The 57,179-nt window shown below is 71.7% G+C and carries 52 protein-coding genes, 5 tRNA genes and 1 pseudogene (1 of these 58 running past the window's edge); 19 read left to right on the top strand and 39 right to left on the bottom strand.

What is annotated here, in order from left to right:
• Positions 1–879, bottom strand: partial view of a signal recognition particle-docking protein FtsY gene (gene ftsY, locus CV755_RS30650; protein WP_109283727.1) — the 5' portion only. The gene continues 366 nt to the left of window position 1, outside the view; 879 of the gene's 1,245 nt are visible here — the first part of the coding sequence; the start codon lies at positions 877–879; its stop codon lies off the left edge, out of view.
• A gap of 229 nt (positions 880–1,108) precedes the next feature.
• On the opposite strand from ftsY, the gene CV755_RS30645 reads away from it, so the two are divergent.
• Positions 1,109–2,596, top strand: a complete 1,488-nt coding sequence (locus CV755_RS30645; protein WP_109283725.1) for a purine-cytosine permease family protein — start codon at positions 1,109–1,111, stop codon at positions 2,594–2,596.
• Between the two features lie 11 nt (positions 2,597–2,607).
• Here CV755_RS30645 and CV755_RS30640 read toward each other — a convergent pair whose 3' ends face one another.
• Positions 2,608–3,822 (bottom strand): FAD-dependent monooxygenase, encoded by a 1,215-nt coding sequence (locus CV755_RS30640; RefSeq protein WP_109283723.1) that lies wholly within the window; start codon positions 3,820–3,822, stop codon positions 2,608–2,610.
• A gap of 102 nt (positions 3,823–3,924) precedes the next feature.
• Between CV755_RS30640 and CV755_RS30635 the strand changes: the two genes are divergently transcribed.
• Complete coding sequence (locus CV755_RS30635; RefSeq protein WP_109283721.1) at positions 3,925–4,635, top strand: TetR/AcrR family transcriptional regulator; 711 nt, start codon at positions 3,925–3,927, stop codon at positions 4,633–4,635.
• Between the two features lie 88 nt (positions 4,636–4,723).
• On the opposite strand, the gene CV755_RS30630 is transcribed toward CV755_RS30635, so the two are convergent.
• The 4 genes from CV755_RS30630 to CV755_RS30615 all read right to left on the bottom strand — a co-directional run bounded on the left by CV755_RS30630 (position 4,724) and on the right by CV755_RS30615 (position 10,948).
• Positions 4,724–6,142 carry a sugar porter family MFS transporter gene (locus CV755_RS30630; RefSeq protein ID WP_161968772.1) on the bottom strand — a complete coding sequence of 473 codons (1,419 nt, stop codon included), beginning with the start codon at positions 6,140–6,142 and terminating at the stop codon, positions 4,724–4,726.
• 200 nt (positions 6,143–6,342) lie between these two features.
• Positions 6,343–9,903, bottom strand: coding sequence for a chromosome segregation protein SMC (gene smc / locus CV755_RS30625; protein ID WP_109283718.1), 3,561 nt, complete (start codon positions 9,901–9,903; stop codon positions 6,343–6,345).
• A 187-nt stretch (positions 9,904–10,090) separates the two neighbouring features.
• Positions 10,091–10,297, bottom strand: coding sequence for a hypothetical protein (locus CV755_RS30620; RefSeq protein ID WP_109283716.1), 207 nt, complete (start codon positions 10,295–10,297; stop codon positions 10,091–10,093).
• A gap of 369 nt (positions 10,298–10,666) precedes the next feature.
• On the bottom strand, positions 10,667–10,948 hold the full coding sequence (locus tag CV755_RS30615; protein ID WP_109283714.1) for an acylphosphatase: 282 nt from the start codon (positions 10,946–10,948) through the stop codon (positions 10,667–10,669).
• 175 nt (positions 10,949–11,123) lie between these two features.
• On the opposite strand from CV755_RS30615, the gene CV755_RS30610 reads away from it, so the two are divergent.
• Entirely contained in the window at positions 11,124–12,269 is a 1,146-nt protein-coding gene (locus tag CV755_RS30610; RefSeq protein ID WP_241561500.1) for a CAP domain-containing protein, read from the top strand.
• A 98-nt stretch (positions 12,270–12,367) separates the two neighbouring features.
• On the opposite strand, the gene CV755_RS30605 is transcribed toward CV755_RS30610, so the two are convergent.
• Entirely contained in the window at positions 12,368–12,952 is a 585-nt protein-coding gene (locus tag CV755_RS30605; protein WP_109283711.1) for a flavodoxin family protein, read from the bottom strand.
• 104 nt (positions 12,953–13,056) lie between these two features.
• On the opposite strand from CV755_RS30605, the gene CV755_RS30600 reads away from it, so the two are divergent.
• On the top strand, positions 13,057–13,446 hold the full coding sequence (locus CV755_RS30600; RefSeq protein WP_109283709.1) for a winged helix-turn-helix transcriptional regulator: 390 nt from the start codon (positions 13,057–13,059) through the stop codon (positions 13,444–13,446).
• Here the strand turns inward: CV755_RS30600 and mutM are convergent.
• The 9 genes from mutM to CV755_RS30555 all read right to left on the bottom strand — a co-directional run bounded on the left by mutM (position 13,443) and on the right by CV755_RS30555 (position 22,507).
• Complete coding sequence (mutM, locus tag CV755_RS30595) at positions 13,443–14,297, bottom strand: bifunctional DNA-formamidopyrimidine glycosylase/DNA-(apurinic or apyrimidinic site) lyase (protein ID WP_109283707.1); 855 nt, start codon at positions 14,295–14,297, stop codon at positions 13,443–13,445. The genes CV755_RS30600 and mutM overlap by 4 nt on opposite strands.
• Positions 14,298–14,409: 112 nt before the next feature.
• Positions 14,410–15,222: a ribonuclease III gene (gene rnc, locus CV755_RS30590; RefSeq protein WP_109283706.1), complete on the bottom strand. Its 813-nt coding sequence runs from the start codon at positions 15,220–15,222 to the stop codon at positions 14,410–14,412.
• A 19-nt stretch (positions 15,223–15,241) separates the two neighbouring features.
• The gene (gene rpmF / locus CV755_RS30585; protein WP_003951102.1) at positions 15,242–15,415 is read right to left on the bottom strand and encodes a 50S ribosomal protein L32; all 174 of its coding nucleotides are present in this window, start codon (positions 15,413–15,415) and stop codon (positions 15,242–15,244) included.
• A 2-nt stretch (positions 15,416–15,417) separates the two neighbouring features.
• Entirely contained in the window at positions 15,418–16,047 is a 630-nt protein-coding gene (locus CV755_RS30580) for a YceD family protein (protein WP_109283704.1), read from the bottom strand.
• A 145-nt stretch (positions 16,048–16,192) separates the two neighbouring features.
• Entirely contained in the window at positions 16,193–17,293 is a 1,101-nt protein-coding gene (locus tag CV755_RS30575; RefSeq protein ID WP_109283825.1) for an ATP synthase F0 subunit B, read from the bottom strand.
• 98 nt (positions 17,294–17,391) lie between these two features.
• Entirely contained in the window at positions 17,392–17,907 is a 516-nt protein-coding gene (coaD, locus tag CV755_RS30570; protein WP_109283702.1) for a pantetheine-phosphate adenylyltransferase, read from the bottom strand.
• Positions 17,904–18,497, bottom strand: a complete 594-nt coding sequence (gene rsmD / locus CV755_RS30565; RefSeq protein WP_109283700.1) for a 16S rRNA (guanine(966)-N(2))-methyltransferase RsmD — start codon at positions 18,495–18,497, stop codon at positions 17,904–17,906. The genes coaD and rsmD overlap by 4 nt, the downstream gene beginning before the upstream one ends.
• Positions 18,498–18,640: 143 nt before the next feature.
• On the bottom strand, positions 18,641–20,836 hold the full coding sequence (recG, locus tag CV755_RS30560) for an ATP-dependent DNA helicase RecG (protein ID WP_109283698.1): 2,196 nt from the start codon (positions 20,834–20,836) through the stop codon (positions 18,641–18,643).
• A gap of 27 nt (positions 20,837–20,863) precedes the next feature.
• Positions 20,864–22,507 (bottom strand): DAK2 domain-containing protein, encoded by a 1,644-nt coding sequence (locus CV755_RS30555; protein ID WP_109283697.1) that lies wholly within the window; start codon positions 22,505–22,507, stop codon positions 20,864–20,866.
• A gap of 275 nt (positions 22,508–22,782) precedes the next feature.
• Between CV755_RS30555 and rpmB the strand changes: the two genes are divergently transcribed.
• Complete coding sequence (gene rpmB / locus CV755_RS30550; RefSeq protein WP_109283695.1) at positions 22,783–22,968, top strand: 50S ribosomal protein L28; 186 nt, start codon at positions 22,783–22,785, stop codon at positions 22,966–22,968.
• A 197-nt stretch (positions 22,969–23,165) separates the two neighbouring features.
• Here rpmB and thiD read toward each other — a convergent pair whose 3' ends face one another.
• Together thiD and CV755_RS30540 are read right to left on the bottom strand one after the other, a co-directional pair.
• Entirely contained in the window at positions 23,166–23,960 is a 795-nt protein-coding gene (gene thiD / locus CV755_RS30545; protein WP_109283693.1) for a bifunctional hydroxymethylpyrimidine kinase/phosphomethylpyrimidine kinase, read from the bottom strand.
• A gap of 34 nt (positions 23,961–23,994) precedes the next feature.
• Positions 23,995–24,966, bottom strand: a complete 972-nt coding sequence (locus tag CV755_RS30540) for a thiamine-phosphate kinase (RefSeq protein WP_109283691.1) — start codon at positions 24,964–24,966, stop codon at positions 23,995–23,997.
• Positions 24,967–25,101: 135 nt separating this feature from the next.
• Here CV755_RS30540 and CV755_RS30535 point away from each other — a divergent pair, with 135 nt between their 5' ends.
• Entirely contained in the window at positions 25,102–25,335 is a 234-nt protein-coding gene (locus tag CV755_RS30535; protein WP_109283689.1) for an Lrp/AsnC ligand binding domain-containing protein, read from the top strand.
• Between the two features lie 20 nt (positions 25,336–25,355).
• Positions 25,356–25,841 carry a DUF3515 domain-containing protein gene (locus tag CV755_RS30530; protein ID WP_109283687.1) on the top strand — a complete coding sequence of 162 codons (486 nt, stop codon included), beginning with the start codon at positions 25,356–25,358 and terminating at the stop codon, positions 25,839–25,841.
• A gap of 3 nt (positions 25,842–25,844) precedes the next feature.
• Here the strand turns inward: CV755_RS30530 and CV755_RS30525 are convergent, their stop codons facing one another.
• The 3 genes from CV755_RS30525 to CV755_RS30515 are packed head-to-tail and all read right to left on the bottom strand — an operon-like array spanning position 25,845 to position 28,796.
• Positions 25,845–26,993 (bottom strand): D-alanine--D-alanine ligase family protein, encoded by a 1,149-nt coding sequence (locus CV755_RS30525; RefSeq protein WP_109283685.1) that lies wholly within the window; start codon positions 26,991–26,993, stop codon positions 25,845–25,847.
• Positions 26,994–27,027: 34 nt separating this feature from the next.
• Complete coding sequence (locus CV755_RS30520; protein WP_109283683.1) at positions 27,028–28,029, bottom strand: NAD(P)H-dependent glycerol-3-phosphate dehydrogenase; 1,002 nt, start codon at positions 28,027–28,029, stop codon at positions 27,028–27,030.
• Positions 28,026–28,796, bottom strand: a complete 771-nt coding sequence (locus tag CV755_RS30515) for a lysophospholipid acyltransferase family protein (RefSeq protein WP_109283681.1) — start codon at positions 28,794–28,796, stop codon at positions 28,026–28,028. The genes CV755_RS30520 and CV755_RS30515 overlap by 4 nt, the downstream gene beginning before the upstream one ends.
• A gap of 172 nt (positions 28,797–28,968) precedes the next feature.
• On the opposite strand from CV755_RS30515, the gene cofC reads away from it, so the two are divergent.
• Positions 28,969–29,595 (top strand): 2-phospho-L-lactate guanylyltransferase, encoded by a 627-nt coding sequence (gene cofC, locus CV755_RS30510; RefSeq protein ID WP_109283679.1) that lies wholly within the window; start codon positions 28,969–28,971, stop codon positions 29,593–29,595.
• A 9-nt stretch (positions 29,596–29,604) separates the two neighbouring features.
• Entirely contained in the window at positions 29,605–29,853 is a 249-nt protein-coding gene (locus tag CV755_RS30505; protein ID WP_109283677.1) for a hypothetical protein, read from the top strand.
• Positions 29,854–30,118: 265 nt separating this feature from the next.
• Here CV755_RS30505 and CV755_RS30500 read toward each other — a convergent pair whose 3' ends face one another.
• The 4 genes from CV755_RS30500 to leuC all read right to left on the bottom strand — a co-directional run bounded on the left by CV755_RS30500 (position 30,119) and on the right by leuC (position 33,368).
• A complete protein-coding gene (locus CV755_RS30500) occupies positions 30,119–30,757 on the bottom strand; it encodes an HU family DNA-binding protein (RefSeq protein ID WP_109283674.1) in 639 nt (212 codons plus the stop codon).
• Between the two features lie 121 nt (positions 30,758–30,878).
• Positions 30,879–31,124 carry an SCO5555 family protein gene (locus CV755_RS30495; RefSeq protein WP_109283672.1) on the bottom strand — a complete coding sequence of 82 codons (246 nt, stop codon included), beginning with the start codon at positions 31,122–31,124 and terminating at the stop codon, positions 30,879–30,881.
• A 169-nt stretch (positions 31,125–31,293) separates the two neighbouring features.
• A complete protein-coding gene (gene leuD / locus CV755_RS30490; protein ID WP_109283670.1) occupies positions 31,294–31,887 on the bottom strand; it encodes a 3-isopropylmalate dehydratase small subunit in 594 nt (197 codons plus the stop codon).
• Positions 31,888–31,946: 59 nt separating this feature from the next.
• Complete coding sequence (gene leuC, locus CV755_RS30485; RefSeq protein ID WP_109283668.1) at positions 31,947–33,368, bottom strand: 3-isopropylmalate dehydratase large subunit; 1,422 nt, start codon at positions 33,366–33,368, stop codon at positions 31,947–31,949.
• 107 nt (positions 33,369–33,475) lie between these two features.
• On the opposite strand from leuC, the gene ndgR reads away from it, so the two are divergent.
• Entirely contained in the window at positions 33,476–34,204 is a 729-nt protein-coding gene (gene ndgR, locus CV755_RS30480; RefSeq protein WP_109283666.1) for an IclR family transcriptional regulator NdgR, read from the top strand.
• Between the two features lie 228 nt (positions 34,205–34,432).
• On the opposite strand, the gene CV755_RS30475 is transcribed toward ndgR, so the two are convergent.
• Entirely contained in the window at positions 34,433–34,912 is a 480-nt protein-coding gene (locus CV755_RS30475; RefSeq protein ID WP_109283664.1) for a DUF4188 domain-containing protein, read from the bottom strand.
• Between the two features lie 74 nt (positions 34,913–34,986).
• Here CV755_RS30475 and CV755_RS30470 point away from each other — a divergent pair, with 74 nt between their 5' ends.
• On the top strand, positions 34,987–35,637 hold the full coding sequence (locus tag CV755_RS30470; protein ID WP_193553520.1) for a MerR family transcriptional regulator: 651 nt from the start codon (positions 34,987–34,989) through the stop codon (positions 35,635–35,637).
• A gap of 797 nt (positions 35,638–36,434) precedes the next feature.
• Here the strand turns inward: CV755_RS30470 and CV755_RS30465 are convergent.
• The 8 genes from CV755_RS30465 to CV755_RS30430 all read right to left on the bottom strand — a co-directional run bounded on the left by CV755_RS30465 (position 36,435) and on the right by CV755_RS30430 (position 39,820).
• Positions 36,435–36,507: transfer RNA gene (locus tag CV755_RS30465), tRNA-Glu, on the bottom strand.
• A 38-nt stretch (positions 36,508–36,545) separates the two neighbouring features.
• Positions 36,546–36,617 (bottom strand) — tRNA-Gln (locus CV755_RS30460).
• Positions 36,618–36,630: 13 nt separating this feature from the next.
• Positions 36,631–36,703, bottom strand: a tRNA-Glu gene (locus CV755_RS30455).
• Between the two features lie 59 nt (positions 36,704–36,762).
• Positions 36,763–36,835: transfer RNA gene (locus CV755_RS30450), tRNA-Glu, on the bottom strand.
• Positions 36,836–36,891: 56 nt separating this feature from the next.
• Positions 36,892–36,963, bottom strand: a tRNA-Gln gene (locus tag CV755_RS30445).
• A gap of 279 nt (positions 36,964–37,242) precedes the next feature.
• Positions 37,243–38,715 (bottom strand): glutamate--tRNA ligase, encoded by a 1,473-nt coding sequence (gltX, locus tag CV755_RS30440; protein WP_109283660.1) that lies wholly within the window; start codon positions 38,713–38,715, stop codon positions 37,243–37,245.
• Positions 38,708–39,490 (bottom strand): fumarylacetoacetate hydrolase family protein, encoded by a 783-nt coding sequence (locus tag CV755_RS30435; protein WP_109283658.1) that lies wholly within the window; start codon positions 39,488–39,490, stop codon positions 38,708–38,710. The genes gltX and CV755_RS30435 overlap by 8 nt, the downstream gene beginning before the upstream one ends.
• A 144-nt stretch (positions 39,491–39,634) precedes the next feature.
• On the bottom strand, positions 39,635–39,820 hold the full coding sequence (locus tag CV755_RS30430; RefSeq protein WP_109283656.1) for a hypothetical protein: 186 nt from the start codon (positions 39,818–39,820) through the stop codon (positions 39,635–39,637).
• A gap of 480 nt (positions 39,821–40,300) precedes the next feature.
• Here CV755_RS30430 and CV755_RS30425 point away from each other — a divergent pair, with 480 nt between their 5' ends.
• From CV755_RS30425 to CV755_RS30390, 8 genes are all read left to right on the top strand, one after another.
• Entirely contained in the window at positions 40,301–44,332 is a 4,032-nt protein-coding gene (locus tag CV755_RS30425; protein WP_109283654.1) for a sensor histidine kinase, read from the top strand.
• A 9-nt stretch (positions 44,333–44,341) separates the two neighbouring features.
• Entirely contained in the window at positions 44,342–44,755 is a 414-nt protein-coding gene (locus tag CV755_RS30420; protein WP_009714795.1) for a roadblock/LC7 domain-containing protein, read from the top strand.
• A gap of 103 nt (positions 44,756–44,858) precedes the next feature.
• Positions 44,859–45,266 carry a DUF742 domain-containing protein gene (locus tag CV755_RS30415; RefSeq protein ID WP_109283652.1) on the top strand — a complete coding sequence of 136 codons (408 nt, stop codon included), beginning with the start codon at positions 44,859–44,861 and terminating at the stop codon, positions 45,264–45,266.
• The gene (locus CV755_RS30410; RefSeq protein ID WP_109283650.1) at positions 45,247–45,828 is read left to right on the top strand and encodes a GTP-binding protein; all 582 of its coding nucleotides are present in this window, start codon (positions 45,247–45,249) and stop codon (positions 45,826–45,828) included. The genes CV755_RS30415 and CV755_RS30410 overlap by 20 nt, the downstream gene beginning before the upstream one ends.
• Positions 45,829–46,144: 316 nt before the next feature.
• Positions 46,145–49,168, top strand: a complete 3,024-nt coding sequence (locus CV755_RS30405; RefSeq protein ID WP_109283648.1) for a sensor histidine kinase — start codon at positions 46,145–46,147, stop codon at positions 49,166–49,168.
• A 1-nt stretch (position 49,169) separates the two neighbouring features.
• Positions 49,170–49,592, top strand: coding sequence for a roadblock/LC7 domain-containing protein (locus tag CV755_RS30400; protein WP_049717348.1), 423 nt, complete (start codon positions 49,170–49,172; stop codon positions 49,590–49,592).
• A gap of 85 nt (positions 49,593–49,677) precedes the next feature.
• Positions 49,678–50,235: a DUF742 domain-containing protein gene (locus CV755_RS30395; protein ID WP_109283646.1), complete on the top strand. Its 558-nt coding sequence runs from the start codon at positions 49,678–49,680 to the stop codon at positions 50,233–50,235.
• Positions 50,216–50,797: a GTP-binding protein gene (locus CV755_RS30390; RefSeq protein WP_049717346.1), complete on the top strand. Its 582-nt coding sequence runs from the start codon at positions 50,216–50,218 to the stop codon at positions 50,795–50,797. The genes CV755_RS30395 and CV755_RS30390 overlap by 20 nt, the downstream gene beginning before the upstream one ends.
• A 75-nt stretch (positions 50,798–50,872) precedes the next feature.
• Here CV755_RS30390 and CV755_RS30385 read toward each other — a convergent pair whose 3' ends face one another.
• The 5 genes and pseudogenes from CV755_RS30385 to CV755_RS36825 form a co-directional block, all read right to left on the bottom strand.
• Complete coding sequence (locus CV755_RS30385; RefSeq protein WP_109283645.1) at positions 50,873–51,067, bottom strand: acyl-CoA carboxylase epsilon subunit; 195 nt, start codon at positions 51,065–51,067, stop codon at positions 50,873–50,875.
• Positions 51,068–51,081: 14 nt separating this feature from the next.
• A complete protein-coding gene (locus tag CV755_RS30380) occupies positions 51,082–52,665 on the bottom strand; it encodes an acyl-CoA carboxylase subunit beta (RefSeq protein ID WP_109278022.1) in 1,584 nt (527 codons plus the stop codon).
• Between the two features lie 298 nt (positions 52,666–52,963).
• Positions 52,964–55,310, bottom strand: a pseudogene (locus CV755_RS30375) (polysaccharide lyase 8 family protein).
• A 459-nt stretch (positions 55,311–55,769) separates the two neighbouring features.
• Positions 55,770–56,786: an FAD-dependent monooxygenase gene (locus CV755_RS30370; protein ID WP_277751877.1), complete on the bottom strand. Its 1,017-nt coding sequence runs from the start codon at positions 56,784–56,786 to the stop codon at positions 55,770–55,772.
• Positions 56,783–57,124 carry a hypothetical protein gene (locus CV755_RS36825; RefSeq protein WP_277751876.1) on the bottom strand — a complete coding sequence of 114 codons (342 nt, stop codon included), beginning with the start codon at positions 57,122–57,124 and terminating at the stop codon, positions 56,783–56,785. The genes CV755_RS30370 and CV755_RS36825 overlap by 4 nt, the downstream gene beginning before the upstream one ends.
• Positions 57,125–57,179 lie beyond the last annotated feature (55 nt).

Raw genomic sequence — 57,179 nt, 5'->3', positions numbered from 1 at the left:
GATGCCCTCCTTGACCGCGTCGAAGGCGACGGAGGCCGGGTCACCGCCCTCGGGGCCGCGCACGGTGCGGGCGCCGACCCGTTCGCCCCAGGTCTGCAGCTGGTCGGCGGCGGCGGCCCGGAAGGTGTCCGCGGCGCCCAGCACCACCGACTTGCCGTCGGCCACCAGCACCCGGGCGAGCTTGCCGGTGGTGGTGGTCTTGCCGGTGCCGTTGACGCCCACGACCATCACCACACCGGGCTTCTCCTCGCCGTTGGTGCCGACACCGGGCTCGGTGTGCACCTTGCGGTCGAGGTCGGTGCCGACCAGGGTGAGCAGTTCCTCGCGCAGCAGGCCGCGCAGCTCCTCGGGGGTGCGGGTGCCCAGCACCTTGACCCGCTCGCGCAGCCGGTCCACCAGCTCCTGGGTGGGGGTGACGCCGACATCGGCGGTGAGCAGGGTGTCCTCGATCTCCTCCCAGGTGTCGTCGTCGAGGTGCTCCCGGGAGAGCAGGGTCAGCAGGCCCTTGCCCAGGGAGTTCTGCGAACGGGAGAGCCGGGCGCGCAGCCGGACCAGCCGGCCGGCGGTGGGCTCGGGCACCTCGACGGCGGGCGCGGCGGCCTCGGGGACCGCCTCCTCGACGGGCGCCTCGGGGGCCTCGGGAGCCTCCGGCGCCTCGGCGGGCGGCAGCTCCACCTCTTCTATGGTGCGGCGCCCGGTCTCTTCGCGCGGGGTCTCGGCCTCCTCGCCTACCTGGGGCTCGGCGGGCGGCGCGGTGACGGACGGGCTGCTCGGCGGCGGCGGGGGCAGCTGCTTCTTCTTGCGGCTGCTGACCACCAGCCCACTGATCGCGCCGAGCGCGACCACAGCGATGACTACGGCAAGGATGACGATTTCCATAACGCACCCAGTATCGGACACCTGGGGTGCGGGGGCGGCGCCCTGCGGCAGAGCCGGTGCGTCCGGTGAATTGGTGCAATCACACTGAGGACCAAAGTCACTAAACGGCTTAAGTTGGATCAAACTACGATGGCTAAGGCGCTGCGACGCGCGTAGAGTCCCAGCGTTCTCTCTTGCCCAGGTACTACCAGGGTTCACTTTTCCGCTTAAACCGCACGGAGCCCCCCATATGGCCCCCCACAAGGACAATGTGAGCGCCGCTGATCCCGAAGGCGCGATCGAAACCCGTGGTATCGAGCCCGTCCCGGATCATGAGCGGCGCGGCCGGGTCCGGGAGCTCTTCCCGACCTGGGTCGCCGCCAACATCAGTGTGCTGCTGCTCACCATGGGCGCGGCCCTGGTGGTCTTCAACCAGCTGAACTTCTGGCAGGTCCTGATCGTCGCCGCGTGTGCCGCGCTGGCGTCCTTCGGCCTGGTGGGCGTGGTGTCGGTGTCCGGCAAGTGGGGCGGCGCCCCGGGTGCGATGCTCTCCCGCGCCACCTTCGGTGTGCGGGGCAACCTCTTCCCCGGCTCCATCCTCTGGGTGGCGCGCTTCGGCTGGGAGACGATCAACGCGGTGACCGGCGCCTATGCGGTGCTGACCGTGCTCGACCTGGTGTTCGGGATCAAGAGCAACACGGTGCTGATCGTGGTCACCCTCTTCGCCTTTGTCGCCTGCACCTTCCTGGTGAGCGGTATGGGCCGCAAGGCCCTCAACGTCTGCAACAAGTGGTCCACGTACCTCTTCGGCGTCTTCAGTGTGCTGGTGCTGGGCTACCTGGTGGTCCACATGAAGTGGGGCGAGGTCTTCTCCAAGCCGGCCGGCTCCACCGCGATGATGATCGCCGGTATCGGCACCATCGCGGCGGGCGGCATCAGCTGGGTGCCCACCGGCCCGGACTTCGCGCGCTACTTCCCGCACTCGGTCTCCGGCAAGAAGATCGCCGGGGTGACGGTCTCCGGTGCCGCCCTGGTCATGGTGCCCATGGTGCTGATGGGCGGCGTGATGGCCGTGGCCACCCCGGACCTGGCCAAGGCGCAGGACCCGGTCTCCTTCCTCGGTGACATCCTGCCGACCTGGCTGGCGGTTCCCTACCTGATCACCGCGATCGTGGGCATGCTGCTGATCAACAGCCTGTCGATGTACTCGGCCGGTTTCACCGCCCAGACCATGGGCGTCAAGCTGCCCCGTGCCATGGCGGTGAGCATCAACGCGGTGATCTCCCTGGTCGGCGGTGCGCTGCTGATGCTGGTTGCCTCCAGCTTCCTGGGCTCCTTCATCACCTTCCTGATCCTGCTGGCGGTCTCCTTCTCCGCCTGGATCGGCGTCTACGCCGTGGACATGGCCCGCCGCCGGCGGCGCGCGGTGCGCTATGACGCCGAGGCGCTGATGAACACCGGCCCCACCAGCCGTTACTGGTACAGCGGTGGCTTCTGCTGGCAGGCGATGACCGCCTGGACGGTGGCGCTGCTGGCCGGTATCGCCTTCACCAAGTGCGACTGGTTCTCCGGTCCGCTGGCCGGCACCTTCGTCGGCAAGTACGGGCTGGGCTGGGCCGCGACCATCGCCATCTCGGCGCTGGTGATGGCCCTGCTGCCGACGCCGCGGGAGAACGAGGCCGGCGCCGCCGCCGTCCCGGCCCCGCGCGAGGAGCAGCAGGAGAAGGTCACCGTCTGACCCTCGCTCCGCTAGGCCGACGTCCCCTTCGCCGCAGTGCCGGCGGAGGGGACGTCGGCGTTGGGGAAGGGGTATGCGGGCAGCTCGGCGCTCGCCACCTGCTCGGCCGCCTTGAGCATGCCCTTCATCATCAGCGGCCGGGACAGCAGGCCGTTGCGCAGGCGCAGGCCATGGGCGGTGCGCGGGGCGAGGAACCGGCCCGCGTTGCCCTTGCGGCAGATCCGGGCGTACCGGGCCAGCCGCTGCTGGTAGCGGGGGAAGGCCGTCCGGTGGTCGCCGCCGGCCAGCGCGAGCTCTCCGGCCAGCACATGGGCGGCGACGATCCCCATGCCGGTGCCCATCCCGCCCAGGGTGGTCCCGGAGGCGGCGTCCCCGAGCAGGGCGATCCGGCCGGTGGACCAGCGGGGCGCCACCGCCCGGCTGATGGAGTCGAAGTACAGCTCCTCGGTCCGGCGCAGCGAGTCCAGCAGCCGGGGCACCTCCCAGCCCAGGCCGGTGAAGGCCTCGGTGATCAGCCGCTTGTGCTGGTCGGGGTCATGGCGGTGGTGGTCCCGTTCGGGCGAGGCGAAGACAAAGAGGGTGCGGGACCGGCCGGGGCCCTGGGGGCCGGCGCCGACGGCGGCCAGCCGCCCGGGGACATTGAGGCCGACGGATCCGGTGGCCGGGCCATGGTGGGGCAGCTCCCAGGTGGCCACGTAGTACCCCAGGTGGGTGACGAAGTCCCGCTCGGGGCCGAAGGCCAGGCGGCGGACGGTGGAGTGCAGCCCGTCGGCGCCGAAGACCAGGTCAAAGGTGGCGGGCTCGGCATGGCGGAAGGTGACCCGCACTCCGTCCGGGGTCTCGGTGAGGCCGGTGACCGTGTCGCCGAAGAGGTAGTCGGTGTACGGCAGGCTGTGCCGGTACAGCACCCGGGACAGCTCCCCGCGGGGCACTTCCAGGGCGCCGCCGTTGAACTCGCCGGGCAGCTCCAGCAGCCGCCTGCCGCGCTCGTCCACAAAGGCCATGGGGCTGCCGCCGGTCTGGATGCGGCGCAGTTCCGGGAGCAGCCCCATGCGCTCCAGCACCGTCAGATGGGTCTCGCCCCGGAAGTCCACGGCCTGGCCGCCGCCGCGCAGCGCGGGGGCGATCTCGACCACGGTGGGCCGGTAGCCCAGGCGTCCCAGCCAGTAGGCCAGCGCGGGGCCGGCGATCCCGGCGCCGGAGATCAGGACCTTGCCGTTGTTCATGGTTCCCCTCCGTCAAGAATGGTGTCCGCCAGAAACAGTGTCCGTCGGACGCAATAACTACTGTGTACCATGGAAACAGTTGTTGGGGAAAGGGGCGCCGCCATGACCGGGAAGCACGGGGAGATCAAAAGGCTGCTGTGGGGGCCCCATGCGGCGCCCGCCCGGGGCCCCAGGCGCACCCTGGACCTGGACCGCATCGCCCGTGCCGGGATCGAGCTGGCGGACGCCGAGGGCCTGGCCGCCCTCTCCATGCAGCGCCTGGCGGAGCGGCTGGGGGTGACCAAGATGGCGCTGTACCGGTATGTACCGGGCAAGACCGAGCTGGTGGCGCTGCTGGTGGACGCGGCGATCGGCCCCTACCCGCCGGAGGCCGGCGGCGAGGACTGGCGGACGGCCCTGGAGGACTGGGCCGTCCGCCTGCTCGCCGTCTTCCGCCGTCATCCCTGGGCGCTCGGCGCCACGGTGGGCCCGCGCCTGCCGGGGCCGGCCGAGCTGTCCTGGCTGGAGGCGGTCGTCGCCGCCCTGGACGGCACGGGGCTCGGCGGCGCCGAGCGGATGGACGCCGCCGTGCTGCTGACCGGCCATGTCCGGATGATCAGCGAGCAGTCCCCCGCCGCGGGCCCGTCACCGGGCGTGGAGGAGCAGCTCACCGCCGCCATCGGGGAAGTGCTGACCGAGCACGGCGACCGCTTTCCCGCCCTGACGGCGGCCCTGGCCACCGGGCCGGAGGGGCGGGAGAACGCCTGGGAGTTCGGGCTGCGGCGCATCCTCGACGGCCTGGCCGCGCTGATCGCGGAACGCACCGGCCGCTGACGCCGGAAGGGGACACGGAAAAGGGCTGCCCCCGGCACCATGCGGTGCCGGGGGCAGCCCTTTTCGAGGAGAGGGGCGGCGGGGGAGGTCAGCCCATCTCCTCCAACGCCTTGCCCTTGGTCTCCTTCACAAACTTCAGCACGAAGGGGATCGAGAGCACGGCGAAGACCGCGTAGATGATGTAGGCGCCGGACAGGTCCCAGTCGGAGAGGCTGGGGAAGCTGGCCGTGATGGCCCAGTTGGCCAGCCACTGCGCGGAGGCGGCGACGCCCAGCGCCGCGGCGCGGATCCGGTTGGGGAACATCTCGCCCAGGAAGACCCACACCACCACGCCCCAGGACAGGGCGAAGAAGAGCACAAAGGCGTGGGCGGCGATCAGGGCGACGGTGCCCTGCGCGGTCGGCAGCGTGCCCGCCGCGCTCTTGGAGGCGAAGGCCCAGGCCTCCAGGGCCAGGGAGATCGCCATGCCGGCGGAGCCCACCAGGGCCAGCGGCTTACGGCCGATCCGGTCCACCAGCACCATGGCGATCACGGTGCCCACGATGTTGATGATCGAGGTGGTGAAGCTGTAGAAGAACGAGCTCTCCGGGTTGACGCCCACCGACTGCCACAGCGTGGAGGAGTAGTAGAAGGCGACGTTGATGCCGACGAACTGCTGGAAGACCGACAGCCCGATGCCGATCCAGACGATGGGCAGGAAGCCGCCGCGGCCGCCGATCAGGTCCTTGAAGGTGGACTTCTCCTCGCTGTGCATCGCCTGCTCGATCTCGGCGACACGCGCGTCCAGGTCGATGTCCTTGCCCTCGACGTCGGCCAGCACGGCCTTGGCCTTGTCGGTCTTGCCGACCGAGATCAGGAAGCGGGGGGACTCGGGGATGGCGAAGGACAGCAGGCCGTAGAGGACCGCCGGGACCACCATGACGCCCAGCATCAGCTGCCAGGCCTCGATGCCCATCAGATGGCCGCGCTGCTTGCCGTGGGCCATGTTGAGGATGCCCCAGTTGACCAGCTGCGAGATGGCGATGCCGACCACGATGGCGGCCTGCTGGAAGGAGCCCAGCCGGCCGCGGTAGGCGGGCGGGGAGACCTCGGCGATATAGGCCGGGCCGATGACCGAGGCCATACCGATGGCGATGCCGCCCAGGACGCGCCACAGGGCGAGGTCCCACAGGGCGAAGGGCACCGCTGAGCCGACGGCGCTGACGGTGAAGAGGGCGGCGGAGATCTGCATGGTGCGGATCCGGCCGATCCGGTCGGCCAGGCGGCCCGCGGTGGCCGCACCCACCGCGCAGCCGATCAGCGCGATGGCGATGACCTGGGCGAGGGCGGCCGAGCCGATGTCGTACTTGTGGCGAATACCCTCGACCGCACCGTTGATCACGGAACTGTCGTAGCCGAAGAGGAAGCCACCCATGGCCGCGGCCGCGGTGATGAAGATGACATGGCCGAGGTGGTCCGGCTGGGCCTTACGGCCCGCGGACCCCTGCGCCATCGCAGTGCTGGTCAACGTGTACTCCTGGGCGCCGGCGACTCTGCCGGGCGGTGTGGGGGTGGCCTTTCCAGTGGGACACAAGATCAAATCGGCCACCACTTGAAGGCATAAGCAACGCAGCAGACCCTATGCCTTCAATTTTCTAAGTCAATAGACTGTGACGAAGAAGTTCTCTCACAGTTTCCAGCAAGTTGCCTTCACTACTTGAAAGATCGCTAACGAAGCCGCTGGCTGATGACCTTGGAGACCCCGTCGCCCTGCATGGATACGCCGTAGAGCGCGTCCGCCACCTCCATGGTCCGCTTCTGGTGAGTGATCACGATCAGCTGGGAACTCTCCTGGAGTTCCCGCATGATCCCGATCAGCCGCTGGAGGTTGGTGTCGTCCAGCGCCGCCTCCACCTCGTCCATGACATAGAACGGGCTGGGCCGGGCCTTGAAGATCGCCACCAGCAGGGCCACCGCGGTCAGTGAGCGCTCGCCGCCGGAGAGCAGGGACAGCCGCTTGACCTTCTTGCCCGGCGGACGGGCCTCCACATCCACCCCCGTGGCCAGCATGTCCTCGGGATCGGTGAGCACCAGGCGCCCCTCGCCGCCGGGGAAGAGCCGGGAGAAGACGCCCTCGAACTCCCGGGCGGTGTCCCGGTAGGCCTCGGTGAAGACCTCCTCCACCCGCTTGTCCACGTCCTTGACCACCTGCAGCAGGTCGGCGCGGGTCTTCTTGAGGTCCTCCAGCTGCTCGGAGAGGAACTTGTGCCGCTCCTCCAGCGCCGCGAACTCCTCCAGGGCGAGCGGATTGACCTTGCCCAGCTGCTGGTACGCCCGCTCCGCGGCCTTCAGCCGCCGCTCCTGCTCGGCGCGCACATAGGGCACCGGCCGGTTGCGCGGGTGCTCCGGGTCCTCCGGCAGCTCCTCGCCCTCGGCCGGCGGCGAGGGGGGCACCGGCAGGTCCGGGCCGTACTCCGCCACCAGGCCGGCCGGCTCCACGCCGAACTCCTCCAGCGCCCGGGCCTCCAGCTGCTCGATGCGCAGCCGCTTCTCGGCGCCCAGTACCTCGCCCCGGTGCACCGAGTCGGTCAGCTTGTCCAGCTCGGTCTTCAGCTCACGGGCCCGGTTGCGCTGCTCGGTGAGCTCGCGCTCCCAGGCGGCCTTGGCCTCCTCGGCCGCCAGGCGCTCCGCCTCGGCCCGCTCCAGGGAGACCTCGACATGGGCCAGCAGCTGCCGGGCACCGGCCGCCACGGCGGTGGCCACGTCGGCCTCATGGCGCAGCCGGGCCCGGCGCCGCTCGGCCCGTACCCGCGCCTCCCGCTCGGCCCGCGCCGCGCGGTCCAGTGCGTCCGCCCGTCCGGCCAGGGCCTTGACCCGCTCCTCATGGGTACGGACCTGAAGCCGGGCCTCCATTTCGGTCTGCCGGGCGTTGGCCCCGTCCGCCGCCAGCCGGTCCCGGACGGCGGTGTCCGGCTCCCCGGTGTCCTCCCGCTCGCTCAGCGTCTCGGCCACCGCCAGCCGTTCGGCCAGCTCCTCCGCCTCCCCCGCGGCCTGGGCCAGCGCCTCCTCGGCGCGGGCGGCCGCCGCCGCGGCGCGTTCCGCCTCGCCGGCGGCGGCACGGGCCTGCCCGGCCAGCCGCCCCAGGTCCTGGGCCAGCCGGGACTTCTCCCGCTCGGCCCGGCTGCGCAGCGCGGCGAGTTCCTCCACCAGGGCCGCCCGGCGGGCGCGTTCCTCGGCCGCGGTGCGCTGACGGTCGGCCAAGGCGGCGCAGTCACGCTCCAGCCGGGCCAGTTCCGCGGCGGCCTCGTCCACCGCGGCCTGCACCTCCAGCAGGCTGGGCGCCCCGGCGGATCCGCCCTGGGCCAGATGGGCGCCCAGCAGATCGCCCTCGGTGGTCACGGCGGTCAGCGCCGGGTGCGCGGCGATGAGTTCCTCGGCCTGCTCCAGGGAGTCGACCACCACCACCCCGTGCAGCAGCCGGTGCACCGCGGGCAGCAACTCGGGCGGGGCGCCGACGAGTTCGGCGGCGGCGCGGCAGCCCGCCGGGGGCACCGTGCGCTCCGCCCGGGGCGCCCCGGCCAGCAGCAGCACCGCGCGCCCGGCGTCCTCCTTCTTCAGCAGGCGCAGTGCCTCGGCCGCGGCGGCGAGTGAGCGGACGGCGACCGCGTCGGCGGCGGCGCCCAGCGCGGCGGCGACGGGGAGTTCGTATCCGGGGGCCACGGTGAGGAGTCCGGCGGCCGGTCCCAGCACTCCGGCCAATCGTTCCTGCGCCGTCAGCAGCGCGCCGGTGCCGTCCTTGCGGCGCAGTCCCAGGGCGAGTGCCTCATGGCGGGCGGCGAGCGCCGCACGCCGCCGGTCGGCGCCGGTGGCGGCCTCCCGGGCGGCGGCCAACTCCTCCTCGGCGGCGGCGAGTTCCCGCTTGGCCTGCTCCTGACGTTCCGTCAGTTCGAGGTCCTCGGCATCGGCCCCCGCGCCGAGCGCGCGCTGCCGCTCGTACTCCTCCTGGGCGGCCGCGGCCCGTTCCCGGGCCTCGTCGCGGGCGGCGGCCAGCCGGCCGATCTCGGCCTCGGCGGAGGCGACCCGGCCGCGGGCGGCGCTCACCCGGCCCTGCAGCCGGGCCAGTTGCTCCCGGCGGTCGGCGCTGGCCCGGGCGGCGTCCCGCAGCCGGCGTTCCTCCTCGGCCAGCCGGCGTTCCAGCCCGGCGCGGTGCTGTGCGGTGTCCTCCAGGGCCCGGCTCGCCGCCTCCAGCGCGGCCTGGAGCTCGGCCTCCTGCTCCCTGATCCGGGCGGCCTCGCGCTCCAGGTCCTCCGGGTCACGGCCGCGCCGTTCCTCCTCGGGCGCCGAACGGGCGCCGGTCACCCGGGCGTCCGCCAGGCTGACGGTGCCACGGACCCGCTCGGCGAGCCGGGAGAGTTCGTACCAGGTCTGCTGGGCCCGGGCCAGCCGGGGCGCCAGCTGGGCGACCTGTTCCTCCAGCGCGGCCTCCTGCTCGGCCGCGGCGCGCAGTTGGGCCTCGGCGGCCTCCTTGCGGCTCCTGAGCGCGGCCTCGTCGGCGATCTCCGCCTGGAGCGCGCGGCGCAGGGTGACCAGGTCGTCGGCGAGCAGCCGCAGCCGGGCATCGCGCAGGTCGGCCTGGATGACGGCGGCCCGGCGGGCCACCGCGGCCTGCCGGCCCAGCGGTTTGAGCTGGCGGCGCAGTTCGTCGGTGAGGTCCTGGACGCGGGCCAGATTGGCGCGCATGGCGTCCAGCTTGCGCAGCGCCTTCTCCTTGCGCTTGCGGTGCTTGAGGACGCCGGCCGCCTCCTCGATGAAGGCCCGGCGGCCCTGGGGGTCGGCATGCAGGACCGAGTCCAGCTGTCCCTGGCCGACGATGACATGCATCTCGCGGCCGATGCCGGAGTCGGAGAGCAGTTCCTGGATGTCCAGCAGCCGGCAGGTGTCCCCGTTGATCTGGTATTCACTGCCGCCGTTGCGGAACATGATCCGGGTGATGGTCACCTCGGCGTACTCGATGGGCAGCGCCCCGTCGGAGTTGTCGATGGTCAGCGAGACCTCGGCGCGGCCCAGCGGGGGGCGGCCGGTGGTCCCGGCGAAGATGACGTCCTCCATCTTGCCGCCGCGCAGCGACTTGGCGCCCTGCTCGCCCATCACCCAGGACAGGGCATCCACCACATTGGACTTCCCCGAGCCATTGGGGCCCACGACACAGGTGATGCCGGGCTCAAAGCGCAGTGTGGTGGCGGAGGCGAAGGATTTGAAGCCTCTCAGGGTCAGGCTCTTGAGGTGCACGCGGTAGGACTCTACCGTTCATCTCGGTTTCACCCTGGAAGGTGCAGGGCACATGATGCGGTGTGGGGGCGGGATCAGGAATAAGCGGGGGCCTACGGAAACGACGAAGGGACGCCGAAGCGTCCCTTGCAGATTCTCAAGCGGCTGACAGTGCAGCCCGACCGGGCCCCCGGGGCGGGGCGTGCGGTCAGGCGAGCGCAGGCTCCGCCTGGGATACGTCGATGCCTTCGAGCAGCGAGTCACCGCGGTGAGCGGCGGCAGTCAGCGCCTCGTTCTCGGCCTGCATCCGGATGAGCTCGGATTCCAGGTCCTGGACTCGCTGCTGAAGCCGCCGCATCTCGGAGAGGACTCGGGGGTCGGAGCCGCCGACGTAACCGAGAAGCGCCTTTGCCATGATGGATGGTCCTCCACACTGAGTGACCGACCGAAGCGGTGTGGGTCGTGAGGGATTCGCACCCGCGGTGTCTGCCATCACTACTGCGGTGTTTCAATGCCAAACAGCTAAGGTGCGCGGGGCTTCCAGCGTCTCACCAAATGGTTAGACGGTCAACACGATCACGCCCCGTATCCACAGGCGTCCCACGAGTGCACGGCGGGCGGAATGCGCGGGCGCTTTCTTCTCCCGGCACCTGGAGGGCGTAGAGATCATCCGTTCAGAGCAGCCTTGCACGGCGGGCCCGTCTTGGCAACCAGCAGGCCATTTACCGGGACTGAATATGCCAGCGGAATATACCGAAGACGGTTTGCGGATTCCCGGCCCCCCTCAGCGGATCTCAAAGCCGTCATAGCCGCCGCGCGGGACGGCCCAGATCTCCGTGACACCGTCCACCCGCCCCGGAGTGTCCCCCGTACGGAGCCAGTCGAGCAGTTGTTCGCAGCCGGCTCGCGGCCCCTCGGCGACCACCTGGACCCGCCCGTCGGCCAGGTTGGACGCGAAGCCGATCAGTTCCCCGATGCGCAGGGCGTTCTCCCGGGTGAACCACCGGAAACCAACACCCTGCACTTGGCCACGAACCCAGGCGGTCAGACGGACATTCTCGTTCATGTCTGCACGCTAACCGGGCAATTAGATAAGCAGCACTTCGGCCCCTCATCTGATGCCGTAAGGTCACCGCTCGAAAAGGCTCCCTCGTACGAGTGACGCACTTTGCCGCCGAGCACTAAGGAAGGCCTTGCGGATGGGTCGTCATCGACGCTCTGCCCCTGCGACCTCCGAGTCCGTGTCCCTGACGAACCGGCCCGCCGGACCCCTGGATCCGGCCGAAGCCCCCACCGTACCCATCCCCCTCGCCGGCGCCTCCGGCCCCGCCCCGGCCCCCGGCCGGCACCGCAGCCCGCACCGGCCCGCCCGGCGGAAGGAGGGCGCGGCGGCGAAGGCCGCCAAGAACCGGGCGCCGGTGCGCACCGGGCTGTTCGGCGCCTCGGCCGCGGTGGCCATGGGCGCGGTCGCCATGGTCTCCGGGCTGCTGCCCGGCAACCCGCTGGGAGCCGGGGGCGACGGCTCGGGCGGGCATGGGGCGGGGGGCAGCGGCCAGGTACGGGCCGACGCCCCGCTGGACGCCCCCCTGGCGCCGCCGGACACCGCCCCGGCGGCCGACGCCCGGCCCGGCCCCGCGCCCGTACCGCGTTACTCCGGCCCCACGGCCCCGGTGCAGCGGCCGGAGAGTACCTCGGGAGGCCCCGCCGCCGGGACGGGCGTCCCGGACGGCCCGGCACCGGCGGCGTCCGCGCCCGCCGTCCCGGCGGTGGAGCAGGTCTCCGCTCCCCGGCAGGCCGCCCCCGCCCAGCAGGCCGCCGCCCCCCGCCGGGCGGCGCGGCCCCCGCAGGGCAGCGCGCCGCTGCCGGCGGCGGCCCCGCGGCAGCCCGCCCAGGCGCCCCGGCCCCCCGCACCGGGCGCCCGGCCGGGCCGGGACGCTCGAGTGCCCTCGGTGAGCGGACCGTCCTCGCGGGTGCGGCCCCGGCCCGGCGCCCAGGCCCTGGTGGAGATGCACGCCACCGTCACCGGCCAGATCCTCTCCCTGGTCAACGCCGAGCGGGCGAAGGCGGGCTGCCGGCCGCTGCGCGCCGATCACCGGCTGACCTCACTGGCCCAGTCCTTCAGCAATGACATGGCCCGGCGGGGCTTCTTCGACCACACCGACCCGGACGGCAGGTCCCCCTGGGACCGGGCCGCCCGGCATGGCGTCCGCAACCTGGGCGGGGAGAACATCGCCCGCGGCCACCCCGACGCGCACACCGTGATGGAGGCCTGGATGCGCAGCGCGGGCCACCGGCAGAACATCCTCAACTGCGAGTACCGGACGCTGGGTGTCGGGGTGCGCAAGGGGCCCGGCGGCCCTTGGTGGACCCAGGACTTCGGCTACTGAGGCAGGCATCCAACTCACTTGAGGCGAAGGGCCGTTGGCTGCGGAACCCGCCCGCGGCCAACGGCCCTTCGCACTGCTCGTCAGGCTCGCACCGGCCGTCAGGCGGCGGCGCGCCCGGCGACGAAGATCTTCGCCTGCTCGGCGATCCGGGTGCCCAGGTGCTCGGCGGTGGCGATGTCGGCCTTGTGCACGCCCTCCGGACCCTGGTCGTTGTTGCTCTGCGCGGCGGCGCCGAGGAAGAAGCCGAGCCGGTTGAGGTCGTTCTCCGAGGCGGTGGAGGCGTTCCAGCCGGGCAGCAGGTTCAGGCTCACCCAGTGCATGCCGTGCTGGGCGGCGAGCACGCTGAAGAACTGCAGGGTGTGCAGCTTGTCGCCGCTCTTGGAGCCGGAGTTGGTGAAGCCGGCCGCCAGCTTGTCCGCCCAGGCCCGGGTGAACCAGCGCTTGCTGGAGGCCTCGGCGAAGGCGTGGAAGGCGCCGGAGGCGGTGCCCATGTAGGTGGGAGAGCCGAAGACGATGGCGTCGGAGGCGTCCAGCAGCGCCCACTGCTCCTCGGTGATCTCGTCCACCTTGACCAGGTGCACGGTGGCCCCGGCGCGGGCGGCGCCCTCGCGGACGGCCTCGGCCAGGACGGCGGTGTGGCCGAAGCCGGAGTGGTAGGCGATGGAAACAACGGGGGTGGTCACGGGGGGAGCTCCTCGGGGAGACGGGTTCAACCGAGGAAAGGAAAGCACTAACTTTTAGGAAGCGCAACCCTTTGCACAGCGCTTTACCGGAGTAGGGTGGCCCCATGACGACGACACATGGCTGCGGCGAGGCGCTGCCCTATGACGTCTTCTCCCGCAGCTGCCCCTCCCGGGAGGCTCTGGCCAATGTCACCGGGCGCTGGGGCAGCCTGACCCTGGGCGCCCTGCGCGAGGACACCCTGCGCTTCAATGAGCTGCGGCGGCGGGTGGACGGCGTCAGCGAGAAGATGCTCGCCCAGACCCTGCACGCCCTGGAGCGCGACGGCCTGGTGCACCGCAAGGCACAGCAGAGCAATCCGCCGCGGGTGGACTACTGCCTCACCCCGCTCGGGCGGAGCGTCGCCGACCGGCTGCTCAGCCTGATCGAGCTGCTGGAGGAGCGGATGCCGGAAATCGACGAGGCCCGGCGGGAGTACGACCGGGCGAAGGGCTAACCGCGCGGCGGGCGCTGGCAGTTGGGGCAGAAGTAGCTGGACCGGTTCATCCACGGCCGGCGGCGCAGCGCCGTGCCGCAGCGGCGGCAGGGCTCGTCCTCCCGGCCGTAGGCGTCCAACGACCGGTCGAAATAGCCGGATTCGCCGTTCACATTGACATAGAGGCTGTCAAAGCTGGTGCCGCCGGCCGCCAGTGCCTCGTTCATCACCTCGCGGATGTGCAGCAGCAGCTCCGCGGTGCGCGGCCGGGTCAGGGTGGCGGTCGGCCGCTCGTAGTGCAGCCGGGTGCGCCACAGCGCCTCGTCGGCGTAGATATTGCCCACCCCGCTGATCAGCGACTGGTCCAGCAGGGCGCGTTTGACCGTGGTGCGGCGCCGGCGCAGCGCGGTATGGAAGGCGGCGTCGTCGAAGGCGGGGTCCAGCGGGTCGCGGGCGATGTGCGCCATCACATCCGGGAGCCCCTCGGGGCCGGTGTCGTGCAGCGAGAGGCCGCCGAAGGTGCGCTGGTCCACAAAGCGCAGCTCGGTGCCGGCGGCGTCGGCGAAGCGGATGCGGATCCGCAGATGCTTCTCGTCCGGGGCGCTCTCCGGCTGGATCAGCAGCTGGCCGCTCATCCCCAGGTGGGCGAGGACGGCCCTGGGCTGGTCGCCCAGCGGCAGCCAGAGGTACTTGCCGCGCCGCATGGCGGCGCCCAGCGGATGCCCGGTGAGCGCCGCGGCGAAGTCGGCGGCTCCGGCCGGGTGCCGGCGCACCGCGCGGGGGTGCAGCACCTCCACGGCGGCGACGGTACGCCCGCAGGCCCACCGCTGAAGACCGCGGCGGACGACCTCTACCTCGGGCAGCTCGGGCACGGCTCTCCTGGAAGACGACGGGACCCGAAAACGGCAGGCCCCGAAGACGACGGGACTGGAAACGCCTCCGGCCCGCGAGCGCCTGGTCAGCGCTCGCGGGCCGGAGGGTGGTTCAGTACGAAGCGGGCTTGGCCTCGCCCTCGGCGTCCCCGGCCGCGGCCTGGGCCTTGGCGCGGGCCTGGGCCGCCTCGTTGATGGCGCGCCAGGCGGACTCGGCCGCCTGCTGCTCCGCTTCCTTCTTGCTGCGGCCGGTGCCGGTGCCGTACGCGACACCACCGACGCGGGCGGCAGCCGTGAAGGTCTTCTCGTGGTCGGGCCCGGTCTCGGTGACGAGATACTCGGGCACGCCCAGCCCCTCGGTGGCGGTCAGTTCCTGGAGGCTGGTCTTCCAGTCCAGGCCGGCCCCGAGGTTGGAGGACTTCTCGATCAGCGGATCGAAGAGCCTGTGCACCAGCTCGGCGGCGGCGTCCAGACCCCGGTCCAGATAGACCGCGCCGATCACCGCTTCCAGGGTGTCCGCGAGGATGGATGCCTTGTCCCGGCCTCCGGTGCCCTCCTCGCCCCGGCCGAGCCGGATGAAGGAGCCCAGGTCGAGACCGCGGCCGACCTCGGCCAGTGCCCGGGAGTTGACCACCGCGGCCCGCAGCTTGGCCAGCTGGCCCTCGGGCAGGTCGGGGTGGATGCGGTAGAGCGTGTCCGTGACCACCAGGCCGAGCACCGAGTCCCCGAGGAACTCCAGCCGCTCGTTGGTGGGCAGACCGCCGTTCTCGTACGCGTAGGAACGGTGGGTCAGCGCACGCACCAGAAGGGCGGTCTCGAGTTCGTACCCGAGCCGCCCTTCCAGAAGCGCGAGAGACGAGGCCGTGTCCGCCTGCGGCACCGAACCCGTCCCGCGGGAGCGGGACGGCATGGTGGCGTCCGACATAGAGCCTGTCACCCGCCGATCAGACCTCGAGGACCTGGCGCTTGTTGTAGGTGCCGCAGCTGGGGCACGCGATGTGCTGCTGCTTCGGCTCGTGGCAGCGCTCGCACGCCACCAGGGTGGGGACCGCAGCCTTCCACTGCGACCGGCGGTGGCGCGTGTTGCTGCGCGACATCTTCCGCTTCGGAACAGCCACGGCTACTTCTCCTGTGAGTCATCCCCGTCGGAACGGGGTGCGTTGTCCATCTCGCCGTCCTGGCCGGATCCGGCGAGTCCCTGCAGTGCCGCCCAACGAATGTCGACGGTCTCGTGGTGGTGGTCCGGTTCGTCCGCCAGCCGCGCTCCGCACTCGGAGCACAGGCCGGGGCAGTCTTCCCGGCACACCGGCTGCAGCGGCAGTGCGAGCACCACCGCGTCACGCAGCACGGGTTCGAGGTCGAACAGGTCGCCCTCGAGGAAGAGCATGTCCTCCTCGTCCTCGGCGTCGTCGCCGGGCTCCGCCACAGGGCGGCCCCGGTCATCGGCGTCGGGGTAGGAGTACATCTCCTGGAAGTCCGCTTCGAGCTCTCGCTCCAGCGGCTCCAGACACCTTACGCACTCCCCTGTCAGCGGTGCACGGGCGGTGCCTGTGACGAGCACCCCTTCCATGACCGACTCCAGGCGGAGCTCCAGCTCCACCGGCGCGCCCTCGGCCACGCCGATGACCTCGATGCCGAGGTCGGCCGGGGCCTGGACGGAGCGGGAGAGCCGCTTGAGCGCACCGGGACGCCGGCCCAGCTCGTGTGTGTCGAACACAAGCGGAGAACGGTGATCGAGGCGGGCGTTCAGGGCTTCCTGCTTTCTACGCTGCGGTGACGGCCACCCCGGCGGCGATCGGCTGGCGACGCGCTCAGGGCAGCCCGGATCGCGGAGATACTCGCGACCGAAGAGCCAGGATACTTCACGGCCCGCCGTGGGCCCAATCCGCCCGGGGTCAGCGCCCCTGCTCGTACCGGCGCAGCTGGTCGAGGTCGATCATGCTGGTGTCGAAGAAGCTGGTCTCGTCCAGCGCCGCGCCGCTGTGCTGCTGCTGGGGAACCTGCTCCTGGGGCAGCGGGGAGGACGCCCCGTAGCCGCCGTCCGAGGGGTACGGCCCGGGCGGGTTCGGCACCGGCCAGGTGTAGGCGTCCGGCTGCTGGTAGCCGCCGGGGACCGCGTAGGGGTCGGTCTGCTGGGCGTAGTGCGGCTGGTAGTCGTAGGACGGCTGCTGGGGCTGCTGGTAGTCCTGGTAGGCGTCATAGGCGGGCTGCTGGGGCGGCACCTGTGGCTGCTGCGGGGCGTGCTGGGGCTGTGGGACGTACTCGGGCTGCTGAGGCTGCTGGGGCGCCGCCAGCTCGGCCAGGAAGTCGCCGGTGCCGCTGCCGGCCTGGAGCTCGTCCTGGGCGGCCAGATGGGCGGCCAGCTCGTCGATGGGGCGGGCGCCGCCCAGCTTCTCCCGGCCCCGGCCGACGGCCTCCAGGGTGCTGCTGAGCACCGCCGAGACCGCGGCGAGCTTGGCGTCCACATAGGCGTCGGCATTGTGCCGCTGGGCGGCGGGGTCGGTGCTGCGCTCCGGCAGGTCGGGGTCGGGCTCCTCGCCATGGCCGCCCTCGGCCAGGCCGAGCAGCTTCTCCCGGCCGCGGCCGACCGCGCCGATGGTCTTGGTGAGGACCACCTCGAAGTTGGCCAGCTGGGCGTCCACATAGTCGTCGGCCTCGGCGCGGATCGCCTCCGCCTCCCGGCGGGCCTCGGCCAGGATGCGGTCGGCCTCCTCGCGGGACCGGCGGGCCACCTCGGTGTCGGAGATCAGCGAACCGCGCTGGGCGCGGGCCGACTCGATGATCCGCTCGGCCTCCTCACGGGCCTCGGCCACCAGCTTCTCCCGGTCGCCGATGAGCTCCTGCGCCTGGGCCAGCGAGCCGGGCAGCGCCTGGCGCAGCTCCTCCAGCCGGGCCAGCAGTTCGGCCCGGTTGACGACGCAGGAGGCCGACATCGGCATGGAGCGGGCGCCGGCGACGGCCGTGACGATCTCGTCGAGCTTCTTCTGCACGTCCACCTTGACGATCGCCACTCTTCCCTTGAGCGATGGGCACCGAACGCCATGACTGTACGGCCGGCGGGCGCCGTCCGGCAGTCACTGACGCCCCGTCAGGACTACCGGTCGCCGGCGATCCGCCCGGTGAGCGCTTCCAGCACCACCGGCGGCAGCAGATGGGAGACGTCCCCGCCCCAGGCCGCGACCTCCTTGACCAGGCTGGAGGACAGGAAGCTGTAGGTGGGATTGGTGGGGATGAACAGCGTCTCCACCCCGGAGAGGCCGTTGTTCATCTGGGCCATCTGCAGCTCGTAGTCGAAGTCGCTGACGGCGCGCAGGCCCTTGACGATGGCCGGGATGTCGCGTTCCTTGCAGAAATCGACCAGCAGGCCGTGGTGGGACTCCACCACCACATTGCCGTACTCGGCGGTGACCTGCCGCAGCAGTTCTATCCGCTCCTCGACGGTGAACAGGCCCTGCTTCGACTTGTTGATCATCACTGCCACATGCACGACGTCATAGAGCTTCGACGCCCGGGCGATGATGTCGAGGTGTCCATTGGTGACGGGGTCGAACGACCCCGGACAGACGGCGCGGCGCAACAACGGTGGTTCCTCGCTCTCCGGTGCGTTCATGGCGTGTCCGGGGCCGGGCACGCCGAGGCGGCGCGACCGTACCAAAGCGTCCCCTCGCCGTAGCGACGGGCCCTCAGCCCCTCGAAGCCCGCCGGCCAGCGGAACTCCCCGCCCCTGGTGCCGCGCTCCACAGTGATCAATGCCTCCTCGGCCAGCCAGCCCCCGGCGGCGAGTGTGAGGAGGATCTCCCGCAGTTCGTCATCGGTCACCGCGTACGGCGGGTCCAGGAAGACGATGTCGTACGGGCCGCCGGGCGGCGCCGGGGCGGCGGCCAGCTGCTCGGCCCGGCCCGGGCGCACCTCGGCGCCGGGCAGGCCGACGGTGCGGACGTTCTGCCGGATGACCTTCACCGCGCGGGCGTCGGCCTCCACCAGCAGGGTGTGCGCGGCGCCGCGGGAGAGCGCCTCCAGGCCGACGGCGCCCGAGCCGCCGTAAAGGTCGAGCACCCGGGTGCCCCGGAGGCTGCCGAGCAGCGAGGTCCAGGTGGAGAACAGGCCCTCGCGTGCCCGGTCGGAGGTGGGGCGGGTGCCGGTGCCGGGCGGCACGGCGAGCCGTCGTCCGCCGGCGGCGCCGGCGATCACGCGGGTCATGAGGTCCTCGGGTCCTTGGTGGTGGCGGTGGGTCGGGCGTGGGTCGGGCGGTGGGGGTCACGCGGTGGGGTCAGCGTCTAAAGCCTAGGTTCTGTCCCTGGATGCCGCCCCGCCGGTGGTCTCGGCCCTTGTCGCCGGTGGCCTCAGCCCTTGTCCAGGAAGCTCTCCCGCTCCTTGTCCAGCAGGGCGTCCAGGGCGGTCCGCAGCTCCGGCAGCCCGCTCAGCCCGGGGTCGGCCGCGACCACCGCGCTCGCCTCCTCACGGGCGGCGGCGATGACCTCCTCGTCGTCGATGACGGCCAGCATCCGCAGTGAGGAGCGCACCCCGGACTGGGCCTGGCCCAGCACATCGCCCTCGCGGCGCTGCTCCAGGTCGATCCGGGACAGCTCGAAGCCGTCCAGGGTGCCGGCCACGGCGGCCAGCCGGGCCCGCGCCGGGCTGCCCTCCGGCGCCTCGCTGACCAGCAGGCACAGCCCGGGGGCCGAGCCCCGGCCGACCCGGCCGCGCAGCTGGTGCAGCTGGGAGACGCCGAACCGGTCCGCGTCCATGATCACCATCACGGTGGAGTTGGGCACATTCACCCCCACCTCGATCACCGTGGTGGCCACCAGCACATCGAGCTCGCCGGCCGCGAAGGCGCGCATCACCTCGTCCTTGGCCTCCGGCTGCATCCGCCCGTGCAGCACCGCCACCCGCAGCCCGGCCAGCGGCCCCCGCTCCAGCTGCTCGGCGATGTCCAGCACCGCCAGCGGCGGCCGCTTCTCCGGATCGTCCCCGGCGGCCTTCTTCGGCTGCTCCTCCTCGTCGCCGATGCGCGGGCAGACCACATACGCCTGGTGGCCGCCGGCCACCTCCTCGCGCACCCGCTCCCAGGCGCGGGCCAGGAAGTGCGGCTTGTCCCGGGCGGGCACCACATGGGTGGCGATCGGGGAGCGCCCGGCGGGCAGCTGGTCCAGCACCGAGGTCTCCAGGTCGCCGAAGACGGTCATGGCCACGGTGCGCGGGATCGGGGTGGCGGTCATCACCAGCAGGTGCGGGGGTTGCCTGCCCTTGGAGCGCAGGGCATCGCGCTGCTCCACGCCGAACCGGTGCTGCTCGTCCACCACCACCAGGCCCAGGTCGTGGAACTGCACCTTGTCCTCGATCAGGGCATGGGTGCCGACCACGATGCCCGCCTCGCCGGTGACCAGGTCCAGCAGCGCCCGGCGGCGGGCGGCGGCGCCCATGGAGCCGGTGAGCAGCACCACCTTGGTGCCCTGCTCGGAGCCGCCCAGCATGCCGCCCTCGGCGAGGTCGCCCATCATCTCGGTGATGGACCGGTGGTGCTGCTGGGCGAGCACCTCGGTGGGCGCCAGCATGGCCGCCTGGCCGCCCGCGTCCACCACGCCCAGCATGGCGCGCAGCGCCACCATGGTCTTGCCCGAGCCCACCTCGCCCTGGAGCAGCCGGTGCATGGGGTGCTCGGTGGCCAGGTCGTCGAAGATCTCGGCGGAGACCTTGCGCTGGCCCTCGGTGAGGGTGAAGGGCAGCCGGGCGTCGAAGGCGTCCAGCAGGCCGCCGGCGGCCGGCTTGCGGGGCACGGCGGGCAGCTGGCCGTCCGCGTGACGGCGGCGGGCCAGGGCGACCTGGAGGACGAAGGCCTCGTCCCACTTCAGCCGGGCCCGGGCCTGTTCGATGTCGGCCTTGGTGCGGGGCCGGTGCACCTGGCGGAAGGCGTCGGCCAGGGCGGCCAGGCCGCGCCCCTCGCGCAGCGCGGGGGGCAGCGGGTCCACCAGGCCCTGCCAGCCGTCGGCCTCGAAGAGGTCCAGCAGGGTGCCGGCCGCCTTGGCCAGCTTCCAGGACTGGAACTGCTTGCAGGCCGGGTAGATGGGCAGCAGCCGGCCGGCGAACTCCTCGGCGGCGGCCGCGGTGCTGTCCCGGTCCAGCAGCTCATAGTCGGGGTGCAGCAGCTGGCGGGTGCGGTTGAAGACCGACACCTTGCCGGCGAACATCCCGCGGCGGCCGGGGATCAGCTCCTTCTCCCGGGCGTAGGCGCCGCGCCCGAAGAAGACCAGGGTCAGCGCGCCGCTGCCGTCGGTGACCACCACCTCCAGGCGCACGCCGCGGCCCTGGTTGAAGGTCTTCATCGCCGCCTTGGCCACCTGGGCGACCACCGTGACGTGCTCGTCCAGCGGCAGGTCGGCGAGCCGGGTCAGCTCGCCGCGCTCGGCGTAGCGGCGCGGGTAGTGGTGCAGCAGGTCGCCTGCGGTGTGCAGGCCGAGGTGCTCGGCCATCACCTTCGCGGTGTTGCCGCCGAGGATCTTCTTCAGTGGTTCGTCGAGCGCGGGCACGTCACCCATTGCACACCAGGCCACCGACAGCCGGGGCTATTCGATGCCGACGATCAGCGGCGGGGAGTGCTGGCCGCCCCGGTAGACCACGGTGTCCACGGCCAGGTGACCGCCGCGCACATGCCGCTCCAGACGGCCGGCGACCGCGTCCGGGACGTCCCGGCCCAGCACCAGGGTGACCATCTCGCCGCCCGCCGCCAGCATCCGGTCCAGCACGGTCTCGGCGGTGGCGGCCAGGTCGCGGCCGATGACGGCCACATCGCCGTCGATCAGGCCGAGTACGTCGCCGGCCTGGCAGACGCCCGCCATGGTCCAGGACTGCCGCTCGGCGACGGCCAGTTCGGCGTAGCGGGTGGCGCCGGCGGCGGCGGTCATGGCGACCACGTCCTCGTCGAAGCGCCTGCCGGGCTCATGGACGGCGAGCGCGGCGATGCCCTGGACCGGGGAGCGGGTGGGGATCAGGGCGACCCGGACGCCCTCGGCGCGGACGGTGTCGGCGGCGTCGGCGGCGGCATGCCGCAGTTCGGGGTCGTTGGGCAGCAGCACCACCTCATGGGCGTGCGCCCGCCGGATGGCCTCGGCCAGCTCGGCGCTGCTGGGCGGCTCCCCGGGGCGTACGGCCACCACGGTGGCGCCCGCCTCGGCGCACAGCCGGGCCAGCCCCTCGCCGGGCACCGCCGCCACGGTGGCCCGCTGCACCCGCTCCCGGACCCGGGTGCGCTCCTCGGCGGCGGCGCCGAAGTGGGTGATGCGGATCCGGTGCGGGCGGCCGGCCTCCACGCCCGCCTCCACGGCGGCCCCGGCGTCGTCCACATGCACATGGACGTTCCACAGCCCGTCGCCGCCGACCACCACCAGCGACTCACCCAGCGCATCCAGCCGGGCCCGCAGCCGGGCGACGGCGGCGTCCTCGGCCTGGAGCAGGTAGATCACCTCGAAGGCGGGGCCGTCGCCGGGGCCGCCGCCGGGTTCGGCGGGGCACGGTGCGGCCCGCCAGCCGGGCGCGGCGGGCTCCGGAGCGGGGGGCGCCTGGGTGCCGGAGAGCGCGGCGCAGAGCGCGCCCAGCACCTCCACCAGGCCCTTGCCGCCGGCGTCCACCACTCCGGCCCGGTCCAGGACGTCCAGCTGGCGGGGGGTGGCTTCCAGTGCGGCGCACGCCCTGGAGTAGGCCGCGTGCGCCACCTCCGCGAGGTCCCCGGGTGCGCGGGCCGCCTCGGCGGCCGCCGCCGCGACGGTCAGGATGGTGCCCTCCACGGGCCGCGCCACGCCCTCGTAGGCCGACTCCACCGCCCGCCCCAGGGCCCGCCCCAGCAGGGCGCCGCCGGCCGCGCCCCGGGCCTCCCCGCCGCTCTCGCCCAGCACCTGCGCCATGCCGCGCAGCAGCTGGGCCAGGATGGTGCCGGAGTTGCCGCGCGCCCCTATCAGCGCCCCATGGGCCATGGCTCGCACCGCTTCCGGCAGCCCGGGGCGGGCGGCGGGCCCGCCGGTGGCCCGGCCCTCGAAGACGGCGTCCACCGCACGGGCGGCGGACTCCACGGTCAGATAGAGGTTGGTGCCGGTGTCCCCGTCCGCCACCGGGTAGACGTTGATCGCGTCGATCTCCTCCCGGGCCCGGCCCAGCGCCCGCAGCGCCAGGGCGCACCAGGTACGTACCGCGGCGGCGTCCAGGGGGTGCGGCACGTGGGGTCCTCCTCGGCGGGGATGGGGGCCTGGGGCGATGGGGGCACAGTAGCCGTGGCGGGGTCCGCCGGGGGCCGGGCGGGCGGGATCCCGGCCGGTCATGGTAGTTTCGTTGTCCTGGAGCGGTCGTTGTATGCTGCTCCGGTTGCCTGACGAAAGTCAGGCCAATCCCCCTGACAATGCCGGTCACTCACTGAGATCTCGGTACGCAGGGATTCACCGTACGTGCCTGTCGTCTCCGCGTGAGCGGGGGTGACCCGTCTTTGGAGTAACCCGTGGCTGCCAACTGCGACGTCTGCGGCAAGGGGCCGGGCTTCGGCAACAGCATTTCGCACTCGCACCGCCGTACCTCCCGCCGTTGGAACCCCAACATTCAGCGGGTGCGCGCTAAGGTCGGTGCGACGCCGAAGCGGCTCAACGTCTGCACCTCGTGCATCAAGGCCGGCAAGGTCGAGCGCTAACGCGTAGCGCAGCCTCCGGTTGCGAAAGCCGGTTCACCGTGAGGTGAACCGGCTTTGTTGCGTGCCCCGGCGTGCTCCGGCATGCCGCCCGCGCCCCGGCAGTTCGCCTCATGCCCGGGCCCTTTTGACTCGCGCCCGCGCCCCGGCACCACGCCCCATGCCCCGGCCCTTTGCCCCATGCCCCGGCACCGCCCCGTTCAGCGTGCGCGCCAGCCATGGTCCACCGGACCGATGCCCCCGCCCAGCGGAAAGCCGCCGGCGATGGCGCCGGTGACGTACTCCTTGGCCGCCGCCACCGCCTCCGGGACGGTGCGCCCCAGCGCCAGCCCGGATGCCACCGCGCTGGCCAGGGTGCAGCCGGTGCCATGGGTATGCCGGTTGGCCAGCCGCGGGGAGCGCAGCCAGTGCCGCTCCGTGCCGTCGGTGAGCAGGTCCACCGCGTCCTCGTCCCCGGCCAGATGGCCGCCCTTGACCAGCACCCAGCGCGGCCCGCAGGCCAGCACCGCCTCGGCGGCGGCGGGCAGGTCCGCCTCGGTGCGCGCCCGCACCCCGGTCAGCCAGGCGACCTCGTCCAGGTTGGGGGTGGCCACGGTGGCGCGGGGCAGCAGCTCCTCGCGGACCGCCGCCCGGGCGGAGGCGGCCAGCAGGGCGTCGCCGTGCTTGGAGACGCCCACCGGATCGACCACCACCGGGGCGCCGGTCTCCGCCAGCAGGGCGGCCACGGTGCGCACCAGGCCGGCGGAGGCCAGCATGCCGGTCTTGACGGCCCGTACCCCGATGTCGTCCACCACGCTGCGGAACTGGGCCCGTACCGCCTCCTCGGGCAGCGGCCAGGTGCCCTGGACGCCCAGGGAGTTCTGCGCGGTGACCGCGGTGATCACGCTCATCCCGTGCACCCCGAACGCCTGCATGGTCTTGAGGTCGGCCTGGATGCCCGCGCCGCCGCCGGAGTCGGAGCCGGCGACGGTCAGCACGGTGGGAGGGGTGCGCATGACCGGCGACCCTACTCCTCGCCCCCCGGCGGCCCTACTCCTCGCCCTCCTGGTCGCCGAAGTGGTCCCAGCCGCCCGCCCGGTCCCATGGGGCGCCGTCCACGGTCACCTGGGGCAGCGCGGAGGGGTTGACCACCTCGCCGATGACCTTCCAGCGCGCCGGAAGCTTCACATCGGCGGGGAAGGTGGCCACGATGGCGTGGTCCTCCCCGCCGGTGAGCACCCACTGCATGGGGTCCACGCCGACCGCCTGGCCGATGTCGGACATCTGGGTCGGTACGTCTATGGCCGCGGTGCGCAGATCGATACGGACCTTGCTGGCCTCGGCGATATGCCCGAGGTCGGCGATGAGGCCGTCGCTGACATCGGTCATGGCGGTGGCGCCCAGCGAGGCGGCGGCCGGTCCGGCGTGGTACGGCGGCTCGGGCCGGCGGTGGGCCTCGACGAAGGCGCGGGGTGAGCGGAAGCCCCGGGAGAGCACCGCCAGGCCCGCCGCGGACCAGCCCAGCCAGCCGGTGACCGCCACCACGTCGCCGGGCTGGGCCCCGGCCCGGGTGACCGGCTCATGGTTGCGCAGGTCGCCCAGGGCCGTGATGGAGACGGTGATGGTCTCCCCGCGCACCACGTCCCCGCCGACCACCGCGGCGCCGGCCACCTGGCACTCGTCGCGGATGCCGTCCATCAGCTCCACCGGCCAGGTGGCGGGCAGTTCGGCGGGCACCACCAGGGCCAGCAGCACGGCGGTGGGCACCGCCCCCATGGCGGCGATGTCCGCCAGGTTCTGGGCGGCGGCCTTGCGGCCGACGTCATAGGCGGTGGACCAGTCACGGCGGAAGTGCCGCCCCTCCAGGAGCACATCGGTACTGGCCACGACCCTGCGGTCGGGCGCCGCGACGACCGCCGCGTCGTCCCCGGGCCCCAGGCGGACCGCCGGGGTGGTGGTGAGCCGGGAGGTCAGCTCCTTGATGAGCCCGAACTCCCCCAGCTCGCCGACGGTGCCTTTCACTGTGCTCCTCCTCGGAGTCTCGGTTCGCGCCCCGGCCGCGCCACAGGCAGCGCGGGTCTCCCCGCGCCATGGGGTGGCGCGGTACGGTGGCGTCTCTTCTCCCCACATGATCCTCGTAGCCGCCCTGGAGGTTCCGTGGTACAGGCGTACATCCTGATCCAGACCGAGGTCGGCAAGGCGTCGACCGTGGCCGAAGTCATCTCCAAGATCGCCGGCGTGATCCAGGCCGAGGACGTCACCGGTCCCTATGACGTCATCGTCCGTGCCCAGGCCGACACCGTGGACGCGCTGGGCCGCATGGTGGTGGCCAAGGTGCAGCAGGTCGAGGGCATCACCCGGACCCTGACCTGCCCGGTGGTCCACATCTAGCTCCCCCGTATGCTCGGCCGGTGAAGTCTTCGCTCCGCCGGCCGCTCGGCCTGTCCGCCGCAGTCCTGCTGCTCGGGGCCGCCGGCTGCTCCTCGCAGGACCGGGCGGCCCCGGCGGCCCCCACGCCGTCCGGGCACCAGGCGCAGCTGTGCCGGGCGCTGCACGGGGCGCTGCCGCGGACGGTGGGCGGCCTGCCGAGGCAGGACACCTCTTCGGAGTTCACCGCCGCCTGGGGCGGCAACGGTGACCGGATCAGCCTGCGCTGCGGGGTGCCGCGCCCGGCCATGTTCGACAAGGTGACCACCCAGTCCGCGGAGATCGACGGCGTGGACTGGGCACCGGAGCGGCTCTCCGACGGCTCCGTGCGCTGCACCACCTCGCTGCGGCCGGTGTATATCGAGGTCACCCTGCCGAAGAAGATCACCGGTGACGGCGGCGACATGAGTGCCCTGACCGACCTCGCCGCCGCCGTCAACCGGACGGTGCCCGCCGAAAGCACCGGCTGAGGCTCAGCGCAGCCCCGTGGAGCGGCGCAGCGCCGCCTGGATCAGCCGGTCCACCAGCTCGGGGTAACTCACGCCGGTCTCCTGCCACATGCGCGGGTACATGGAGATCGGGGTGAATCCGGGCATGGTGTTGATCTCGTTGATCACGAACTCGCCTTCCTCGGTGAGGAAGAAGTCGGCGCGCACCAGGCCCTCGCAGGAGGTGGCCTCGAAGGCCTGCACCGCCAACTCCCTTACCCGGCGGGTCTGCTCCTCGCTCAGCGGGGCGGGCACGATGCCGGAGGCGGAGTCGATGTACTTGGCCTCGAAGTCGTAGAAGTCGTGCGCGGCGACCGGCGGGATCTCGGCCGGCACGCTGGCCCGCGGCCCGTCCTCGAACTCCAGCACCCCGCACTCGATTTCACGCCCGCGCACCAGCGCCTCGACCAGGATCTTGGGGTCGTGGCGCTGCGCCTCGGCGATGGCCTCGTCCAGACCGGAGAGGTCGTCCACCTTGGTGATACCGATGGACGAACCGGCGCGGGCGGGCTTGATGAACAGCGGCCAGCCATGCTCACCGGCGAAGTCCACGATCTTGCGGCGGGCGGCCGACGGATCGTTTTGCCACTCGCGCGGGCGGATCACCTCGTACGGGCCGACCGGCAGCCCGTAGGAGATGAAGATCCGCTTCATGTACTCCTTGTCCTGGCCGACCGCCGAGGCCAGCACCCCGGCCCCGACGTAGGGGATGCCGGCCAGTTCCAGCATGCCCTGCAGGGTGCCGTCCTCGCCGTAGGGGCCGTGCAGCATCGGGAAGACGACATCCACCTCGCCCAGCGCCTTGGGCACGGCGCCGGGTTCGGAGTAGACGACCTCGCGGCTGGACGGGGCGACGGGCAGCAGCACTTCGCCCTCGGGCGACTCGGCGAGCTGCTCGACGCTGGGCAACGCCCGGTCGGCGATGGCCATCCGCTCGGGCGCGTCGGCGGTCAGCGCCCAACGCCCGTCGCTGGTAATGCCGATCGGCAGCACGTCGTACTTGGACCGGTCGATGGCGCTCAGCACGGCGCCCGCGGTGACCACGGAGATGGCGTGCTCGGAACTGCGGCCGCCGAAGACCACCGCGACGCGCGGCTTCCGCTCGGGGCTCTGGGAGGAGGTCTCGCTGCTCATATCGCGTTGAGACTACCTTGCGCCGGAGGGTGTTTCAGTGCCGCTCGGGCTTGGCGCTGCGCGACATCAGCTCCTTGAGCGCCACCATGGGCGGCTTGCCCTCGTGCACGATGCCCACCACGGTCTCGGTGATCGGCATATCGACATGGTGCCTTCTGGCCAGATCCAGCACGGATTCACAGGACTTGACGCCCTCGGCGGTCTGCCGGGTGACCGCGATGGTCTCCTCCAGGCTCATCCCGCGGCCGAGGTTGGCGCCGAAGGTGTGGTTGCGGGACAGCGGCGAGGAGCAGGTGGCGACCAGGTCGCCCATGCCCGCAAGGCCGGCGAAGGTGTGCGCGTCGGCGCCCATCGCCAGTCCCAGCCGGGTGGTCTCGGCCAGGCCCCGGGTGATCAGCGAGGCCTTGGCGTTGTCGCCCAGCCCCATGCCGTCGGCGATGCCCACCGCCAGCGCGATCACATTCTTGACCGCGCCGCCGAGTTCACAGCCCACCACGTCGGTGTTGGTGTACGGGCGGAAGTACGCGGTGTGGCAGGCCGCCTGGAGCCTGGTGGCCACCGACTCGTCGCTGCAGGCGACCACCGCGGCGGCCGGCTGGCGGGCCGCGATCTCCTTGGCGAGGTTGGGGCCGGTGAGCACCGCCACCCGGTCCGGTGTGACCTTGGCGACCTCCTCGATCACCTCGCTCATCCGCTTGGCGGTGCCGAGTTCGATGCCCTTCATCAGGGAGACCAGCACGGTGTCCGGGGCCAGCAGCGGCACCCAGCCGGTGAGGTTCCGGCGCAGGGTCTGCGAGGGCACGGCGAGCACGGTGAAGTCGGCGCCGGCGGCCGCCTCGGCGGGGTCGGTGGTGGCCGTTACGGCGGGGGGGAGTTCGACACCGGGGAGGTAGTCGGGGTTGCCATGGCCGGTGTTGACGGCCTCGACCACCTCGGCCCGGCGGCCCCACATGGTCACCCGGCAGCCGGCGTCGGCGAGGATCATCGCGAAGGCCGTGCCCCAGGAACCGGTGCCGAAGACGGCGCAGCGCGTCACTTGGTGTCCTCCCCGGCCTTGTTGCCGGTTTCGTCGGTCTTCCTGCGGGCGGCGGCGACGGCCTTGCGGTGGTTGTACGGTTCTGCGGGCGCGGGCTCGCCGCGGAGTTCGGCGAGCAGTTCGGTGATGGCGGCCATGATCCGCTCGGTGGCCTCGCGCAGCACCTCGGCGGTGGGTTCCTTGTCGTAGTACGCGGAGAGGTCCACCGGCGGCCCGGCCAGCACCTTGAGGGTCTTGCGCGGGAAGAGCCGGAGCTTTTTCTCCTTGGCGTACGGCGGCATGGCCTCGTTGGCGCCCCACTGGGCGACGGGGATCACCGGCGCCCTGGTGAGCAGGGCGACCCGGGCGGCCCCGGTCTTGCCCTCCATGGGCCACATCTCCGGGTCGCGGGTCAGGGTGCCCTCGGGGTAGAAGGCAACGCACTCGCCCTTGTTGATGGCGTCCACCGCGGCGCGGAAGGCGTTGGCGGCGTCGGTGGTCTCGCGGTAGACGGGGATCTGTCCGGTGCCGCGCAGCACGGTGCCCACAAAGCTGCCCTTGAACAGCCCGGCCTTGGCCAGGAAGCGGGGCACCCGGCCGGTGTTGTACTGGTAGTGGGCGTAGGAGAGCGGGTCCAGATAGGAGTTGTGGTTGACCGCGGTAATGAATCCGCCGTCGGCCGGAATGTGCTCCATTCCCCGCCAGTCCCGCTTGAAGAGAACCACAAGCGGCGGTTTTGCCAACACCGCGGCAAAGCGGTACCAGAAGCCGATTCTGTGGCGGGACACTCGGACACCCTTCTCTTGGGACCTGGAAGCTTCCGCGGGTCTGCGGCTCACCCGGGGGCCGGACAAGTGTCGCCCCAGGTACCCGGTCTGTCGAGAACACCGTAACCCCGCGCTCCCCCGGCGGCCGCGGCAGCGGGTGACAATGGGGCCGACACAAGGAGAGGGGGCGCAGGTGGCATGGAGCCTGGTGGTGCCGCTGAAGCCGCTGGCCCTGGCCAAGAGCCGCCTGGCGGGCACCGCGCGCCCCATGCCGCGCTCCGCGCTTGCCCTGGCCTTTGCCCTGGACACCGTCGCAGCGGCGCTGTCCTGTGGCGTGGTGCGGGATGTGGCGGTTGTCACGGGCGATGAACGGGCGGCCGCCGAACTGGCCGCGATCGGCGCCTGGACGGTGGCCGAGCCGCCCGGCGGCGGGCTCAACGCGGCACTGGCGCACGGGGCGCGCGCCGTCCGCGCCCGGTGGCCGCATTCCGCCGTGGCCACGCTGAACGCGGACCTTCCGGCGCTGCGCCCGGCGGAACTCGGCCGGGTGCTCGACTGCGCCGCGGAATTTCCGCGCGCATTTCTCGCCGACGCCGCCGGAATCGGGACGACCTTGCTGGCGGCGGGTCCCGGAAACGCTTTGGCCCCGGCCTTCGAGGGCCGCTCCCGGCAGCGCCACCGGGCGTCCGGCGCCCGGGAGATCGAGCTGTCCGGAGTCGAATCGGTGCGCCAGGACGTGGATACCGAGGCGGATTTGCGCACCGCGCTGGACCTGGGGGTCGGCCCGCGCACCGCGGCCCTCGCCGCGAGCCTGGCCTAAGCTGCTGCCATGCAGGGCACCGCCTACACCTACGACCCCGAAACCCGCACCGGCAGCGTGCTGCTGGACGACGGCACCCCGCTGCCGTTCGACGCGGCGGCCTTTGACGCGGGCGGCCTGCTGCTGCTGCGCCCGGGACAGCGGGTGCGCATCGAGTGCGAGGAAGAGGGCGGGGAAGAGGGCGGGGAATCGCCCGAGACGCCCGGAGGCGGCCCTTCCGGCCGCCGGGTGACCCTGGTCACGCTGCAGACCCTCTGAGGTCCGCCAGGGGCCGTTCAACGCCTTTTACCGGCAAGCACTCTGCGCCGGCCGACGCCCCATGCCGGGCGGTGGCCTCTGTCGGACAACGCTCTTTGCCGGGCAACGCTCTTTGCCGGCCAATGCCGTTCGCCGGCCGGCGGATCCGCACCGGCCAACCCCCTTGGCGGGCAACCGGGCAGAGCACCGGACCGTTGCACAAACACCGCGGGCCGGGCTCCCCGAGGGGAGCCCGGCCCGGCGTGTGTACGCCGCCGCGCAGCCGTTACTTCTTGCGGGCCGTCGTCTTCTTGGCGGTGGTCTTGCGCGCGGCCGTCTTCTTGGCGGGCGCCGTCTTCTTCGCCGTGGTCTTCTTGGCGGTGGCCTTCTTGGCGGTGGCCTTGGCCGGGGCGGCCTTCTTGGCGGTGGTCTTCTTCGCCGCGGCCTTCGCCGGTGCCGCCTTCTTGGCGGTGGTCTTCTTCGCCGCGGCCTTCGCCGGAGCGGCCTTCTTCGCCGTGGTCTTCTTGGCGGTGGCCTTCTTCGCGGCGGTGGCCTTCTTCGCGGCGGCCTTCTTCACCGTGGGCTTCGCACCGGAAAGGCTGCCCTTGGGCGCCTTCTTGACCGCGACCTCATCGCCCTTCGGCAGCTTCTTGGTGCCGGCGACCAGGTCCTTGAAGCCCTGGCCCGCGCGGAAGCGGGGCACCGAGGTCTTCTTGACCCGCACGCGCTCACCGGTCTGCGGGTTGCGGGCGTAGCGGGCCGGGCGGTCAACCTTCTCGAACGAGCCGAAACCGGTGACCGATACGCGGTCGCCGGCCACAACGGCCCGGACAATCGCGTCGAGTACGGCATCGACGGCGTCGGAGGCCTGCTGACGGCCACCGACCTTGTCGGCAATCGCTTCAACGAGCTGCGCCTTGTTCACGTCTTCCCCTTCGGAGACTTTGCTGGAATTGTTCCAGCGTTTTCGCACGTTAGGCAGATATATACCGCAAATCAAACACGAAACGGTCTAATCACCCTTGTGCCGCAACGAATCCGACTCATCACGGAGTTCCGTCGGTGCCGCGTTCGGAAGGGAAACGGCCCTCGTCGAGGTCGTTCATCAGCCGGTCCAGACGCCTTGCCGCGCCTGAGAGATCGTGCTTCGCCGCGGCCGTGATGGCCAACAGCTTCCGGGACAGCGCCATCCGTACGCCCTCCGGGACTTGCAGTGTGCGCACCCGGGAGTGCGCTTCCTTGAGCCGGTCCGCGACGAGCCGGTAGAGCTCGAGTTGGCTGTCGCGTTCCATGCACCGATTGTGCCATCTGAGGCGAGTTGTCGCCTCACGGGGCCTCAACAAGCGCTGCGCCCCCTGTCCGAAGACAGGGGGCGCATCATGTCAAACCCTGGGCGAACAGCGAAAATCCGGGGTCGGATCCGCCGTGGCCGACTGGGCCGAATGGGGGTGAAAACCCGCTTCACACCTGGGCGGTGGCCGGTTTGAAGGACGGTCGCCGGGCCTCGTACGCGGCGATGTCCGCCTCCCTCCGGAGGGTCAGGTCGATGTCGTCCAGCCCTTCCAGGAGTCGCTGTCGGGCGTTCTCGTCAAGGTCGAAATCAGCCGTGATGGAGCCGGCGCGCACCTGGCGGGCGAGCAGGTCCACGGTGACCTCCGTGGTGGGGTCGTGCTCGATGAGCGTCCACAGCCGCTCCACGGTCTCCTGCGGCAGGACCACCGTCAGCAGGCCGTTCTTCAGCGAGTTGCCGCGGAAGATGTCGGCGAAGCGGGCGGAGACGACCGCCTTGAAGCCGTAGTTCTGCAGCGCCCAGACGGCGTGTTCGCGGGAGGAGCCGGTGCCGAAGTCGGGTCCGGCCACCAGCACCGTGGCGCCCGCGTGTTCGGGCCGGTTGAGCACGAACTCCGCGTCCTTGCGCCAGGCCTCGAAGAGTCCGTCCTCGAAACCGTCGCGGGTGACCTTCTTCAGCCAGTGCGCGGGGATGATCTGGTCGGTGTCCACATTGCTGCGGCGCAGCGGTACGGCCCGGCCGGTGTGGGTGGTGAAAGCTTCCATGTCGTCGGTCTTCCTTCCCTCTTCGCGGCCCCATGGGCTGCGGTAAGGTGCTCTGCGCGTCAGGCGGCCAGGGCCGGGTCGGTGATCAGGTCGGCGGGCGAGGCCAGGTGGCCGAGCACCGCGGTGGCGGCGGCGACCTGGGGCGAGACCAGGTGGGTACGGCCGCCCTTGCCTTGCCGGCCCTCGAAGTTGCGGTTGGAGGTGGACGCCGACCGTTCGCCCGGGGCGAGTTGGTCGGGGTTCATGCCCAGGCACATCGAACAGCCGGCGTGCCGCCACTCGGCTCCGGATTCGGTGAACACCTTGTCCAGGCCCTCCGCCATGGCCTGCAGTGCCACCCGTACCGAACCGGGCACCACCAGCATCCGCACTCCCTCCGCCACCGAACGGCCGCGCAGCACCTCGGCCGCGGCTCGCAGGTCCTCGATACGGCCGTTGGTGCACGAACCCACGAAGACGGTGTCCACCCGGATGTCCCGCAGCGGCTGACCTACCGTCAAACCCATGTATTCCAGGGCCCGTTCCGCTGCCTGGCGCTCGGAGGGGTCGGTGTAGGAGGCGGGGTCCGGGACGGCGGCCGACAGCGGGGCGCCCTGGCCGGGGTTGGTGCCCCAGGTGACGAACGGGGAGAGTTCGGAGGCGTCGATGACCACCTCACGGTCGAAGACCGCGTCGTCGTCGGTGCGCAGGGTGCGCCAGTAGGCGACCGCCGCGTCCCAGTCGGCGCCCCGGGGGGCGTGCGGACGGTCCTTGAGATAGGCGAAGGTGGTCTCGTCCGGGGCGATCATCCCGGCCCGGGCGCCGGCCTCGATGGACATGTTGCACACGGTCATCCGCGCCTCCATCGACAGCTTCTCGATGGCCGGGCCGCGGTACTCGATCACATGGCCCTGTCCGCCGCCGGTGCCGATGCGCGCGATCACCGCCAGGATCAAATCCTTGGCCGTGACCCCGGCGGGCAGTTCGCCTTGCACGGTGACCGCCATGGTCTTGAACGGGGCCATCGGCAGCGTCTGGGTGGCCAGTACATGCTCGACCTGGCTGGTGCCGATGCCGAAGGCCAGCGCGCCGAAGGCGCCATGGGTGGAGGTGTGGCTGTCCCCGCACACCACCGTGGTGCCCGGCTGGGTGAGTCCCAGTTGCGGTCCCACCACATGGACCACGCCCTGCTCCACATCGCCCAGCGGGTGCAGACGCACCCCGAATTCGGCGCAGTTGGCGCGCAGCGTCTCCAACTGGACGCGGGAGACCGGGTCTGCGATGGGCTTGTCGATGTCCAGGGTGGGGGTGTTGTGGTCCTCGGTGGCGAGGGTCAGGTCCAGGCGGCGGACCTTGCGCCCGGACTTGCGCAGCCCGTCGAAGGCCTGCGGGCTGGTGACCTCGTGCAGCAGGTGCAGATCGATGTAGAGCAGATCGGGTTCGCCCTCGGCGCGTGTGACGACATGGTCGTCCCAGACCTTCTCCGCCAGTGTCCGTCCCATCGCTGTCCCTCGATGTCCCTTGGAGTGAGTGCTGTCCCTCAACAGGTTGGCGCCTCGCGCCGGAATTTGGACTTGCGTTTCACACTCTGAGACGCGAGGATCCTGACATGGACAATTCTGGCGGCGGCTCCAGCGGAGTGGGTGTTCTCGACAAGGCGGCTCTGGTGCTCAGCGCCCTGGAGGCCGGTCCGGCGACGCTGGCCGGGCTGGTGACGGCCACCGGGCTGGCGCGCCCGACGGCACACCGGCTGGCGGTGGCACTGGAGCACCATCGGATGGTGGCCCGCGATATGCAGGGCCGGTTCATCCTGGGCCCCCGGCTGAGCGAACTGGCCGCGGCGGCCGGCGAGGACCGGCTGCTGGCCACCGCCGGGCCGGTGCTGACCCACCTGCGGGACGTGACCGGCGAGAGCGCCCAGCTCTACCGGCGCCAGGGCGATATGCGGATCTGCGTGGCGGCCGCGGAACGGCTGTCCGGATTGCGGGACACGGTGCCGGTGGGCTCCACGCTGCCGATGAAGGCCGGCTCGGCCGCCCAGGTGCTGATGGCCTGGGAGGAGCCGGAGCGGCTGCACCGCGGGCTGCAGGGCGCCCGCTTCACCGCGACCGCGCTGTCCGGGGTGCGGCGGCGAGGCTGGGCACAGTCGATCGGCGAGCGGGAGCCGGGAGTGGCCTCGGTGTCCGCCCCCGTGCGCGGGCCGTCCAACCGGGTGGTCGCCGCGGTCTCGGTCTCCGGGCCGATCGAGCGGCTGACCCGGCACCCGGGCCGGATGCATGCGCAGGCGGTACTGGACGCGGCGGCACGGCTGACGGAGGCGCTGCGGCGCAACGGCTAGGTCTGGCATGCGCCCCGGAGCGCACGAGGGCGCGCGTGATGCTTATGCGCGCCCCCAGCGCGGGGTGCGGGTGCGCTGGGGGGCGGGTTCGCTGGAGCGCGTTCCGGGTGCGTTGCGGGTGCGTAAGGCCGGTTGCGGGTGCGGGCCGTTGTGCGGCCGGTCGCCCCATGCGGCGGAGCCGCATACGGGAACGGCCGCCCCACGCCCGCATGGGGCCGCCCCCGGCGGCTAGTTGAGACGCTGGGCGGCGCGTTCCCCGCGCCGCGCGACCGGCTCCACGCCATGGGCGGCAGCCAGTCCGGAGAGCGGCATGCCCACATAGACGGACTCATACGAACCGGCCGGCACCAGGTAAGTCTCGTGCCAGATACCGACCTTGTCCGCCCCATGCCGCGCCCGGCGGTTGAAGTCCGCCCAGGCAGGGCGGTGTTGAGCCGCGGGATCGGCGGCATAGGCGAGCAGCTCCTCGCGCGAGCGCCAGTACTGCACCACGGTGTAGACCCGCGGCCCGCCGCTGAGCAGCCGGTAACCCAGCAGACCGCTGTCCGGATCCCGGGACAACTCCCTGAGCATGCGCGGCATGGCGGTCATCGCCGGCAGCCAGTGCCGCACCGATCGCCAGCGGTTGACCCGCATCCCGATCAGAAAAACCACCACCTCCCCCTCGGCAGCGGCGGTGACGCGTTCCGGAATCGGCCGTGCGGACATGACACTCCCCTCCTTTGGATAGCGGCGCTATCCATGCTTGGATAGTGCCAGTCTCCAAGGGAGGGTGCAAGAGCGTGCGACTGGCCGAGCTGAGCGAACACAGCGGGGTGTCCACCGCGACGATCAAGTACTACCTGCGCGAGGGCCTGCTCCAGCCCGGCCGCCGGACCTCCGCCACCCAGGCCGAGTACGACGAGCGGCATCTGCGCCGGCTGCGCCTGGTGCGGGCACTGATCCAGATCGGCAAGCTGCCGGTGGCCGCCGCCCGGGAGGTGATCGCGGCCACCGAGGACGAGTCCCTGGACCACCACATGCGGCTGGGCGCGGCCACCTGGGCACTGCCCCAGGGGCCCGCGGCCATGGAGGAGGACGCCGCGCACCAGGCGGCAAGCGAGGCGGTGGCGGCCCTGCTGGACCGGCTGGGCTGGGATGCCGAGGTCGCCCTGGCGGAGTTCGCCCCCGCCTACCGCACCCTGCTCGCCTCGGTGGCCGCGCTCAACCGGCTGGGGTACCCCTGCGATGTGGAACATCTGCTGCCCTATGGGCGGCTGGCGGCCGAGCTGGCCGTGTCCGACCTGGACATGGTGCAGAAACAGCCCACCCCGGAGGGGCAGATCGAGGCGGCGGTGGCCCTGACAGTGCTCTATGAGCCGGTCCTGCTGAGCTTGCGGCGGCTGGCGCACGCGGAGGAGTCCGCCCGCCGGTTCGCCGCGAAGCGGGCCTGAGGCTCCTGGAGTGCGCGCATGGGGCGCCTGGGCGGTTGTGTCTTCCGCGCGGGCCTTCGGGGGGCCCGCGCCCCACGCGGCTGAGCCGCGTATCGCAGAGCCGCCCCGTGCCCCAGGCGGCGCGCCCGCCGCCGCGTAGCGCACCGGCTCGCACGGAGCGCCCAGGACTCGCTCCCCGGCGCCAGAGCGCCTTGGCGCTGTCGGCAGCCGGCCACAGCCCGCCGCCTTGCACACCGCCGGTTGCCTCGGCGGCGGCCGCCGCCCCGCCGTGCCCGTCGAGTGCCGTAGGAAGGCCCGTAACGGGCCGGGGAGCGCCCACCGACCCCCGCGCGCCGTTCAGGGCGGCATGGGGCCTGGCGAGGGGCGCAACGGCGGTTTGGCGCGCTTCCAGGGCCATAACGCTCCCGGCAGCGCGCCTTCGCTCCCCTGCGGCCCGGCCGGTGCATGGTGCGGCCCGGCGCAGCCGCGTCTGACTGGCGCCATGCGGCGGTCCCACCGTGCCCTGGCGGGCGGTGGGTCCGGACCACGACCAGCGGGGCCATATGGAGAGTGGGCCCACGTCGTCGCTCCCGGGCCCGGCCACGGTGCGGGCGTCCGGCAGCACCCGGCCTGGCCCCAACTCCTGCGTCGGCAAAGGAGGTTTGGCAGGTAACCGGCTAGCGGCACAGGACGTGCCATGCGCGGAATCATGGCGGCGGGCCGGCCCGCGAGCAGAAGGGTGCATGGGGCGGCAGCGGGCGCACCTGCCCGCGACGAAAAAAATGCCCCCCGCCAAAGCGAGAGGCATTTTTTCTCTGTACCCCCGACCGGATTCGAACCGGCGCTACCGCCTTGAGAGGGCGGCGTGCTAGGCCGCTACACAACGGGGGCAAGTATTTTGTTTGTTGCGGACCTTTGAAAAGTCAGCGCTGGGCTACCAGGACTCGAACCTAGACTAAATGAACCAGAATCACTCGTGCTGCCAATTACACCATAGCCCATGGTGTTAACCAGTACCCCCGACCGGATTCGAACCGGCGCTACCGCCTTGAGAGGGCGGCGTGCTAGGCCGCTACACAACGGGGGCCCTAGCGATCCGTCAAGCCGCCTCCGCGATTTCACGGATGGTGGCCGATTCAGGATCTGTACCCCCGACCGGATTCGAACCGGCGCTACCGCCTTGAGAGGGCGGCGTGCTAGGCCGCTACACAACGGGGGCTAGACACTGCATTCACCAAGAGAATATATCCGAAAGAAATTCAGTGAATTCTCTTGCTGGGGTACCAGGACTCGAACCTAGACTAAGTGAACCAGAATCACTCGTGCTGCCAATTACACCATACCCCACCAGAACTCGACCCCCCTTAAGGGGTCTTGCTCGGCTGGCGCCTCCCGCTCCGGCCTCTCGGCCCGCCCGGGCGGCGCAGGAAGAACATTACCCGAAGGTGGACGGGGCTCCAAAATCGATAAGCGGATGCCTCCGGCCGGCGAGCGCCCGGGGGCGCCCGGCGGCCCCCCGGAAACGCCGGAAGGCCCGCTCCGCGGCAGGGTGCCGCGGAGCGGGCCTTCCGGCCCCGGTCAGGGTCAGGCGCCACGGCCGGGCCGCAGGCCCCATGGCGCCGAGTCTCAGGCCGCCAGCCTGGCCAGAGCCGCCTCAATGCGCTCCAGGGTGCGCTCCCGGCCCAGGGCCTCCAGCGACTCGAACAGCGGCAGGCCCACCGTGCGGCCGGTGACCGCGACCCGGACCGGGGCCTGGGCCTTGCCGAGCTTCAGGCCGTGCTCCTCGCCCGCGGCGACCACCGCGGCCTTGATTGCCTCGGGGTTCCAGTCGGCGGCCGCCAGCTTCTCGCGGGCGGTGCGCAGCAGGGCGTCGGAGCCCTCCTTCATCGCCTTGTTCCAGGACGCCTCGTCCTCGGCCGGCTGATCGAGGAACAGGAAGTCCACATTGGCCGTGATGTCGGACAGCACGGTCAGCCGGGTCTGGGCGTGCGGGGCGATGGCCTCGAACTGCGCCCGGTCGAAGGACTCGGGGGCCCAGGGGGCGAACGGGGCCCGCAGCCAGGGCTCGCAGGCCGCGATGAAGTCCTTCACCTCAAGCCGGCGGATGTGCTCGGCGTTGATCGCCTCGGCCTTCTTGAGGTCGAAACGGGCCGGGTTGGCGTTGACGTCCTTGATGTCGAAGGCCGCCACCATCTCGTCCATGGAGAAGATGTCCTGGTCGCCGGAGAGCGACCAGCCCAGCAGCGAAAGGTAGTTGAGCAGTCCATGCGGCAGGAAGCCGCGCTCCCGGTAGAGGTTGAGCGAGGACTGCGGGTCGCGCTTGGAGAGCTTCTTGTTGCCCTCGCCCATGACATAGGGCAGGTGGCCGAACTGCGGGACGCCCTTGGCGATGCCCAGCTCCATCAGCGCCTTGTACAGGGCGATCTGCCGCGGGGTGGAGGACAGCAGGTCCTCGCCGCGCAGCACATGGGTGATCTCCATCAGCGCGTCGTCCACCGGGTTGACCAGGGTGTACAGCGGGGCGCCGTTGGCCCGGACGATGCCGAAGTCCGGCACGTTCTCGGGGGTGAAGGTCAGCTCGCCGCGCACCAGGTCGGTGAAGGTGATGGGCTCGTCCGGCATCCGGAAGCGGACGATGGGGGTACGGCCCTCGTCCAGGTAGGCGGCCTCCTGCTCGGCGGTCATCACCCGGCACTTGCCGTCGTAGCCGGAGGGCTTGCCGGCGGCGCGGGCCGCCTCGCGGCGGGCGTCCAGCTCATCGGCGGTGCAGTAGCACTTGTAGGCGAAGCCGCCCTGGAGCAGCTTGTCGGCCACGTCCCGGTAGATGTCCATGCGCTGCGACTGCCGGTAGGGCGCGTGCGGGCCGCCGACCTCGGGGCCCTCGTCCCAGTCCAGCCCCAGCCAGCGCATGGCGTCCAGCAGCTGCTGGTAGGACTCCTCCGAGTCCCGGGCGGCGTCGGTGTCCTCGATACGGAACACCATGGTGCCGCCGTGGTGCCGGGCGAACGCCCAGTTGAACAGGGCGGTGCGGACCAGGCCCACATGCGGGTTGCCGGTCGGCGAGGGACAGAAACGTACGCGGACGTTCGCGTTAGCCACGCTTGATCACCTTGTTGGTGAGAGTGCCGATGCCTTCGATGGTGACGGCGACCTCGTCGCCGACGTTCAGGGGTCCGACCCCGGCGGGGGTGCCGGTGAGCACGACGTCGCCGGGGAGCAGCGTCATGGCCTCGGTGATGTGGACGATCAGGTCCTCGATGGAGCGCACCATCTCCGCGGTGCGGCCCAGCTGGCGCTGTTCGCCGTTGACGGTGCACTGGATGGCGAGGTCGCTGGGGTCCAGTTCGGTCTCCACCCAGGGGCCCAGCGGGCAGGAGGTGTCAAAGCCCTTGGCCCGGGCCCACTGCTTCTCCCGCCGCTGGACATCGCGAGCGGTGATGTCGTTGGCGCAGGTGTAGCCGAGGATGACGTCCTTGACGCGTTCGCGCGGGACCTCGCGGCACATCCGCCCGATGACCACGGCCAGTTCGGCCTCGTGGTGCAGCTCCTCGGTGAAGGAGGGGTAGGCGATGGCGTCGCCGGGGCCGATCACGGAGGTGGAGGGCTTGAAGAAGGCGACCGGGACTTCGGGGACCTCGTTGCCCAGTTCCGCCGCATGCTCGGCGTAGTTGCGGCCGATGGCCACGACCTTGTTGGGGAGGACCGGCGGCAGCAGCCGCACCTTGCTCAGCGGGATCTTCTGCCCGGAGCGCTCGAATTCGGCGAAGGGGTGTCCCTTGATGATGTCGAGAACGGGGCCGCCTTCCGTGGAGGCGTCCCCTTCCACGACGCCGAAGGCGACGTTGCCGTCCAGGGAGAATCTGGCGATGCGCACGGGTGACTGCTTTCCCTTTGTCTGATCTGCCGGAGTCTGACACTCCAGGCTATCGCGGGGCCGGCCAGGGCCCCGTGCGCTTTATCGCCCGTCCTGAGTCCGGCCCGGGTCCGGCCGGGATTCGGCCCGGGCCGAGGCCGGGGTTCAGTCCAGGGGGCGCACCACGGGGGCGGTCATCAGGATGGTGCGGCGGGGGTTGGCGGTGACCGTCGGCAGCTTGGCCGCGTACTCCGGACGCTCGGCCGTGAAGAGGCCCTCGGTGTCCGTGCGCTGCGCGAGCGTGGTGCGGCGCGGGTTGGCGGTCTTCCGGGCGGGCGTCGTCGTCTTCACTGGTGCCTCGTATCCCTTGTGGTGCGTTGTTGATGCTCTGTGGGGCAAGTAATCAAGGCTAGGCGACGCCCTTCCCCGGCGGGATGTACGGGAAGCCCGGGTTCACCTGTGATTTTGCTCACGAGGTTGACGATAAAAGCCGCATAACGGACGGCCAATTCAGCACCACGAAACGGACATTGCAGGGCTGAAGCAGACGTTCCGCTCCCGATCATGGCGACTGGGACATGACGCGACCACCACGGCCTCTCGGGTAACTCCTCCCTGTATGCCCGATATTGCGGGAGCCTGATCCCACGCTCCGTATCCAGCCGGACACATACCGTCCATCTAAAGGGGCTTGACGGCACCGGCCTTGTTGGGAGATCAGGCACTGTGCTGGAATTCCACGGACCGCCAGGGGGGCAACCGCGGTCCCCCCACGACTCGACACCGTCCCTCCGCTCAGGTGGGACGCCTGGTCCAGAGGTTGCGACGCTAGTGCAGGGACGTTTCAAGAGGGATGGCAGCGCTGCGGCGGAGCCGGAGCCGAACGGTGCGACCGACCGCGGCACGCCTGCCGACGCGCCGAACGGCGGCGAGAACGCCGAACGGCCGAAGGCGCCAAAGGCGAAGGGCCCCAGCGGGCCGGGCACACGAATAGCCCTGCGCAACTGGCGCATCAGCACCCGACTGGTCTCCCTGCTGGCCCTGCCGGTTGTCGCCGCGACCACCCTGGGTGGTCTGCGCATCGACGACTCGCTGACCAATGTCGACCAGCTCGACCATATGAAGCTGCTCACCGAACTGACGGGTAAGGCCACCGACCTGGCCGACGCCCTGCAGGAGGAGCGGGACCGCTCGGCCGGTCCGCTGACCAAGGGCAACGACAAGGACGACGATGTCGTCGCGCCCCGGGAGCACACCGACAACGCCATCAAGGCCTTCGGCGACGTCACCGCCAAGGTGGACGCCAACGACCCCACCATGGTCGGCGTCAACACCACCCTGGTTGACATCACCAAGCAGCTGCGCAAGATCAAGGACGTTCGCGAGAAGGCGTATGACGACCACGTCTATATCGCCAAGACGGTCAACGCCTATAACGGCCTGATCACTTCGCTGCTCTCGCTGTCCCAGGACATGGCCCAGGCCACCAGTAACAGCGACATGATCGCCGCGACCCGTGCGCTGGCCGCGTTCGCCAACGCCAAGGAGTACGCCTCCATCCAGCGCGCGGTGATCAGTGCCGGTCTCGCCAACCCCAGCGGCCCCCAGCTGTCCGAGAACGACCGCCAGTACGGCCAGGCGGCGATGGACAACGAGGACGAGGCCACCAAGCGCTTCACCGCCATCCGCGGTGACGGCGGTGACGGCGAGCTGATGCAGGCGCTCAACGGCGGCGTGATGGAGATCGCCTCCGCCAACACCTATGCCAAGCGCGTGCTGGACAAGTCGGGCGCGCTCAAGAGCGACCCGCTGTCCTACCGCGACTGGTACGACCGCGACACCATCAAGATCAACGAGATGAGCAAGATCGAGAAGACCTTGCTCTCCGAGATGGACCAGAAGGCCCAGCAGCTGCGCGACGACGCCCAGCAGGAGGCCATCCTCAACGGTGCGCTGATCGTCCTGGTCCTGGGCATCTCGCTGGTCGGCGCCTTCTTCGTGGCCCGCACCATGGTGCGCTCGCTGCGCCGGCTCCAGGACACCGCGCAGAAGGTCGCCCAGGAACGCCTGCCCGAGCTGGTCAAGCAGCTCTCCGAGAGCGACCCGCAGGACGTGGACACCTCCGTGGAGTCCGTCGGTGTGCACAGCCGTGACGAGATCGGCAAGGTGGCCGCGGCCTTCGACGAGGTGCACCGCGAGGCGGTCCGCCTCGCCGCCGAGCAGGCCCTGCTGCGGGGCAACGTCAACGCGATGTTTACCAACCTCTCGCGCCGGAGCCAGGGTCTGATCCAGCGCCAGCTCTCGCTGATCTCCGAGCTGGAGAGCCGCGAGGCCGACCCGGACCAGCTGTCCTCGCTGTTCAAGCTGGACCACCTCGCCACCCGTATGCGCCGTAACGGCGAAAACCTCCTGGTCCTCGCGGGTGAGGAGCCCGGCCGCCGGTGGACCCGCCCCGTTCCGCTGGTGGACGTGCTGCGTGCCGCCGCGTCCGAGGTGGAGCAGTACGAGCGCATCGAGCTGACCGGTGTGCCGCCCACCGAGGTGGCCGGCCGCGTGGTCAACGACCTCGTCCACCTGCTCGCCGAGCTGCTGGAGAACGCAACCTCGTTCTCCTCCCCGCAGACCAAGGTCAAGGTCACCGGTCATGCCCTGCCGGACGGCCGGGTGCTGGTGGAGATCCACGACACCGGTATCGGTCTGTCCCCCGAGGACCTGGCCGCGATCAACGAGCGGCTGGCCAGCCCGCCCACCGTGGACGTCTCGGTCTCCCGCCGCATGGGTCTGTTCGTGGTCGGCCGCCTGTCCCTGCGGCACGGCATCCGCATCCAGCTGCGCCCCTCCGACTCCGGCGGCACCACCGCGCTGGTCATGCTGCCGGTGGATGTCGCCCAGGGCGGCAAGAAGCCGGCCCCGGGCGTGCCCGGTGCCCCCGGCGGTGCCAAGCCCGCTCCCGCCATGCCGGCCGGCCCCGGTGCGGGCGCCGGTGCCGGTGCGCCGGGCGGCGGGGCGCTGGGCTCCGCGCCCAGCCGGCGCCAGATGCCGCCCTCCGGTCCGCGCCCCGCGCTGCCCGGCCGGGGCGGCACCACCAGCAGCGGTCTGCCCACCCGTCCGGTGGGCGGCCCCGGCCAGGGCGGCGGCCCCGCTGCCGCCCCGTCCGGCCCCAGCCTCTTCGACGCCCCGCCGCAGCGGGCCGGGAACACCCCGGCAGCGGGCGGCCCCGGCGCCGACGGCCGTTCGCCGCTGCCCCCGCGCGGCGGCAAGAAGGGCCCGGCCGCCATCCGTCCGGTGGGCAACAAGGGCGCCGGCCGCCCGCAACTGCCCAACCGCGGCGAGCAGTCCGGCCGCCCCGCGCCCAGCTGGGGCAACGACCAGGCCCCCGCCACGCCCAACCGGCCCGCTCCGGTGGACGACTGGCCGCTGGCGGCGGACGGTGCGCCGCGCGCCGGGCAGGAGACGCCGCGCGGTCATGAGGACGTGGAGGCTCCGCGCTCCGGCGGCCCCGCCGACACCGCCTCCTTCCCGCAGCTGTCGCCGGTGCGTGAGCCGGGCGACAACAGCACGGGGCAGTTCGCGCTGCCCGGCGGTGGCGCGCAGGACGGCGGCGACGGCTCCACCGGCTACCCGCGGCTGACCGCGGTGCCCGCGCCGGACAACGGCGGCACGGGCCAGTTCCCGGCGCATGGGGCCGACGGCCCCTCGGGCACGGGGCAGTTCGCCCTCCCCGGCGGCAACGACCAGTCCGGCACCACCGGCCAGTACCCGGCACGGGGCGACAACGCGGCCTCCCGCACCGGCCAGTTCCCCGCCCCGGGTGCGGGCGGCCCCGGCGACACCGCCTCCTTCCCGCAGCTCCCGGCCCGCGAGGACCGGTCCGGTACCACGGGCCAGTTCCCGGCGCATGGGGCCGACGGCCCCTCGGGCACGGGGCAGTTCGCGCTGCCCGGCGGCAACGACCAGTCCGGCACCACCGGCCAGTACCCGGCGCCGGGCCGCAACGACTCCTCCGGCACGGGGCAGTACCCGCGCCCCGTCCCCGCCGACCAGCACGGCCCGGCGGCCACCGGTCAGTTCCCGGCGCCCGGCGCCGGCGACTCCTCCGGCACGGGGCAGTTCGCCCTCCCCGGCGGCAACGACCGGTCCGGCACCGGCCAGTACCCGGCACGGGGCGACAACACGGCCTCCCGCACCGGCCAGTTCCCCGCCCCGGGCGCGGGCGGCCCCGGCGACACCGCCTCCTTCCCGCAGCTCCCGGCCCGCGAGGACCGGTCCGGTACCACCGGGCAGTTCCCCGCACCCGGCGCCAACGACCCTTCGGGCACGGGGCAGTTCGCCCTGCCCGGCGGCGGCGACCAGTCCGGCACCACGGGCCAGTACCCGGCGCCGGAAGCGGGCTCGCTGCCTCCGGCCGGTCCCGGTGACGGACGCACGCCGCTGTTCGAGCAGCTGGAGTCCAACTGGTTCCGCGGGGCGGCCGGCGGTGCGCAGCCCGCGCCCGGCCCCCGCCTGCCGCGCCGCGAGCCCGGCCAGACCCAGCCGCCGGCCGCCCCGCAGCCCGCGCAGGACAACTGGCGCCAGTCCCCCAACGACGAGCGCTGGCGCCGGGCCGAGCAGGTCCGTGAGCCGGCCGCCGGCGGAACCACCGCCTCCGGCCTGCCCCGGCGGGTGCCCCGCGCCAACCTCGTCGAAGGCACCGCCGAGCAACAGCAGTCCCAGGCGAGTGGTCCGCAGGTCTCCCGTGCGCCCGATGACGTACGCGGCCGGCTGACCAACCTCCGCCGCGGCATCCAGCAGGGACGTCAGGCCGGCAGCGGCTCGTCCACCGGCAGCCACCACGTTGGCCCCACCTACCAGCAGGAGCGTTAGTTGAGTCCGATGAGCCAGGCGGCGCAGAATCTGAACTGGTTGATCACCAACTTCGTGGACAACACCCCAGGGGTGTCCCACACGGTGGTGGTGTCCGCCGACGGCCTGCTGCTGGCCATGTCCGAAGGCTTTCCCCGTGACCGCGCGGACCAGTTGGCGGCGGTGGCCTCCGGGCTGACCTCGCTGACGGCCGGTGCCTCCCGGATCTTCGAGGGCGGTGCGGTCAATCAGACCGTGGTGGAGATGGAGCGCGGCTTCCTCTTCATCATGTCCATCTCGGACGGCTCCTCGCTGGCCGTACTGGCGCACCCGGAGTGCGACATCGGCCTGGTGGGCTATGAGATGGCCCTGCTGGTCGACCGCGCGGGCAATGTGCTGACGCCCGACCTCCGCGCCGAGTTGCAGGGTTCCCTGCTGAACTGACCGTACACACACCGCACATCCCGTCCGACCGTACGGCCGATAGCTCCCACCGGCCCCCGCTCGACGGCATCATTGCCTTCCTGCTGTCCCGCCCGGAGGATTTATGACCCCGCCCTCATCGCCCGGCCCGTACGGCGCCGATCACCATTCGCCGTACGGGAGTGAAGGCGACCAGCCCCTGGTGCGTCCCTACGCCATGACCGGTGGCCGGACCCGGCCGCGCTACCAGCTCGCCATCGAGGCACTGGTCAGCTCCACCGCGGACCCGGCGCATCTGGGGAACCTGCTGCCCGAACACCAGCGGATCTGCCACCTGTGCCGTGAGGTGAAGTCGGTGGCGGAGGTCTCCGCGCTGCTGAACATGCCCCTGGGCGTGGCGCGGATCCTGGTCGCGGACCTGGCGGAGGCCGGCATGGTGGCCATCCACCAGCCGGGCGGCAGCGGCGAGTCCGGCGGGACGCCGGATGTGACACTGCTCGAAAGGGTGCTCAGTGGACTTCGGAAGCTCTAGTCAGAGCGTCGGCCGGGCCACCACTTCCGCGAAGATCGTGGTGGCCGGTGGCTTCGGCGTGGGCAAGACGACCTTTGTGGGCGCAGTTTCGGAGATTTCTCCGCTGCGTACCGAGGCCGTTATGACCTCCGCTTCGGCGGGCATCGACGACTTGAGCCACGTTCAGGACAAGACCACGACCACCGTGGCGATGGACTTCGGCCGCATCACGCTCGATGACGACCTGATCCTCTATCTGTTCGGCACTCCCGGACAGGACCGTTTCTGGTTTATGTGGGACGACCTGGTCCGCGGTGCCATCGGCGCGGTGGTGCTGGTCGATACCCGGCGGCTGGCCGACTGTTTCCCGGCGGTGGACTACTTCGAGAACAGCGGGCTGCCGTTCGTCATCGCCCTCAACGGCTTTAACGGGCAGCAGCCTTACGGCCCCGAGGAAGTACGCGAGGCGCTGCAGATCGGCCCGGACGCGCCGATCATCACCACCGACGCCCGCCACCGCAACGAGGCCAAGAGCACGCTGATCACCCTGGTCGAGCACGCTTTGATGGCACGGCTGAAGTAGGGCCGCAACGACGGCCCGAGGCTGTGTGATTGAACACGGGACGCCCTGAGGTTCATAACGTTTCGACAGTTGAATTGGCCGGACGCGAACACCCCTCGCGTTCGGCCGGTCTCACTCTGCGCACAATTCGCCCGCCTTTTGAACGCCGTCGCGCTTAATGCCCGTTTTATGTCAGCCGGTTTGCGCCGTGACCCGGATCCGTCCGGTGTTTGGAACGCACCTGCCCGGCATGCTGGAATTTCCCGAACCTGAGCAGTGACGGCTCAGCCGAACGACGGCACGAGGACAGTGCCGACGCCGAGAGGTTGTTGGACGAGTGAGGCGAAGAAAGACAGGCGCCGCGCAGCAGACGCCAGACGCGCGGGGCAACTTCACACCGCCGTCGCGCGTGGCGGTAGCGCCCTCCGAAGCCCAGGAAACCCCTGCCGCGCCCCCGGGCAGCGGCGGCCGGTTCTCGCCCCGCAACTGGCGGGTGGCCACCCGGCTGAACGCCATTCTGCTGCTGCCGGTGCTGGTGGCCCTGGTCTTCGGTGGCCTGGACGTCAAGAAGTCCATCGACACCTGGCAGGAGGCCGAGGACGCGGCCAAGACCGCGCGCCTGGTGCAGGCTGCGGCCAGCTACGCTCACGCGATCATCTACGAGCGTGATGTCACGGCGATACCCCTGCTCACCGGCAAGACCGACGACCCGGTGATCAAGCAGTCCCGGGACGCCACGGACGCCGCCCGCGCCGACTTCGACGACGCGGCCAAGAGCATGCCCAAGACCGCCAGCCTGCAGCGCCGTCTGCAGACCGTGCGGGATGCCGAGACCAAGCTGGGCAACATCCGCTCCAGCGCCTACAAGTCCATCAAGACCGAGGACGACTACGGCTCCATCCAGCGTCCGCTGATGGCCTTCGACAATGAACTCGGCCTGGGCACCGGCAGTTCGGCCGGCTCCTATGGGCGTGAGGTCTACGCCGCCTCGCTGGCCAAGGCCGCCGAGTCGCTGCAGCGCTCCATCGGCGTCCACCTGCTGGCCAAGCCGGAGCTCAGCCTCAAGGAACGCACCGTCCTGCTGACCTCGTTCTCCTCGTACAAGTTCCTGGAGTACATCGCCGAGGACGAGTACAAGACCAACGGTTCGCCGGCCGACATCAAGCGGCTGACCACGGCGCTGGGCAAGGCCGACACCGCCACCCAGGACAAGATGGCCAACGCCATCATGTCCGGCGCCACCCCGGCCCAGCTGCGGGCGCAGGGCATCACCGCCAAGTCCTGGTTCGACGCCTCCACGCCCAAGTTCGACGCCTACCGCTCGGTGGAGAAGCACCTGGCAGATGTCGCGGTGAGCGATGTGGAGGGCATCTCCTCGGACGCCCAGCAGACCGCCATCACCAACTCGGCCATCGTGGTGGTCGCCCTGCTCGCCGCCTTCCTGGTGGCCGGCCGGATCGCCCGCTCCATGAGCCGCAGCATGCGCCAACTGCGCACCGCCGCCTTCGATGTGGCCGAGCAGCGCCTGCCGGCGCTGGTGGACCAGCTGTCCCGGACCGATCCGGGCCGGGTGGACACCCGGGTGCAGCCGATCCCGATCACCACCAAGGACGAGATCGGCGAGGTCGCCCGCGCCTTCGACCAGGTGCACCGCGAGGCCGTCCGGCTCGCCGCCGAACAGGCCCTGCTGCGGGGCAACGTCAACGCGATCTTTACCAACCTCTCCCGGCGGAACCAGGGTCTGATCGAGGGCCAGCTGGACCTGATCACCTCGCTGGAGAACAACGAGGCCGACCCGGACCAGCTGGAGAACCTCTTCCGGCTGGACCACCTGGCCACCCGAATGCGCCGCAACGGCGAGAACCTGCTGATTCTCGCCGGCGAGGAGCCCGGGCGCCGCTGGGACCAGCCCATCCCGCTGGTGGACGTGCTGCGCGCGGCCTCCTCCGAGGTGGAGGCGTACGAGCGCATCGAGCTGGCCGGCATCCCCGACGCCGACATCCACGGCCTGGCCGTCACCGACCTGGTGCACCTGCTGGCCGAGCTGCTGGAGAACGCCACCACCTTCTCCTCCCCGCACACCAAGGTGCGCGTCAACGCCACCCGGCTGCCCGACGGCCGGGTGATGGTGGAGATCCACGACAAGGGCATCGGCCTGACCGCCGAGGACTTCGCGGACATCAACCACAAGCTGGCCAACCCGCCGACGGTGGACGCGGCCATCTCCCAGCGCATGGGGCTGTTCGTGGTCGGCCGCCTGGCCATGCGCCACGGCATCCGGGTCCAGCTGCGTCCCTCCGGGGAGCAGGCGGGCACCACCTCGCTGGTGATGCTGCCGGACGCCATCACCCATGGTGGCGGTGGCGAGGACCAGTTGAACGGCGAGGACTTCACGGTCTCCCGGATCGTGCCCGAGCAGCAGACCGCCCAGACCGGTCAGCTGCGCACCGCCGCCGAACTCGGCTTCGACGACTCGCGTTACGAGCCGTCCCAGCCCTCCGGTGACGGGGCCACGCTGGACCCGCTGGGCCGTTCCCGGCTGCGTGAGGAGCGGCGCGCGGCGCTGGAGGAGGCGCAAAACACCTTCCACACAACGGCGTTCGACTCCGAGCACCCGCAGCAGGAGGCGCAGCAGCCGTACGCCGGGCAGCAGTCCTATACGGAAGGCGCCTACCAGGAGCCGGTCTTCACCGACCAGCAGACCTACGGTGACTACAACGCGCCTGCCTACCAAGGCGAGTGGGCTGAATCACAGCCCCAGGCAGGTCCGTACCAGCATGAGCACTCCGCGGGTTACCCGGTGCAACCGGAATCCTCGCTGACCGCTGACACGGCGCAGCCGGAGCGCGTAGAGTTCGACCGTCCGGGCCCCGCCTCGAGCGGCTCCCCCTCACTGACCGGGTCCGGTCTGCCGCGCCGCGAGAAGCAGTGGCAGCAACCCGAGACGGGCGAGGAGGCCACAAGGGACGGCGGTGAATTCCAGCAGCCCCAGCAGGAGACCGGCCGGGAGCCTCGTCCCCTGGACGAGCCCGGGCAGTCGGCCAACGACGAGCGCTGGCAGCGTGCCGAGCGGCTCAAGGTGCCGAAGGCCGGCGGAGTGACCGCCTCGGGCCTCCCGCGCCGGGTGCCCAAGGCCAACCTGGTCGAGGGCAAGGCCGTGGAGACCGCCCAGAGCGGCCCGCAGATTTCCCGGGCCCCGGAGGACGTCCGCGGCCGGCTCGCCAACCTGCGTCGCGGTGTCCAGCAGGGACGCAGCGCGGGGTCGGACACCTCGGAGTTCCCCGCGAACCCCGGACACCAGCAGCATCAGCAACACGACCAGGGCTTCGGCCCCGGCGGCACCTACGATCAGGAGCGTTAGTGTGAGCCCGATGAGCCAGGCGGCGCAGAACCTGAACTGGTTGATCACCAGTTTCGTGGAGAACACCCCAGGGGTGTCCCACACCGTCGTGGTCTCCGCCGACGGACTCCTTCTGGCGATGTCCGAAGGCTTTCCCCGCGACCGCGCCGACCAGTTGGCGGCGGTGGCCTCCGGGCTGACCTCGCTCACCGCGGGCGCCTCCCGGATCTTCGAAGGTGGCGCGGTCAACCAGACCGTGGTGGAGATGGAGCGCGGCTTCCTCTTCATCATGTCCATCTCGGACGGCTCCTCGCTGGCCGTACTGGCGCACCCGGAGTGCGACATCGGCCTGGTGGGCTATGAGATGGCCCTGCTGGTGGACCGCGCGGGCAATGTGCTGACGCCCGACCTCCGCGCCGAACTGCAGGGGAGCCTTCTCAACTAGCAAAGAGGCAGTGCGTTTCGCGCCACCGCGCCTTAAGGTGCGGTGGCGCGACCAGCAGCAGAGAAGCAAGTCCGGAGGAGGAGACGTGGCAACGCCCCCAGGCGGTTACCCGTATGGCAATGAGCAGCAGGCGCGGCCGCCGTTGAACCACTACAACTTCCCCTCCGCGCCAACTCCCAGGGCGCAGCCGGAGCCCGGCTATCCTCAGCAGGACCCCGGCTATCCGCAGCAGGCACCGCAGGTGCCGCCGCAGCACCGGCGCCCGGCCCAGGGCGGGGCCCCGGGCGCCCGGGGCGGCAAGCACAATCCGCTGGTCCGCCCCTACGCCATGACCGGTGGCCGGACCCGGCCGCGTTACCAGCTCGCCATCGAGGCGCTGGTGCACACCACGGCCCAGCCGGCCCAGTTGCAAGGGCAGTTGCCGGAACACCAGCGCATCTGCCATCTGTGCCGTGAGATCAAATCGGTCGCCGAGATCTCCGCACTTCTGTCCATCCCGCTCGGCGTCGCCCGAATCCTCGTCGCTGACTTGGCCGAGGCCGGGCTCGTCGCCATCCATCAGCCCGGCGGCGACGCGGCCGCCGGCGGCCAGCCTGACGTGACACTGCTCGAAAGGGTGCTCAGTGGACTTCGGAACCTCTAGCGGCGAGGCAGCCCGCTCCACCACCTCCGCGAAGATCGTGGTGGCCGGTGGTTTCGGCGTGGGCAAGACCACGTTCGTCGGCGCGGTCTCGGAGATCAACCCGCTGCGCACCGAAGCCGTCATGACCTCCGCGTCGGCGGGCATCGACGACCTCACCCACGCGCCGGACAAGACCACGACGACCGTGGCGATGGACTTCGGCCGTATCACCCTGGACCAGGACCTGATCCTCTACCTGTTCGGCACTCCCGGGCAGGACCGTTTCTGGTTTATGTGGGACGACCTGGTCCGCGGCGCCATCGGTGCGGTCGTCCTGGTGGACACCCGGCGCCTGGCCGACTGCTTCCCGGCGGTGGACTACTTCGAGAACAGCGGGCTGCCCTTCGTCATCGCCCTCAACGGCTTTGACGGGCACCAGCCCTACACTCCGGACGAGGTCCGCGAGGCGCTGCAGATCGGCCCGGACGCGCCGATCATCACCACCGACGCCCGCCACCGCAACGAGGCCAAGAGCGCGCTGATCACCCTGGTCGAGCACGCCCTGATGGCACGGCTGCGCTGAGCGCGCCCGCGCACGGCGAAGGGCCCCCGCACTCCTGGGAGTGCGGGGGCCCTTGTGTATGGCGGCCGTTGTGGCTCAGCCCTGCCAACTGTGCGGCGCGGTGAAGCCGTTGGCGCGCTCCAGGCGGCGCCAGCGCGCCTGGGTGCGGCGCGGGCGGGACGGGGCGGTGCCGGTCGCGGCGGCGGCGCGGGCGAGCAGGACGGCGGTGACGGCGGCGAGTTCCTCGGCGCCGGCCGTGCCCTTCTCCACCCGGACGAGAGTGTCAGTCATGGTCGGTGTGCTTTCTACTGGGGCGGGTTGCCGTGCTTGCGGGACGGCAGGTCCGCGTGCTTGGTGGCGAGCATCGCCAGCGAGCGGATGAGCACCTGCCGGGTCTCGACCGGGTCGATCACATCGTCGATCAGGCCCCGCTCGGCGGCGTAGTACGGGTGCATCAGCTCGGCCTTGTACTCCTTGACCATGCGGGCCCGCATGGCCTCCGGGTCGTCGGCCTCCGCGATCTGCTTGCGGAAGACCACATTGGCCGCGCCCTCGGCGCCCATGACCGCGATCTCGTTGGTCGGCCAGGCATAGGTCAGGTCCGCACCGATCGACTGCGAGTCCATCACGATGTACGCACCCCCGTACGCCTTGCGCAGGATCACCGAGATCCGCGGCACGGTGGCATTGCAGTAGGCGTAGAGCAGCTTGGCGCCATGCCGGATGATCCCACCGTGCTCCTGGTCGACGCCGGGCAGGAAGCCGGGTACGTCCAAAAGGGTGATGATGGGGATGTTGAAGGCATCACACATCTGGACGAAGCGTGCGGCCTTCTCCGAGGCCTCGATGTCCAGCACACCGGCCAGGTACTGCGGCTGGTTGGCGATCAGGCCCACGACCTGGCCGTCCAGCCGGGCCAGCGCCACGATGATGTTGGTCGCCCAGCGCTCGTGGACCTCCAGAAAGTCGCCGTCGTCGACGATCTCCTCGATGACCTTGCGCATGTCGTACGGCCGGTTGCCGTCCGCCGGGACGAGGTCCAGCAGGGCGTCGCCGGTGCGGTCGGCCGGGTCCTCGCTGACCACCCGGGGCGGGTTCTCCCGGTTGTTCTGCGGCAGCAGCGAGAGCAGGTAGCGGACCTCCTCCAGGCAGGTCTCCTCGTCGTCGTAGGCGAAGTGCGCCACGCCCGAGGTCTCGGCGTGCACATCGGCGCCGCCCAGGCCGTTCTGGGTGATCTCCTCACCGGTCACCGCGCGCACCACGTCGGGGCCGGTGATGAACATCTGGGAGGTGTCCCGGACCATGAACACAAAGTCGGTCAGGGCGGGGCTGTAGGCCGCGCCGCCCGCGCAGGGGCCGAGCATCACGCTGATCTGCGGGATGACCCCGGAGGCCTTGGTGTTGCGCTGGAAGATGCCGCCATAGCCGGCCAGCGCCGAGACACCCTCCTGGATCCGGGCGCCGGCGCCGTCGTTCAGCGAGACCAGCGGGGCCCCGGCCGCGATGGCCATGTCCATGATCTTGTGGATCTTGGTGGCATGGGCCTCGCCCAGCGCACCGCCGAAGATCCGGAAGTCATGGGCGTAGACGAACACGGTGCGGCCGTGGACCGTTCCCCAGCCGGTGATCACGCCATCGGTGTACGGGCGCTTGGCCTCCAGGCCGAATCCCTGCGCCCGGTGCCGCCTGAGCGGCTCCACCTCGTTGAAAGAGCCCTCGTCAAGCAGAAGATCGATTCGCTCCCGGGCGGTCAGCTTCCCCTTGGCCTTCTGTGCCTGGGTAGCCCGGTCGCTCGGACCACGCCGAACCTGCTCGCGGATGGCGTGCAGCTCGGCGACGCGCCCTCGGACGTCACTCGCCTCTACGGGCGCACCTTCGAGATTGCTCATGGATAGACGGTACGCGGCAAGGCCCTCCCAGCATCATGTTGACTCCTTACAAGGTAGGGAGTGATTTGGTGGGCAGGGAGTACAGAATCGCACCGGGTCCTTGTCCCTTCCCCGACGTGACCAACGCCATCCGGGCTGTGAGCACTCCACAAAGCCGCATGTCATCCGGGCTGTCCAGGGTGCCTCCGCGGCGGGTCGAGCGGAACCCTGTCTTCCGTCGGCCGACGCCCCGCCGGGCCATGCATGGGGCCCCGCCGGGCCAGGCATGGGGCCCCGCCGGGCCGGCCGGGCCGGCCGCTCAGGTGGCCGTCACGGTGCAGGAGTGCGGGGCGCAGTCGGTGCCCGCAGTCACCCGCAGCCGCAGCGCTCCGCCGGTGCCCAGGACCCGTACCGAGGGGTCGTGCGCGATGACCCGCTGGACCGGGCGGGCCCAGCGGAGGTCCACGGTGCCCCCGGCGCGCAGTGGGTCGGCCAGGTGCACGGTGGCCGTGGCGCCATGCCGGACCACCAGGACGCTGCATGGGGCGGTGACGGTCAGCCCTCCGGCCGTGCCGGGCTGCCAGAAGCTCGCCGCCAGCAGTTCCGGGGAGCGCAGTTTTACGGCCTGGCAGGCGGCCGAGTTGGCGAGCACGGTCAGCCAGTACGGGTCCGCCGCGCGGGCCGCCACCTCCGCCCGGCCGGCCCCGGGCATCAGCAGATAGGCATAGGCGGCGTCCCGGGGGTCGGTGCCGTGCGGATGACACAGGGTCAGATAGCGGCGGGTGAGCGGCTCGGGGCTGCCGCCCTGGTTGATGTCCCGCCAGGCGCCGCGCCGCGCCTGGCACCGCACCATGAGCGGGGCACCGCCGGGGAACACCCAGCCGCCGTGGCCCGCCAGATGCGCCCAGCGGGCCCGGCCGAAGGCCCGTGACCAGTCCCCGGGACCGCCGTGCGGGCGGCCGTCCAGCGTCAGCGCGCCCTCGGCGGCGTCCGCCAGTCGGCGGTTGTCGATCACGGTCTCCACCGGTACGCCGTCCCGGGCGCCGATGCCCGCCCCCAGGCAGACCACGGCATCGGCGGCGAAGAACCAGGACTTGCGGGCCTGGAGCGTGGAGGCCAGGCCCTTGAGGTGCTGCCCCACGGCGGCGTACTCGCCATCGCTCACCCCGCCCACCCAGCGCACCTCGGGTCTGGGCGCGCCCCAGGCGCCGCCCTCGTTGTCGGCCAGGCGCTTGGTGGAGACGGTGGTGCCGGGCAGCCGGCAGGGGTCCACGGTGGGCCAGAACCCGTCCGTGTACTGGCCGCCGCCGCCCGGCGCCCACCAGCTGAGCATCCCGGCACCGGTGTGCCAGCCGCGCGGGTTCTCCCCGTTGCCGTTCTCGTAGTGGGTGATGCGGTCGGAGGCCATGGACAGCTGGACGGTCCAGCCGGGGCGCCGGTGCACGGCGCGGTCCATGGCGGGGAACAGCCGGTGGCCCGTGGCGGCGGGGCGGCGCCCCGGGCGCGGCCAGCACGGCGGCCAGCCGGGCCAGATCGGCGGTGCCGAACTGCGGGTCGGCCGTCAGCGGGCCGAGGGTGTCGCGGGCCGCCCAGCCCTTGATCAGGGCGTGCCAGCGCCGCCGCTGCTCCGGGCCGGCGGACTCGGCCAGCAGCGCGATGGCGGCCAGCAGCGCATGCCCGCGCTGGTGGTCGCTCTGTGGCACTCCCCCGTCGTTCATCAGCCCCCGGCTGATGGCGCGGCCCGAGACGCCGTCCATCACCAGCCCATCGTGGATCAGCGGGGCGTAGGCCCGCTCCACGCTGTCGAAGACGGTCTGCCGACCGGGGTCGGTGATCTCCCAGGGGGAGCCGTGCAGCAGGGCGAACAGCCTGGCCAGCCCGTCCAGCAGGACCTGGCCGTAGGTGCCGGTGTAGGCGACCCAGAGGTGCTGGACGAAGGAGCCGTCGGCGTACAGGCCGTCGCCCCGGGTGACCCAGGGGAAGACCGGGGTGAGCGCGTCACGGGCCAGCGCCAGCTTGGCCGGTGCGCCGCCCAGCACGCCCCGGAGCGCGACCACCCGGCACAGGTCCACACGGTTGGCGCCGGTGCTGGTGCCGGTGTAGGAGCCCAGTGCGGAGTCGGGGACAAAGTGGTCCACGGCGGCCAGCAGCCGGGCGCGCCGCGCCTCCCCGGCCGCCTCATGCAGCAGCGCCAGAGTGTCCAGCAGCGGCCGGGGACTGCCGATCCGCCACTCCCACCAGTTGCCATAGGGCTTGGTGCCGGGGCGGTAGACGCGGTCGTGCACATGGTCGAGACCGGCCAGAGTGTCCTCGGCCAGCGCCGGGTCCCCGGTCAGCCCGGTGCCGGGCTGGGCATGGGCCATGGCCATGGTGAGCAGCCGGGTGAAGCTCTGGCTGATTCCGGCCGGCGGGTCGAAGGGGGCGTCCGGCCACAGCGATCCGGGCGTGGGGCTCATGGCGCCATGCCAGGCGCGGGCGGCGGCGCCGGTGCGGCGCAGCACGGTGGCATAGGGCTCCGCGCCGGGGTCGTAGCCGTCGCCCAGGAGCAGCTCCAGCCAGCGGCGCCGCAGCGCCGGACAGGGCTCTTCGGCGGCATCCGCGGCGGGGCGCGGGGCGGCGGCGAGGGCCAGCACGGTGGCAAGCAGGGCACGTCGGGTCCACGGCACGGCGGCCTCCGGGTGGTGGCGACGGGCGAGGCAGCACAAGGTGGCATGGGGCGGCGACACCCGCAATGACTCCGGCGATGAGAGGGTGACGCCCCGTCAGGCACCGGGCGGAAGACTGCGCGGCCGGCGCGGACCGGCCCACACGGTGGCGCCTCGTCAGCCGTGGGGCGCAAAACGCGCAACCGGCCCGGACCGGGCCGCGCCCGGGATAAGCCCCGAATGCACGCCCCCACATGCGCTCCGGGGCGCGCGCCGGGCGCGGGGGACCGGACACTTCGAGGGGCGCGGGGAACCGCGCGGTCGGCCCGGACTGGCCCGCACCCGAATACGCCCCCGCATGCGCTCCGGGGCGTACCCCCAGGGGCAAAGGGAACCGCGCGCCCTGCCCCCAAGCCGGCGGCGCCCGACAAACGCACCCCCGGACGCACCGGGCGCCCCATGCCTAGCGCCCCAGGCCGCTCAGGCGGTCGATGATCTCGCCCCGCGCTCCACGCCCGTGTGCAGCGCGATGTGGTGGTCCGGCCGCACCAGCACCAAGGCGTCCCCCTCCACGCCATACGCGGCACGCGCCGCATCCGCCCGCCGGGTGCGCACCAACTCAGGGAAGAGCGCGGCCACTTCGGCCAGTACCGGCTCGCTCGCCGCGCCGAAGCCCAGCAGGGTGAAGTGCCCTCCGGCGAATACCTCGTAGAGCCGGGCGTCCCCGCATGGGGCGTCGGGCGCCCGTTCGCCGGCTCCGGTGCCGCCCCAGGCCAGCGAGGACCAGCCATAGCCGACCCGCAGGGTGGTGGTGTCCTCGGTGAGGACGATCTCGGTGCCGACACCCGCCGTCCTGGTGCCCTCCAGGGACACCCGCAGCCGCTCACCGGTGAGCTTCAGTGTCCAGGCGGCCACCGGCCGCCGCTCCTCGTCATAGGTGTCCAGCAGCGCCTCACCGGCCCGGCCGCGCGCCACCAGGGCCAGTTTCCAGCCCAGGTTGAAGGCGTCCTGGATGCCGGTGTTCATGCCCAGACCGCCGGCGATGGGCTGGACATGGGCGGCGTCACCGGCCAGGAAGACCCGCCCCATGCGGAAGCGGCCGGCCATCCGTGCGCTGACCCGGTAGGTGGACAGCCAGGTGGGACTGGCCAGCCGTACGCCCGGCACCCTGGCGTGCCGGTCGAACAGCCGCTGGAACCCTGCCAGCGAGGGCGGCAGCGGCCGCCCCCCGGCGTCCCGCTCCAGGGAGCTCTGGAGCTGCCAGGAGGTGGTGCCGGGGATGGGCCACAACAGGACGGCGCCGTCCTCGTCGATCCACTGGTGCCAGTAGCCCCGGTCCAGTCCGTCGGCCTCCACATCGCCGCACCACATCACCTCCTCCGCGCTGCTGCCCTCGAAGGACACCCCGAGCGCCTTGCGCACCGCGCTGTGGCCGCCGTCGCAGCCCACGGCGTAGGCGGCGGTCAGGCGCCGACCGTCGGTGAGGGTGACCGTCACCCGCTCCCCGTCCTGGGCCAACCCGGCCAGCTCGCAGCCGAGTTCGACCGGATGCCCTGGGCGCGAGCCGGGCGCGCAGGATCTCCTCGACCTTCCACTGCGGTATGCACAGGCCGGTCGGGTAGGGCACGCCCGGGTCGGCCGGGAGGCCGGCGTTGACGTCGGCGTCGTGCAGGGCGCTGCCGTCGCGGTATTTGCGCAGCACCATGCGGGTGCTGCCGGCCGCGCGCCAGTTCCTCCCCCACGCCCAGGTCGGCGAGGATCTCGCGGCTGCGCTGGTTGGGGCCCTTGGCGCGGGAAGTCCGGTGGAACGAGGGCGACTTGTCGATGATGCGCACGGACACTCCGGCCGGGCGAGCGTGCAGGCGAGGGTGAGGCCGTGGGTCCGGCGCC

This window comes from Streptomyces orinoci (genome assembly GCF_003121295.1).
GTDB classification, from domain to species: domain Bacteria; phylum Actinomycetota; class Actinomycetes; order Streptomycetales; family Streptomycetaceae; genus Streptomyces; species Streptomyces orinoci.
The sequence above is the reverse complement of the archived record's forward strand: the minus strand, read 5'-3'. Positions and strand labels throughout refer to the sequence as shown.

Bases quoted from the DNA above. Each gene is read 5' to 3' on its own strand.
- CV755_RS30380 (WP_109278022.1), bottom strand. From the start codon at position 52,665: ATGAGCAATCTCGAAGGTGCGCCCGTAGAGGCGAGTGACGTCCGAGGG.
- CV755_RS30420 (WP_009714795.1), top strand. From the start codon at position 44,342: ATGAGCCAGGCGGCGCAGAATCTGAACTGGTTGATCACCAACTTCGTG.
- leuD (WP_109283670.1), bottom strand. From the start codon at position 31,887: ATGGAAGCTTTCACCACCCACACCGGCCGGGCCGTACCGCTGCGCCGC.
- ndgR (WP_109283666.1), top strand. From the start codon at position 33,476: ATGGACAATTCTGGCGGCGGCTCCAGCGGAGTGGGTGTTCTCGACAAG.
- CV755_RS30615 (WP_109283714.1), bottom strand. From the start codon at position 10,948: ATGAACGAGAATGTCCGTCTGACCGCCTGGGTTCGTGGCCAAGTGCAG.
- CV755_RS30495 (WP_109283672.1), bottom strand. From the start codon at position 31,124: ATGGAACGCGACAGCCAACTCGAGCTCTACCGGCTCGTCGCGGACCGG.
- rsmD (WP_109283700.1), bottom strand. From the start codon at position 18,497: ATGACCCGCGTGATCGCCGGCGCCGCCGGCGGACGACGGCTCGCCGTG.
- rnc (WP_109283706.1), bottom strand. From the start codon at position 15,222: ATGTCGGACGCCACCATGCCGTCCCGCTCCCGCGGGACGGGTTCGGTG.
- CV755_RS30620 (WP_109283716.1), bottom strand. From the start codon at position 10,297: ATGGCAAAGGCGCTTCTCGGTTACGTCGGCGGCTCCGACCCCCGAGTC.
- CV755_RS30635 (WP_109283721.1), top strand. From the start codon at position 3,925: ATGACCGGGAAGCACGGGGAGATCAAAAGGCTGCTGTGGGGGCCCCAT.
- CV755_RS30645 (WP_109283725.1), top strand. From the start codon at position 1,109: ATGGCCCCCCACAAGGACAATGTGAGCGCCGCTGATCCCGAAGGCGCG.
- CV755_RS30415 (WP_109283652.1), top strand. From the start codon at position 44,859: ATGACCCCGCCCTCATCGCCCGGCCCGTACGGCGCCGATCACCATTCG.
- recG (WP_109283698.1), bottom strand. From the start codon at position 20,836: ATGGGTGACGTGCCCGCGCTCGACGAACCACTGAAGAAGATCCTCGGC.
- CV755_RS30505 (WP_109283677.1), top strand. From the start codon at position 29,605: ATGCAGGGCACCGCCTACACCTACGACCCCGAAACCCGCACCGGCAGC.
- CV755_RS30475 (WP_109283664.1), bottom strand. From the start codon at position 34,912: ATGTCCGCACGGCCGATTCCGGAACGCGTCACCGCCGCTGCCGAGGGG.
- CV755_RS30385 (WP_109283645.1), bottom strand. From the start codon at position 51,067: ATGACTGACACTCTCGTCCGGGTGGAGAAGGGCACGGCCGGCGCCGAG.
- coaD (WP_109283702.1), bottom strand. From the start codon at position 17,907: ATGAACGCACCGGAGAGCGAGGAACCACCGTTGTTGCGCCGCGCCGTC.
- CV755_RS30525 (WP_109283685.1), bottom strand. From the start codon at position 26,993: ATGAGCAGCGAGACCTCCTCCCAGAGCCCCGAGCGGAAGCCGCGCGTC.
- CV755_RS30640 (WP_109283723.1), bottom strand. From the start codon at position 3,822: ATGAACAACGGCAAGGTCCTGATCTCCGGCGCCGGGATCGCCGGCCCC.
- leuC (WP_109283668.1), bottom strand. From the start codon at position 33,368: ATGGGACGGACACTGGCGGAGAAGGTCTGGGACGACCATGTCGTCACA.
- CV755_RS30600 (WP_109283709.1), top strand. From the start codon at position 13,057: ATGACGACGACACATGGCTGCGGCGAGGCGCTGCCCTATGACGTCTTC.
- thiD (WP_109283693.1), bottom strand. From the start codon at position 23,960: ATGCGCACCCCTCCCACCGTGCTGACCGTCGCCGGCTCCGACTCCGGC.